At 72.3% G+C, this 54601-nt stretch carries 56 protein-coding genes, 1 tRNA gene and 1 pseudogene (1 of these 58 cut by a window edge); 27 read left to right on the top strand and 31 right to left on the bottom strand.

From position 1 onward, the window contains the following. Positions 1-51: 51 nt before the first annotated feature. The 5 genes from BV907_RS02975 to BV907_RS02955 form a co-directional block, all read right to left on the bottom strand. Positions 52-2466 carry a bifunctional salicylyl-CoA 5-hydroxylase/oxidoreductase gene (locus tag BV907_RS02975; protein WP_077488155.1) on the bottom strand — a complete coding sequence of 805 codons (2415 nt, stop codon included), beginning with the start codon at positions 2464-2466 and terminating at the stop codon, positions 52-54. Between the two features lie 11 nt (positions 2467-2477). Next, positions 2478-4136 carry an AMP-binding protein gene (locus tag BV907_RS02970; protein WP_077488154.1) on the bottom strand — a complete coding sequence of 553 codons (1659 nt, stop codon included), beginning with the start codon at positions 4134-4136 and terminating at the stop codon, positions 2478-2480. A gap of 61 nt (positions 4137-4197) precedes the next feature. Further along, the gene (locus BV907_RS02965; protein ID WP_077488153.1) at positions 4198-5190 is read right to left on the bottom strand and encodes an acyl-CoA thioesterase; all 993 of its coding nucleotides are present in this window, start codon (positions 5188-5190) and stop codon (positions 4198-4200) included. Continuing rightward, on the bottom strand, positions 5187-5690 hold the full coding sequence (locus BV907_RS02960) for a cupin domain-containing protein (RefSeq protein ID WP_077488152.1): 504 nt from the start codon (positions 5688-5690) through the stop codon (positions 5187-5189). Before BV907_RS02960 ends, BV907_RS02965 begins: the two co-directional genes overlap by 4 nt. A gap of 35 nt (positions 5691-5725) precedes the next feature. Continuing rightward, positions 5726-6571 (bottom strand): fumarylacetoacetate hydrolase family protein, encoded by an 846-nt coding sequence (locus tag BV907_RS02955; protein WP_077488151.1) that lies wholly within the window; start codon positions 6569-6571, stop codon positions 5726-5728. A 143-nt stretch (positions 6572-6714) separates the two neighbouring features. On the opposite strand from BV907_RS02955, the gene BV907_RS02950 reads away from it, so the two are divergent. The 3 genes from BV907_RS02950 (at position 6715) to BV907_RS02945 (ending at position 7725) form a co-directional block, all read left to right on the top strand. Beyond that, positions 6715-7137 carry a RidA family protein gene (locus BV907_RS02950; protein ID WP_245827759.1) on the top strand — a complete coding sequence of 141 codons (423 nt, stop codon included), beginning with the start codon at positions 6715-6717 and terminating at the stop codon, positions 7135-7137. A gap of 220 nt (positions 7138-7357) precedes the next feature. Continuing rightward, on the top strand, positions 7358-7486 hold the full coding sequence (locus BV907_RS19550; RefSeq protein WP_281250838.1) for a hypothetical protein: 129 nt from the start codon (positions 7358-7360) through the stop codon (positions 7484-7486). A gap of 59 nt (positions 7487-7545) precedes the next feature. Continuing rightward, complete coding sequence (locus tag BV907_RS02945; protein ID WP_077488150.1) at positions 7546-7725, top strand: hypothetical protein; 180 nt, start codon at positions 7546-7548, stop codon at positions 7723-7725. A gap of 35 nt (positions 7726-7760) precedes the next feature. Here BV907_RS02945 and BV907_RS02940 read toward each other — a convergent pair whose 3' ends face one another. Beyond that, on the bottom strand, positions 7761-8183 hold the full coding sequence (locus BV907_RS02940; RefSeq protein ID WP_077488149.1) for an SRPBCC family protein: 423 nt from the start codon (positions 8181-8183) through the stop codon (positions 7761-7763). Positions 8184-8313: 130 nt separating this feature from the next. Between BV907_RS02940 and BV907_RS02935 the strand changes: the two genes are divergently transcribed. Then, positions 8314-8928, top strand: a complete 615-nt coding sequence (locus BV907_RS02935) for a dihydrofolate reductase family protein (RefSeq protein WP_077488148.1) — start codon at positions 8314-8316, stop codon at positions 8926-8928. An 8-nt stretch (positions 8929-8936) separates the two neighbouring features. On the opposite strand, the gene BV907_RS02930 is transcribed toward BV907_RS02935, so the two are convergent. From BV907_RS02930 to BV907_RS02920, 3 genes are all read right to left on the bottom strand, one after another. Continuing rightward, positions 8937-9770, bottom strand: coding sequence for an alpha/beta fold hydrolase (locus BV907_RS02930; protein ID WP_077488147.1), 834 nt, complete (start codon positions 9768-9770; stop codon positions 8937-8939). A gap of 159 nt (positions 9771-9929) precedes the next feature. After that, positions 9930-11540 carry a LuxR C-terminal-related transcriptional regulator gene (locus BV907_RS19545; RefSeq protein WP_077488146.1) on the bottom strand — a complete coding sequence of 537 codons (1611 nt, stop codon included), beginning with the start codon at positions 11538-11540 and terminating at the stop codon, positions 9930-9932. A 195-nt stretch (positions 11541-11735) separates the two neighbouring features. Further along, positions 11736-12605 (bottom strand): PaaX family transcriptional regulator, encoded by an 870-nt coding sequence (locus BV907_RS02920; protein ID WP_077488145.1) that lies wholly within the window; start codon positions 12603-12605, stop codon positions 11736-11738. A 141-nt stretch (positions 12606-12746) separates the two neighbouring features. Between BV907_RS02920 and BV907_RS02915 the strand changes: the two genes are divergently transcribed. After that, complete coding sequence (locus BV907_RS02915) at positions 12747-13655, top strand: hypothetical protein (RefSeq protein WP_139346570.1); 909 nt, start codon at positions 12747-12749, stop codon at positions 13653-13655. A gap of 142 nt (positions 13656-13797) precedes the next feature. On the opposite strand, the gene BV907_RS02910 is transcribed toward BV907_RS02915, so the two are convergent. The 5 genes from BV907_RS02910 to BV907_RS02890 all read right to left on the bottom strand — a co-directional run bounded on the left by BV907_RS02910 (position 13798) and on the right by BV907_RS02890 (position 18369). Continuing rightward, positions 13798-14574 carry an alpha/beta hydrolase family protein gene (locus BV907_RS02910; protein WP_217697876.1) on the bottom strand — a complete coding sequence of 259 codons (777 nt, stop codon included), beginning with the start codon at positions 14572-14574 and terminating at the stop codon, positions 13798-13800. Continuing rightward, positions 14571-15584, bottom strand: a complete 1014-nt coding sequence (locus BV907_RS02905; protein ID WP_245827758.1) for a PaaX family transcriptional regulator — start codon at positions 15582-15584, stop codon at positions 14571-14573. The genes BV907_RS02910 and BV907_RS02905 overlap by 4 nt, the downstream gene beginning before the upstream one ends. Continuing rightward, complete coding sequence (gene kynU / locus BV907_RS02900) at positions 15581-16846, bottom strand: kynureninase (protein ID WP_077488143.1); 1266 nt, start codon at positions 16844-16846, stop codon at positions 15581-15583. The genes BV907_RS02905 and kynU overlap by 4 nt, the downstream gene beginning before the upstream one ends. A 15-nt stretch (positions 16847-16861) precedes the next feature. After that, positions 16862-17728 carry a tryptophan 2,3-dioxygenase gene (gene kynA, locus BV907_RS02895; protein WP_077488142.1) on the bottom strand — a complete coding sequence of 289 codons (867 nt, stop codon included), beginning with the start codon at positions 17726-17728 and terminating at the stop codon, positions 16862-16864. Between the two features lie 101 nt (positions 17729-17829). Continuing rightward, entirely contained in the window at positions 17830-18369 is a 540-nt protein-coding gene (locus tag BV907_RS02890; protein WP_077488141.1) for a TetR/AcrR family transcriptional regulator, read from the bottom strand. Between the two features lie 72 nt (positions 18370-18441). Here BV907_RS02890 and BV907_RS02885 point away from each other — a divergent pair, with 72 nt between their 5' ends. Further along, positions 18442-20010, top strand: coding sequence for an MFS transporter (locus BV907_RS02885; RefSeq protein WP_077488140.1), 1569 nt, complete (start codon positions 18442-18444; stop codon positions 20008-20010). Positions 20011-20200: 190 nt separating this feature from the next. On the opposite strand, the gene crcB is transcribed toward BV907_RS02885, so the two are convergent. Together crcB and BV907_RS19660 are read right to left on the bottom strand one after the other, a co-directional pair. Continuing rightward, on the bottom strand, positions 20201-20584 hold the full coding sequence (gene crcB, locus BV907_RS02880; protein ID WP_077488139.1) for a fluoride efflux transporter CrcB: 384 nt from the start codon (positions 20582-20584) through the stop codon (positions 20201-20203). Then, complete coding sequence (locus BV907_RS19660) at positions 20581-21288, bottom strand: CrcB family protein (protein ID WP_077488138.1); 708 nt, start codon at positions 21286-21288, stop codon at positions 20581-20583. Before BV907_RS19660 ends, crcB begins: the two co-directional genes overlap by 4 nt. A 58-nt stretch (positions 21289-21346) precedes the next feature. Here BV907_RS19660 and BV907_RS02870 point away from each other — a divergent pair, with 58 nt between their 5' ends. Continuing rightward, positions 21347-22867, top strand: coding sequence for a lipase maturation factor family protein (locus BV907_RS02870; protein ID WP_077488137.1), 1521 nt, complete (start codon positions 21347-21349; stop codon positions 22865-22867). A gap of 81 nt (positions 22868-22948) precedes the next feature. On the opposite strand, the gene BV907_RS02865 is transcribed toward BV907_RS02870, so the two are convergent. Continuing rightward, a tRNA-Leu gene (locus BV907_RS02865) sits at positions 22949-23031 on the bottom strand. Positions 23032-23328: 297 nt separating this feature from the next. Here BV907_RS02865 and BV907_RS02860 point away from each other — a divergent pair. Genes BV907_RS02860 through pknB form a run of 7 tightly spaced genes read left to right on the top strand, consistent with a single transcriptional unit; the run spans position 23329 to position 33047 of the window. After that, positions 23329-24054 carry an FHA domain-containing protein gene (locus BV907_RS02860; protein ID WP_077488136.1) on the top strand — a complete coding sequence of 242 codons (726 nt, stop codon included), beginning with the start codon at positions 23329-23331 and terminating at the stop codon, positions 24052-24054. After that, positions 24051-24524, top strand: a complete 474-nt coding sequence (locus tag BV907_RS02855; protein WP_077488135.1) for an FHA domain-containing protein FhaB/FipA — start codon at positions 24051-24053, stop codon at positions 24522-24524. Before BV907_RS02860 ends, BV907_RS02855 begins: the two co-directional genes overlap by 4 nt. A 2-nt stretch (positions 24525-24526) precedes the next feature. Next, positions 24527-26467: a PP2C family protein-serine/threonine phosphatase gene (locus BV907_RS02850; RefSeq protein ID WP_245827757.1), complete on the top strand. Its 1941-nt coding sequence runs from the start codon at positions 24527-24529 to the stop codon at positions 26465-26467. Beyond that, positions 26464-27909, top strand: coding sequence for an FtsW/RodA/SpoVE family cell cycle protein (locus BV907_RS02845; protein WP_077488134.1), 1446 nt, complete (start codon positions 26464-26466; stop codon positions 27907-27909). Before BV907_RS02850 ends, BV907_RS02845 begins: the two co-directional genes overlap by 4 nt. Beyond that, positions 27906-29369, top strand: a complete 1464-nt coding sequence (locus BV907_RS02840) for a peptidoglycan D,D-transpeptidase FtsI family protein (RefSeq protein ID WP_077488133.1) — start codon at positions 27906-27908, stop codon at positions 29367-29369. Before BV907_RS02845 ends, BV907_RS02840 begins: the two co-directional genes overlap by 4 nt. Further along, positions 29366-31015, top strand: coding sequence for a serine/threonine-protein kinase (locus BV907_RS02835; RefSeq protein ID WP_077488132.1), 1650 nt, complete (start codon positions 29366-29368; stop codon positions 31013-31015). The genes BV907_RS02840 and BV907_RS02835 overlap by 4 nt, the downstream gene beginning before the upstream one ends. Positions 31016-31064: 49 nt before the next feature. Next, on the top strand, positions 31065-33047 hold the full coding sequence (pknB, locus tag BV907_RS02830) for a Stk1 family PASTA domain-containing Ser/Thr kinase (RefSeq protein ID WP_077488131.1): 1983 nt from the start codon (positions 31065-31067) through the stop codon (positions 33045-33047). Positions 33048-33155: 108 nt separating this feature from the next. On the opposite strand, the gene BV907_RS02825 is transcribed toward pknB, so the two are convergent. The 3 genes from BV907_RS02825 to BV907_RS02820 are packed head-to-tail and all read right to left on the bottom strand — an operon-like array spanning position 33156 to position 34767. Then, positions 33156-33800 carry an aminodeoxychorismate/anthranilate synthase component II gene (locus tag BV907_RS02825; RefSeq protein ID WP_077488130.1) on the bottom strand — a complete coding sequence of 215 codons (645 nt, stop codon included), beginning with the start codon at positions 33798-33800 and terminating at the stop codon, positions 33156-33158. Then, a complete protein-coding gene (locus tag BV907_RS18665; protein ID WP_175637343.1) occupies positions 33797-33964 on the bottom strand; it encodes a hypothetical protein in 168 nt (55 codons plus the stop codon). The genes BV907_RS02825 and BV907_RS18665 overlap by 4 nt, the downstream gene beginning before the upstream one ends. After that, positions 33964-34767, bottom strand: a complete 804-nt coding sequence (locus BV907_RS02820; protein WP_245827756.1) for a class E sortase — start codon at positions 34765-34767, stop codon at positions 33964-33966. The genes BV907_RS18665 and BV907_RS02820 overlap by 1 nt, the downstream gene beginning before the upstream one ends. Before the next feature lie 190 nt (positions 34768-34957). Between BV907_RS02820 and BV907_RS02815 the strand changes: the two genes are divergently transcribed. After that, entirely contained in the window at positions 34958-35206 is a 249-nt protein-coding gene (locus tag BV907_RS02815) for a cell division protein CrgA (RefSeq protein WP_077488393.1), read from the top strand. 45 nt (positions 35207-35251) lie between these two features. Here BV907_RS02815 and BV907_RS02810 read toward each other — a convergent pair whose 3' ends face one another. The 4 genes from BV907_RS02810 to BV907_RS02795 form a co-directional block, all read right to left on the bottom strand. Beyond that, a complete protein-coding gene (locus BV907_RS02810) occupies positions 35252-36331 on the bottom strand; it encodes a glycosyltransferase (RefSeq protein WP_245827755.1) in 1080 nt (359 codons plus the stop codon). Between the two features lie 25 nt (positions 36332-36356). Further along, positions 36357-36770: a 6-pyruvoyl trahydropterin synthase family protein gene (locus BV907_RS02805; protein ID WP_077488392.1), complete on the bottom strand. Its 414-nt coding sequence runs from the start codon at positions 36768-36770 to the stop codon at positions 36357-36359. Then, positions 36748-37779 carry a zinc-dependent alcohol dehydrogenase gene (locus tag BV907_RS02800; protein WP_077488128.1) on the bottom strand — a complete coding sequence of 344 codons (1032 nt, stop codon included), beginning with the start codon at positions 37777-37779 and terminating at the stop codon, positions 36748-36750. The genes BV907_RS02805 and BV907_RS02800 overlap by 23 nt, the downstream gene beginning before the upstream one ends. 64 nt (positions 37780-37843) lie before the next feature. After that, complete coding sequence (locus BV907_RS02795) at positions 37844-38539, bottom strand: FadR/GntR family transcriptional regulator (protein ID WP_077488127.1); 696 nt, start codon at positions 38537-38539, stop codon at positions 37844-37846. Positions 38540-38889: 350 nt separating this feature from the next. Here BV907_RS02795 and BV907_RS02790 point away from each other — a divergent pair, with 350 nt between their 5' ends. Continuing rightward, positions 38890-39561, top strand: a complete 672-nt coding sequence (locus BV907_RS02790; RefSeq protein ID WP_077488126.1) for a phosphoribosylanthranilate isomerase — start codon at positions 38890-38892, stop codon at positions 39559-39561. 95 nt (positions 39562-39656) lie between these two features. Here the strand turns inward: BV907_RS02790 and BV907_RS02785 are convergent, their stop codons facing one another. From BV907_RS02785 to BV907_RS02770, 4 genes are all read right to left on the bottom strand, one after another. After that, positions 39657-40097 (bottom strand): DUF4383 domain-containing protein, encoded by a 441-nt coding sequence (locus tag BV907_RS02785; protein WP_077488125.1) that lies wholly within the window; start codon positions 40095-40097, stop codon positions 39657-39659. A gap of 105 nt (positions 40098-40202) precedes the next feature. Next, on the bottom strand, positions 40203-41021 hold the full coding sequence (locus tag BV907_RS02780; protein ID WP_077488124.1) for an anti-sigma factor: 819 nt from the start codon (positions 41019-41021) through the stop codon (positions 40203-40205). Then, complete coding sequence (sigK, locus tag BV907_RS02775) at positions 41014-41595, bottom strand: ECF RNA polymerase sigma factor SigK (protein ID WP_077488391.1); 582 nt, start codon at positions 41593-41595, stop codon at positions 41014-41016. Before sigK ends, BV907_RS02780 begins: the two co-directional genes overlap by 8 nt. A gap of 217 nt (positions 41596-41812) precedes the next feature. Beyond that, positions 41813-42541, bottom strand: coding sequence for a DUF72 domain-containing protein (locus BV907_RS02770; protein ID WP_077488123.1), 729 nt, complete (start codon positions 42539-42541; stop codon positions 41813-41815). A gap of 49 nt (positions 42542-42590) precedes the next feature. Between BV907_RS02770 and BV907_RS02765 the strand changes: the two genes are divergently transcribed. Continuing rightward, the gene (locus tag BV907_RS02765) at positions 42591-43292 is read left to right on the top strand and encodes an HAD family hydrolase (protein ID WP_077488122.1); all 702 of its coding nucleotides are present in this window, start codon (positions 42591-42593) and stop codon (positions 43290-43292) included. Positions 43293-43328: 36 nt separating this feature from the next. After that, positions 43329-43565 carry a hypothetical protein gene (locus BV907_RS02760; RefSeq protein ID WP_077488121.1) on the top strand — a complete coding sequence of 79 codons (237 nt, stop codon included), beginning with the start codon at positions 43329-43331 and terminating at the stop codon, positions 43563-43565. Between the two features lie 403 nt (positions 43566-43968). Here the strand turns inward: BV907_RS02760 and BV907_RS02755 are convergent, their stop codons facing one another. Beyond that, the gene (locus BV907_RS02755) at positions 43969-45297 is read right to left on the bottom strand and encodes an MFS transporter (RefSeq protein WP_077488120.1); all 1329 of its coding nucleotides are present in this window, start codon (positions 45295-45297) and stop codon (positions 43969-43971) included. A gap of 34 nt (positions 45298-45331) precedes the next feature. Here BV907_RS02755 and BV907_RS02750 point away from each other — a divergent pair, with 34 nt between their 5' ends. Together BV907_RS02750 and BV907_RS02745 are read left to right on the top strand one after the other, a co-directional pair. Continuing rightward, the gene (locus BV907_RS02750) at positions 45332-46276 is read left to right on the top strand and encodes a 5'-3' exonuclease (RefSeq protein ID WP_175637342.1); all 945 of its coding nucleotides are present in this window, start codon (positions 45332-45334) and stop codon (positions 46274-46276) included. Further along, positions 46276-46857, top strand: a complete 582-nt coding sequence (locus BV907_RS02745) for a dihydrofolate reductase family protein (RefSeq protein WP_077488118.1) — start codon at positions 46276-46278, stop codon at positions 46855-46857. Before BV907_RS02750 ends, BV907_RS02745 begins: the two co-directional genes overlap by 1 nt. A 43-nt stretch (positions 46858-46900) precedes the next feature. On the opposite strand, the gene BV907_RS02740 is transcribed toward BV907_RS02745, so the two are convergent. Then, positions 46901-48535 (bottom strand): HNH endonuclease signature motif containing protein, encoded by a 1635-nt coding sequence (locus BV907_RS02740; protein ID WP_077488117.1) that lies wholly within the window; start codon positions 48533-48535, stop codon positions 46901-46903. Positions 48536-48675: 140 nt separating this feature from the next. On the opposite strand from BV907_RS02740, the pseudogene BV907_RS02735 reads away from it, so the two are divergent. From BV907_RS02735 to BV907_RS02725, 3 genes and pseudogenes are all read left to right on the top strand, one after another. After that, positions 48676-49652: pseudogene (locus BV907_RS02735) on the top strand (serine/threonine dehydratase). A gap of 120 nt (positions 49653-49772) precedes the next feature. Next, positions 49773-50066, top strand: a complete 294-nt coding sequence (locus BV907_RS02730) for a hypothetical protein (protein ID WP_175637341.1) — start codon at positions 49773-49775, stop codon at positions 50064-50066. Between the two features lie 34 nt (positions 50067-50100). Beyond that, entirely contained in the window at positions 50101-51354 is a 1254-nt protein-coding gene (locus tag BV907_RS02725; RefSeq protein WP_245827754.1) for a CBM96 family carbohydrate-binding protein, read from the top strand. A gap of 38 nt (positions 51355-51392) precedes the next feature. On the opposite strand, the gene BV907_RS02720 is transcribed toward BV907_RS02725, so the two are convergent. Next, on the bottom strand, positions 51393-52883 hold the full coding sequence (locus BV907_RS02720) for a CYTH and CHAD domain-containing protein (protein WP_139346568.1): 1491 nt from the start codon (positions 52881-52883) through the stop codon (positions 51393-51395). Positions 52884-53000: 117 nt separating this feature from the next. Between BV907_RS02720 and BV907_RS02715 the strand changes: the two genes are divergently transcribed. The 4 genes from BV907_RS02715 to BV907_RS02700 all read left to right on the top strand — a co-directional run. Further along, positions 53001-53249 (top strand): ubiquitin family protein, encoded by a 249-nt coding sequence (locus BV907_RS02715; protein WP_077488115.1) that lies wholly within the window; start codon positions 53001-53003, stop codon positions 53247-53249. 90 nt (positions 53250-53339) lie between these two features. After that, complete coding sequence (locus BV907_RS02710) at positions 53340-53783, top strand: helix-turn-helix transcriptional regulator (RefSeq protein ID WP_077488114.1); 444 nt, start codon at positions 53340-53342, stop codon at positions 53781-53783. A 10-nt stretch (positions 53784-53793) separates the two neighbouring features. After that, positions 53794-54204: a VOC family protein gene (locus tag BV907_RS02705; protein WP_077488389.1), complete on the top strand. Its 411-nt coding sequence runs from the start codon at positions 53794-53796 to the stop codon at positions 54202-54204. Positions 54205-54367: 163 nt separating this feature from the next. Further along, on the top strand, positions 54368-54601 hold the 5' end (the start) of the coding sequence (locus BV907_RS02700) for a GAF and ANTAR domain-containing protein (RefSeq protein WP_175637340.1). 495 nt of this gene lie beyond the right edge of the window; only the first 234 of its 729 coding nucleotides appear in the window; the start codon lies at positions 54368-54370; its stop codon lies beyond the right edge, outside the window.

Genomic DNA, 54601 nt, shown 5'->3' with positions numbered 1-54601 from the left:
GGGGGCGGCCCCGGACCGGCTCGGCCGGTCGGGGCCACTCTCTGTGCGGGTTCAGGCGGTGGCGGGCTCCAGGACTCTTGCCTGCTTGTCCGCCACCGGGGTCCAGCGGAGGTGGGTGGGGAGCTCGTCGGCGTCGGGCTCGCGCAGGAGCGACAGGCGCGGGCGGACGGCGTCCGTGCGGGACGACGGCGGCTTGCGGCGCCCGGCGCGGAACTGCGGCACCCACTCGGCGCCCGCGCCGCGGTAGTCCTGCTCGGCCGCGGCGTGGAGGGTCCACTGCGGGTCGTACAGGTGCGTGCGGCCCAGGGCGCACAGGTCCGCGCGGCCGGCGAGGAGGATCGAGTTGACGTCGTCGTAGCTCGAGATGGCCCCGACCGCGATGACGGCCGCGCCGGTGCCCTCGAGGGCCTGGCGGATGCGGTCCGCGAACGGGGTCTGGTACGAGCGGCCGAACGCGGGCTTCTCCTCCTTGGCGATCTGGCCCGAGGAGACGTCTACGGCGGCCGCGCCGTGCGCGACGAACGCCTTGGCGATCTCCACGCCGTCCTCGGCCGTGTTCCCGTCCGGGAGCCAGTCGACGGCGGAGATGCGCACCGTGACGGGGCGCTCGGCCGGGAAGGCCTCGCGGACGGCGTCGAACACCTCGAGCGGGAAGCGCAGGCGGTTCTCGAGCGAGCCGCCGTACTCGTCGGTGCGGCGGTTCGAGACCGGCGAGAGGAACGAGGAGAGCAGGTAGCCGTGGGCGGCGTGGACCTCGAGGAGGTCGAAGCCGGCCTCGGCGGCGCGGCGGGCGGCGGCGACGAACTCGTCGCGGATCTCGTCCATGCCGGCGCGGCTCAGCTCGGCCGGGACCTGGTTCTCGGGCCCGTAGGCGAGGGCCGACGGCGCGACGGTCTGCCAGTTGCCCGACTCGAGCGGCTGGTCGATGCCCTCCCACATGAGCCTGGTGGAGCCCTTGCGGCCCGAGTGGCCGATCTGCGCGCCGATCTTCGCGGCCGAGGCGGTGTGGACGAAGTCCACGATCCGGCCCCACGCGTCGCGCTGCCCGTCCGTGTAGAGGCCCGCGCAGCCGGGGGTGATGCGGCCGGCCTCGGAGACGCAGATCATCTCGGTCATGACCAGCCCCGCCCCGCCGAGCGCCTTCGAACCGAGGTGCGCGAGGTGGAAGTCCCCCGGGATGCCCTCGACCGAGGAGTACATGTCCATCGGCGAGACGATGACGCGGTTGGCCAGCTCGAGGGAACCGATCCGGAACGGCTGGAACATGGCCGGGCGGACCGAGCCGTCGCCGTTCCCCGCCGCGGCCTGGGACCGGGCGAACCACGCGTCCACGCCCGCGGCGAACTCCGGGTCGCGCAGCCGCAGGTTCTCCTGCGTGATGCGGCGCGAGCGGGTCAGGAGGTTGAAGCAGAACTGCGTGGCCTCCTGGGACGTGTACATGCCGATGTTCTCGAACCACTCGAGCGAGGCCTGGGCCGCGCGCTGGGTGGACTGGACGACGGGCCGCCGCTCGGTCTCGTACGCCTCGAGCGACGCCTCGAGCGAGGGGTGCTCGTGGAGGCAGGCCGCGAGCGCGAGCGCGTCCTCCATCGCGAGCTTGGTGCCGGAGCCGATCGAGAAGTGCGCGGTGTGGGCGGCGTCGCCGAGCAGGACGACGTTGCCGTGCCGCCACGAGGCGTTGCGCACCGTGGTGAAGTTGATCCACTTCGAGTTGTTCGCGAGCACCTCGTGGCCCGCGAGCTCGTCAGCGAAGATCTCCCGGACCTTCGCGATCGCCTTCTCGTCCGAGACGCCGGGCGGGAAGACGGTGCCCTCGGTCTCGTCGAACCCGGCGGCGCGCCACACGTCCTCGTGCATCTCGACGATGAAGGTCGAGCCCTCGTCGGAGAACGGGTATCCGTGGATCTGCATGGTGCCCCACTGGGTGTCCTTGACGAAGAATTGAAAGGCCTCGAACACGAGGTCCGTCCCGAGCCACATGTACTTGTTCGGGCGCACGTCCAGGGACGGGCCGAACGACTCCGGGAACCGGGCCCGCACGGCCGAGTTCACGCCGTCGGCCGCGAGGACGAGGTCGTAGTCCCGGGCGAGCTCCTCGACGTCGGGCGCCATGGTGGAGAACCGGAGGTCGACGCCGAGCTCGCCGCAGCGGCGCTGCAGGAGCTGCAGGAGCTCCTTGCGGCTCATCGCCGCGAAGCCCTGGCCGCCGACCGTGTGGCGCTCGCCGTTGAGCGTGATGTCGATGTCCGTCCAGCGGGCGAACCGCTCGGACATGTACTCGGCGACGACGGTGTCCGCGTTGCCGATCCCGCCGAGCGTCTCGTCGGAGAACACGACGCCGAAGCCGAACGTGTCCTCGGCGCGGTTGCGCTCCCACACGGTGACCTCGTGGGCGGGGTCGAGCTGCTTCATGAGGGCGGAGAAGTAGAGGCCGCCGGGGCCGCCGCCGATGACTGCAATCTTCACTGGATGTCCTCTCAAACCTGGGTGCCGTTGGCGGCGGCCTGCTCGCGCAGGCGGTAGTGCTGGAGCTTGCCGCTCGGGTTGCGCGGCAGGGCGTCGACGAAGCGGACGTCGCGCGGGTACTTGTAGGGGGCGATGCGGGACTTGACGAAGTCCTGGATCTCGCGGCGCTTCGCGTCGTCGCCCTCCACGCCGTCGCGGAGGACGACGAACGCGCACACCACCGTGCCGCGCTCGGGGTCCGGCCGGCCGACGACGCCGGACTCCATGACGTCCGGGTGCTCGTCGATCGCGGCCTCGACCTCGGGGGCGCCGATGTTGTAGCCGGAGGAGACGATCATGTCGTCCGCCCGCGCCTGGTAGTAGAAGTAGCCCTCGGCGTCGCGGTAGAAGGTGTCCCCCGTGACGTTCCAGCCGTTGACCACGTAGGAAAGCTGGCGCTCGTCGGCGAGGTACCGGCAGCCGGTCGGGCCGATGACGGCGAGCCGCCCGAGCTCGCCGGGGGCCACCTCGTTGCCGTCGGCGTCCAGGACCGTGGCCCGGTAGCCGGGGACGGCGCGGCCGGTGGAGCCGGGGCGGATGTCGTCACCCGCGGCGGAGATGAACACGTGCAGGAGCTCCGTTGCCCCGATGCCGTTGATGAGCCTGAGCCCGGTCTCTTCGTAGACGTGCTGCCAGGTCTCCTTCGGGAGGTGCTCGCCGGCGGAGATCGCCTTCGCCACGCCCTTGAGCAGGCCCGCCTTGCCCTCCTTGATGATGGCCCGGTACGCGGTGGGCGCAGTCGCGAGGACCGTGACGCCGTGCTCGGCGACGAGCTCGGCGAGCTGGACCGGCGTCGTGCGCTCGGTCAGGAGGGCGGAGGCGCCGAAGCGCAGCGGGAACACGAGGAGCGAGCCGAGCCCGAACGTGAAGGCGAACGGGGCGGAGCACGCGAACACGTCGTCCGCGCTGGGCTGCAGGATGTGCCGGGCGAACGTGTCGGCGTTGGCGAGGATGTCGCGGTGGAAGTGCATGGTCACCTTGGGCACGCCGGTGCTGCCCGAGGTGGGCCCGAGGAGGGCGACGTCGTCCGCCGCGGTTTCGACGGCGTCGAACGTCCCGCTCTTGGTCGCCGCGCGGGCGGTGAGGTCGTGGGGGTCCTCGCCGCCGTACCGAACAACAGCAGGGCGAACGACGGCGGTCCGGTCGCCGCGGGCGGCGACCGCCGCCTCGAGGTCCTCGGCGAAGCGGTGGTCGACGAGCGCGACCGACGGGGACGTGCGCTCGAGGATCTGGGCGATCTCGGCCGCGCGGAGGGCGTGCATCGTCGTCACGACGACCCCGCCGGCCTTGAGGACGCCGAGCCACGCCGCGACGGTCCACGGGTTGTTCGGCGAGCGAAGGAGGACGCGGTTGCCCGGGACGAGCCCGAGGTCCTCGGTGAGGACCTGCGCGACCTGGTTGGCGCGCTTCTGGAGCTCGCCGTAGGTCCAGCGGGTGCCGTCCGGGGTCAGGAGCGCGGTGCGGTCGGCGCCGAAGCGCTCGACGCCGCGGTCGATGAGGGCCGACGCCGCGTTGAGCCGGTCCGGGTACTGCAGCTCGGGGAGCGTGAACTCGAAGGCCGGCCACTGGTCGGCCGGGGGAAGGTGGTCCCGCGCGAACGTGTCCGCGTGGGCGGAGGGTGAGAGAGCCATGGGGGTCACCTTTCGGGCAGTGCGGAGGGCTCTGGGGACGGGGGGCCTGGCAGCCGGGACGTCAGCGTCCGGGCCGGACCAGGGCCTCCTGGGCGACGGTCGCCACGAGGCGGCCGTCCGTGTCGAAGAAGCGGCCGAGGCCGAGCCCGCGCCCGGACTGGGTGCCGGCGGCCTCCTGGACGTAGAGGAGCCAGCCGTCCACGCGGGCGGGGCGGTGGAACCACATCGCATGGTCGAGGCTCGCCGTCACGAGGCCGGGATCCGCCCACGCGTGCCCGAGGGCGCGGAGGGTGGGCTCGATGATCGTGTAGTCGCACGCGTAGGCGAGGGCCGCGGTGTGCAGCTGCGCCTCGGTGAGGGCAGCGCCTCCCGAGGTGCCCGCGCGGGGCGAGCCGGCGCCGTCGGCCGCGTCCCCGCCGTCGGACGCCACGCCGTCGAGCGCCTCGAAGGAGCGCAGCCACACCGCCTGGTGCGGCACCCGCTCCCCCTCGACCCGGACGTAGACGGGGCCGGGGACGTGGCGCATGTCGAAGGACCGGCCCGAGGACCAGTACTCCTTGGATGCCTCGGTGAGCGAGCCCGCCTCCGGGGTGCCCGGCTCGATGTCGGCGAGGTACTCGGCCGAGCTCGGCAGCGACTCCGGGTCCGGGAGGCCGGCCGGAGCCGCGGGGGCGAGCTCGGCGCCGTCCTCCGGGACCTGGAAGGACGCGAGCGCGGCGTAGACCGGCTTGCCGTTCTGGTAGCCGCGGACCTGCCGGGTCGAGTAGCCGCGGCCGTCGCGCAGGAGCTCGACCTCGTAGCGGACCTGCGCGCCGATGTCGACCGGGCGCATGAAGTACGAGTGCATCGAGTGCAGGCCCCGGTCCGCCCCGACCGAGAGCATCGCGGCCGCCGCGGCCTGGGCCACCATGTCCCCGCCGTAGGCCTTGGGCCACGGGCAGGGCTGGGTGGTCGCGGTGAAGGCGAGGTCGAAGTGCTCGGGCTCGGCGGGGGCGAGCTCGAGCGCCGCGAGGAGCGCGGTGGAGAGACTCGTGGAGGTGCTGGCGGTGCTCATGCCCGGCGGAACCCTTCGAGCTCGGAGTCGTCGACGTCCTCGAGGTTCACCACGATGTTCTCCGGGGTGCGGGTAGTGAGCCACACGAGCTCCTCGGTGACGGACATGTTCGCCTCGACGTGCGGCATGAACGGCGGGACGAAGACCCAGTCGCCGGCGCTCATGTCGACGTACTCCTTGTAGCCCTCGCCGAAGTAGATCCGGCCGTGGCCGCGGAGCACGTAGCCGCCGGTCTCGGCCTCGCCGTGGTGGTGCGGGAAGGAGCGGTAGCCGGGCTCGTTGGAGACCTGGCCGAACCAGATCTTGGTCGCCGGGGTGTGCTGGATCGAGACGCCCGAGACGCGGACGCACTGTCCCGACTGCGTCGTCGAGGTGTCCTCCTGGCCGGCGCGGGTCACGACGGGGATGACGCGGCCGTCGGGCTGCGCGTAGAGGGAGTTGTCACCCTCGGTCCGGTACACGATCTGCTCTGCAGTCTGCTCTGCTGTCTGCTCGGGCATGGTGGCTCCTTTGCCTTGTCTCTAGTGTCTGCTGATCAGTGGGTGAAGCGGATGGTGTTCTCGAGGCGGCCCAGGCCCGCGGCCTGGACGACGACGGTGTCGCCGTCGGCGAGGTAGAGCGGGGGCTGCATCCCCATGCCGACGCCGCCCGGCGTGCCCGTGAGGATCACGTCGCCGGGGCGCAGCACGGTGAACTGGGAGATGTAGGCGACGAGGGCGGCGGCGCTGAAGACGATCGTCTTGGTCGAGCCCGTCTGGCGGCGGACGCCGTTGACCTCGCACACGATCTCGATGCCGTCCTCGGGGTCGATCGCGTCGGCCGTGACGAGGACCGGGCCCACGGGCGTGGTCGCGTCCCACGCCTTGCCCTGGAACCACTGGAGGGTGCGCTTCTGCCAGTCGCGGACCGAGAGGTCGTTCGCGAGCGTGTACCCGGCGATGCCGGCTCGCGCTTCCTCCTCGGTCGCGCCGCGCAGCTCCGCGCCGACGACGACGGCGAGCTCGGCCTCCCAGTCCAGCGCGGCCTGCGCTGCGGGCGGCACCGCGACCTCGTCCGTGGGGCCCGTGAGCGTGTCCGCGAACTTCGCGAAGAGCGTGGGGTGCTCGGGGAGGTCCCGGCCCATCTCGAGGATGTGGTCGGCGTAGTTGAGCCCGCAGCAGACGACCTTGCGGGGCGCCGGCAGCGGGAGGGCCAGCTCGGCGTCGTGCCCGGCGACCCCGGCGCCCGGTGCGGCGGACGCGAGGGCGGCCTCCGCCGTCGTCCGCCAGTCCGCCCGGGCGAGGAGCGCGCTGAGGTCCGGGGCGCCGAGGGGCATCCACCGGTCGTCGCGCCGAACGGCGGCGGAGGTGCCCTCCGCGGTCCTGATCGTGCCGAGTTCCATGTCTCTCCTGAGCGTCTCTGGTGTTCCTTGTTTCAGTATGTCGCTTTTCTAACGACCGTCAACTAAACTCAAGTTAGCACGGCTCAGGAGACCGTGACTAGCCCCACACTGGAGACGACCCCGCAAGGGAGCAGGAGGACACCATGGAGGCGACCATGACGCGCAAGGAGACCATCAACCCGGAGTCGCTGCCGAAGCCGTCCGGCTACGCGCACGGGATCAAGGTGGGCAGCACGGTGTACCTGGGCGGGCAGACCGCCCTGGACAAGGACATGAAGATCGTCCCGGGCGGGATCGTCGAGCAGTTCCGGCAGGCGTTCTCCAACGTCCTGGCCACGCTCGAGGAGGCCGGCGGGAAGCCCGAGGACCTCGTCGACGTCACCATCTACCTCACCGACGTGGAGGACTACATGGCCAACGGCCGCGAGATCGGCCGGATCTGGCGCGAGATGGCCGGGCGCGAGTACCCCGCGATGGCCGGCATCGGGATCACGCGGCTGTGGCAGGATGAGGCCCTGATCGAGATCAAGGGCGTCGCCGTGATCGGGTCGGGGACGGCGGAGTAGCTCTCTCCGCCCCGCTGTCCTGGCGGGACGTCGAAGGCCCTCGCCTCGTCAAGGCGGGGGCTTCAACGTGCCGGAGGACGGGCGGCCTCCAGGCCTGATGCTGCTTGCGCGAAACGGATGATGGCTGCGCGGTCCGGATAGAGGGCCCGGGCACGCAAACGTAGCGTTGTGAGTAGAGAAAACAGGCACAGATCACAGGTGAAGGAGGTGAGCAGCGATGATGTCCCGTCGACTCGCACACCAGCGTTGGGTGGAGTACCGCGAGCGCGAAGCCGCCGCTGCCGCCGCCGCCGCCGACAATGAATCCCAGAAGCCGACCGGCCCGCTGAACCGCTCCACGAGCGACTAGTTCAAGCTCATCCCGTCAGAGGCTCACATGCCGTGACGAGGCTCCGAAGGAGGAGACCCATGGACCGAATCCTCGCGGCGGTGGCTGGCGCACTCAGGATCCTGGCGCCGCCGTCCCACAGCAGCCCGCAGTCGCCGGCTCCCATCGAGTCGCATCCCTACAGTGCCTCGCTCCGGCTCGTCGCCACTCCCTGGGAGGGGCTGCACCTGGAGCCAAGGCACGGGGACGGCAACGACTGAGGCATAGACACTCGAGCATCAGTCTGGCCCGGCGTCTACGTCTCGGTCTCGATGAGTTCCTTGATCCGGCGGAGGCTGCCCTCGATCATGCTTGGATCCAGCGACTCCACCCCCGGCAGGTCCAGGTGGAAGGTGAGCTTGGCGCGGCCCCCGTCCACCGGGTCCACGGTGGCCCTCGAATGGATCTCCTGTGGCCCGTGTGGCGTCTGGTCGAGGATTTCGCCACCGAGGACCCGTCCGGGCAGGAACTCCACGATGTCCATAGTGCCCTCGATGACCATGTCCCCGCGCGTCTGCCGGCGGTGGAAGCGTGTGCCGACCCCCATGGGCCCGTCTGTCAGCTTCGTCAGCTCCATGTGCGGGTCCCACCGCGGGTGGTTCGTCAGGTGGTTCACCGCGAAGAAGTCGAACACGACCGCGGGTGACCTGTTGATGATGGTGGAGAGCTCTAGCTTCATGGCGCGCCTGCCAGGTGTGCGACGTCGGCTGGACAACCCCACTGTACGCCGGGCGCCCCAACTCTCGACCTCCCCTGCGCCCGTCGCTATCGTGACTGACACTCTGACGGTGCACGCGAAGGAGCACACCATGGGCATCCTCTCCATCGACCTGTTCATCACCCTCGACGGCGTGTACCAGGCGCCCGGCGGGCCCAACGAGGACCTTGAGGGCGGCTTCGAGTTCGGCGGCTGGCAGGCGGCGTATTTCGATGCGGAGTCCGGCGAGGCGATCGGCGCGGGGATCAACCGCATGGATGCCCTGCTGCTCGGGCGCAAGACCTACGACATCTTCGCCGGGTACTGGCCCACCCGGGGCCCGGACGACCCCATCGCGGTGACGTTCAACGCCCTGCCGAAGTTCGTCGTCTCGCGCTCCCTGACGGACCCTGAATGGGAGGGCACGACGGCATTGCCGGATGTGGCGAAAGTAGGCGCGGTGAAAGACCGTTTCGACGACATCCACGTCATCGGCAGCGGCAACCTTGCTCGCTCGCTGCTCGAGGCCGACCTCGTCGACCGGCTGAACCTCTTCCTGTACCCGCTCACCTTCGGCTCGGGCAAGCGCCTGTTCCCGGACGGAACCGGCGTGCCGGCGGCGTTCCGCTTCGTGCAGCCGCCCCAGGCGTTCCCCAAGGGCGCGGTCCTGCTCGCCTACGAGCGCGCTGGCGCGCCGATCACGGGCATCGACATCAGCGGGGGGTAGGCGCCCAGTCAGGCCGGCTGGCGGACTGACTCGTAGAAGGAGATCAGCTCCTCGGCGACGACCTCGGGTGCGATCACCGGCGCGAAGTGGCCGACGTCGGACAGCTCGCGGACGTGCGCGCCGGGGACATGGCGGGCGATGTGCTGCGCCGACTCGCCCCACAGGGATGCGAGCCGGGTCTGCTGGCCTCGCAGGATCAGGACCGGCACCGTGATCTGGGCCAAGGACTCCGGGTCGATGGACCGCGGGCCCTCGTAGGCGTTGTCCTGCCCGAGGTCGTTGAGCATCGCCGGAACGGCGCCGGCCCAGCGCTCGAAGAAGGTCGTCTGCTTCAGGGCGCTGACCTCGTCGTCGGTGCAGAAGCCGGCGGCGAAGGCACGCATCGCATCGACGAGGCGGCCTTCGGCAGCAGCCATGCCCACCCTCTCGAACGCGGCGCCGATCCGTGGCATGTCAGGTCCTTCCGCGCCGGGTACGACTGGCTCGTAGGCGGCGACGGCGACCACGGCACTGCTCCGCGCGGCCCCGAGGCACCAGGGGCCGCTGCCCGACCAGGCCAGGAGGGAGACCGGCTCACCGATGCTGTCCGCGAAGGCTGTGATGTCCTCGACCAGACGTGGCGGGGTGTGGTCGGGGTGGTCGCCCGACAGACCGCGGCCACGGATGCTCGGGAGGTAACAGGTGAGCCGCTCCGTGAGGTGCGGCAGGAGCTCCTCCCAGGCGAGGTCGCCGTGGCCGATCCCCCCGTGGACCATCACCAGCGCCGGCCCCTGTCCTACGACCCGTCCGACGATCTCGGTGCCGTCGGCGGAGACGGCTCGCTGGATGCGCTTCTCGTTCATGATGACGGCTCCTGATCGGTAGCTGCGCCGGGGGTCGGTGCCTCTACCAAGGACGGTAGGAGCGCCACCGGGTGTCCGGCATCGGCATCTTCGGCCTACCTGCGCGGGCCGGACTACGCGGTTCTGCGCAGTTGCATCCAGCTCACTGGCGCATCCGGCTCACTGGGGTGCGGTCATCCCGTGCTCGACGGCGTAGCGCGCCGCCTGGGTGCGGGAGGTGACACCGATCTTGGCGTAGATGTTCGTCAGGTGCCGGCCCACCGTCCGGTCGCTGATGAACAGCCGATCGCCGATCTCCCGGTTGGAGCGTCCTTCGGCGACGAGCGCCAGCACCTCGCACTCGCGCCGGCTCAGTCCGCCCGGCGCCTCCGAACCCGGCCGGCGGACGCCCAGCCGTTCGTACGCCTCCGCGGCCCGCGCGTCCTCCGCCGCCGCGGACGCCTCGTCGCCGAGGGCCCGATAGGCGTCGGCCAGACGCTCGCAGAGGCCGGCGACCTCGTGCGGAGCGCCGAGCTCGTGCCATCGCCGGCATGCGTCGCGCAGCACCGGAAGGGCCTCCTCCGCATGGCCCCCCGCCAAGAGCAGCGTGCCCCGAGCAGCGGCCGCCATCGCCTCCAGCCCGGAGGTCGCATAGGCCGCTGCCGTCGCGGCAAGCTCGGAGGCGGCGGACGACGCCTGATCCGGCCGTCCCGCGGCAATGGCGATCTCGATCGCCGCGGCGCACAGCGGCGCCCTGCGCAACGGGTCGCCGCCCACCGCCGCCAGGGCCGTGCGAACGGACGTCGCTGCGCCCGCGGCGTCGCCACCCTGGAGCTGAAGCAGCGCCCGTCCCGGCTGCGGGTCGCGCCCGCGGGCGTGCGCCTCGTCGTAGGCGCGGGCGGCGCCCGGGTCGCCACGCAGCCGCCGCGCCTCGGCCACGACGTACCAGGCCTCGGCGGCGTAGTCGATCCGGTTGGCGTCCAGATCCGCCACGACCTCCAGCGCAGTGCGTTCTGCCTCGTCCCACCTGCCGCGGATGAGCTGGAGCTGGGCCCGGTGCACCGCGCAAAGGCCCCCGAACAGCACCGCGGCGGGAAGGGTTGCCAGCCACTGCTCGGCAAGCTCGCTCCACCGGGTCATCCGGCGGACGTCAGCGACCTCGTGGCAGGCCGCGATGGTGTGGCAGTAGAGGGTGCCCGACTGGAACGGCGCCAGCTTGCCGCCGAGGACGGTCACCATTGCCTCGTCGAGCAGCGCCAGCCCGTCGATCACCTGGCCCGACCTGATCAGGGCACGGCCCTCGCCGTTGAGGCCCAGCGACACCAGATCGGGCTGGCCGAGCCTGCGGCCGATCTCCTGCACCCTGCGCGCTGCCTCCACTGCGGCCGCGGGCTCCCCCGCTTGCAGGCTCGGCTCCATCCGGGTCAGCAGAAGCAGCAGCCCGTGCACCGGGCTCTCCGGAACCCCTTCCAGCAGGTGTCTGGCGCGGCCGATCCACCCCGTGCCCTGCGGCTCGTCCCCCCGCCCCAGGTGGAAGATGCCCAGCACGAGGGCTGCGCCCGCCGCCTCGGCCGGTCTGGATTCGGCCAGGAAAGCGTCACACGCAGCGGCGCTGAGCCGAAGGTTGTCCTCGATGCGGCCGAGCCACCACAAGGCATCGGCATAGGCGGCCAGGTCGTCGGCGCCGAGCCGCTCGGTCGGGACGGCGTCGAAGCGCGCCGCGGCGGAGGCCCACTCGCGTGCCGCATGGGCCGTGCGCGCCTGGGCCAGACTGTCCGCGTGCTCGTCCACCCGCCGTCCTCCGTCGACGGTAAGCAGGCTACCCCACCCGCTCTGGGAGACGCCCCGGGAATCGCTAGTCGCATTCGACCAGACGGCAGCCACCTACCAACCCGCAGAGAGGGCGGCGACCGGCAGGCTCGGCTGACCAGACGTCGCGGCGACCTCGCGCGCGAGGGGCTCGGGGGGCTTCCGACCTGAGCTGGTCTACCCCGCCAGCGCGGCCTCCGCGTGTCGCCGCGCCGGCCCCTCGAGCTTGGCCCGCAGGGCGGCGAAGAGCTCCTGCGCCACGATCCCGTGCCAGGTCGGCGGCAGGTACTCGGCCGGCAGCCCCGGGTCGAGGTACGGCAGGCGCCGCCATTGGGTGAGGAGGGAGACGTAGTCGGCGAACGCCGCGGCGTCCTCGGACGCGGACGACGGCGCGGCCGCGCCCTCCCAGCGCTCGCGCACCTCGCGCTGGCCCTCCACGAAGTCGACGTACGTCGCCTCGAGCGCGTCCAGGTCCCACCACTCGGCGACGCGCTCACGCATCCCTGGCCCCTCGCCGTCGTCCGCGTACTCGGCGCGGAAGAACTCCACGTACTGCCCGGCGCCGGCCCGCGCGAGGCGGCGCCGGGCCTCCTTCTCGAGCACCACGGGGGCGATCCAGAGCCCAGGCGATACGGCGCCGAAGCCGAGCCGCGTCAGCGAGGCGCGGATCTGGTGGCGCAGGGCGCGCTGGGACTCCGGGACGGAGAAGGCGGCGAGCAGCCACGGGTCCTCGGGGCGGGCGCGGCGGGGCGAGAAGATGCGCTCGTCGCCCTCGGAGAAGACCTCCTCGAGGCCCGGACCCAGCCGGTATGCCGCGGCGCTGCCCAGCTTCACGCTCTCGAGCACGCCGCGCTTCTTGAGGCGCGACACGGCCGAGCGGACGCCCGCGCCCTCGACCCCGAGCTCGCCGAGCAGCCGCACGAGCCCGGCCACGGGGAGGGCCCCGCCGTGCTCGCGGGCATAGAGCCCGAAGACCGTGACGATGAGCTGCTGGTGCCGCGGCGAGGCGGCCGCTGCCTTGGAATCCGCTGCGGCGACGGTGGACATGCCCACGAGCCTACCGCCGGGCAGTCTGGAGTTGGCGTCGCAGGCAGGGCACTCCTGTCTGATCCGGCTCTGGCTCTCTCACATCAGCGGTCCTACGATGGCTTTATCGCGTGCGCGACCCTGAGCCGGGGGGAGGGTGCAATGGCGTCGACACCAATGGCGCGATCCCGCGCCTTCGTCGCCCTGCGGCATGCCCTGGCCGCCACGGGCCTCGGACTCGGATGGCTCCTCATCTCCAGCGCCGCGGCCTCGGCCTCGGGCGATCTGCTCGGAGCGGACGCCCTCCTCGGATCGCCGACGGTCTCGACATCCTCTGTTCTCGAACCCGTCACGGATGCCGTGGCGCCCGCCACGAGCTCGGCCGCGGATCAGGGCTCGGCAGTGGTTCAGGGCACGACGACGGCCCTCGCCGGCGCCGTGGAGACGCTGCCGTCGGTCACCGAGCACGTGCTGACCGGCCCGCTGGAGCCGCTAGCACCCGTGGTCAGCGGAGCGGCATCGGGCGTCGGGGACGCGATCACGACGGTGGGCGATACGCTCGGAAATACCGTCTCGACCCTGCCTCCTCTGCCCGATCTGCTTCCTGTGCCGGTTCCCGAACTGACGCCCGTGGTGGCCCCCCTCCCGGGCGTCATGCCCGGCGACGACGCGCCCCCTGCGGAGGCGTCCACGGTGCCTCGGGCCGCCGACGCCCCGACGTCCGTCGACCCCACGAGCACCGTCGACCTGGCGAGCACGGCGCGCGCGATGCTGGTCTGGGGCTGGCCCGTGCCGGGTTCATCCGTGACGGCCGCGGTCGCGCTCCCGTCGACCGCGGGGGGGTCGCCCGGCGAGACCCCCGGCGACACTTGGGCCTTCCCGCTGCTCGGCCAGCCGCTCTGGCTGGGTTCGGGCACTGCGGGCCCCTCCGGAGGCGGGCTCCTGAGTCTCGCTCTGCTCTCGGCCGCCCTCCTGCTCCCCCCGCTCCTTCTGGTCCACGCCCGCAGGCTGCCGTTCCACGGCACCGTGCCGGCGTCCCCCGCGTTCGATCCAGGGTCCACCCCCGACTGAGGGGACGAGTCTGCCCACCAAGGCGGTCCACTCCGTCGGCGCTTCCGCGCGCCGAACGGGCCGTCAGCGACCAGACCAGGACAGGATCAATGACATGAGCAGCATCGGCAACTGGCCCGATCCCATCTAGAAACCAGTCCTCTCAGCCCCGCTCGGCCTCGACCCGGGCCATCCACTCGACGACATCGCCCCACCCCTCCCACGCAGGATCGATGACGACGAAGTGGTCCGCGCCCGCGTGCACCTCGAGCAGCACGGCGTCGCCCGCGACCTCGGCGGCCGCCGCGTACGCGAGGGAGTGGCCGAGCGGGACCCGATCGTCGGCGTCGCCCTGGACGACGAGCGCGGGCCGCCCCAACGGCAGCCGCGCAAGCGGGGACGCCGCAGCATACGCGCCCGGCGCCTCCTCCGGCGACGCGCCGAAGTACCGCCGCGCCGCGTCCTGGCCGAGGCCCTCGCGCCATACCCGCGGCACGTCGGTCACGGGCGCCAGGGCGACGACGGCGTCGACCGCCTCCGCGGTCAGGAGCGCGAGCTGCCCGCCCACGGAGTGCCCGAGGGACACGCGCGGGCCGGCGTGGCGGCCTGCCCACGCGCTCCCGAGCACGGCGGCGATGGCCGCCCGGACGTCCTCCTCGGGCACCGGCCAGCGGCCCTCGGCGTCGCGCCGGTACTCGATGTTGGCCACGGCCCAGCCGCGCGCCGCGAGGTCGGCCGCCATCGGGCGCATGAGGTCGAGCGTGTAGGGCGCCTGCCAGTACCCGCCATGGACCAGGAGGACGAGCCCCCGCGCGGGACCCTTCCCGGCGTTCCCGCCCTGGTCCCAGAGCTCGACCCACTGGTCGGGGTGGTCACCGTAGCGCAGGACGGCCGGATCCTGCGCGCGGGGACGCACGACGGCGGGTGGCTGGCTGGTCACCGGACCTCCTCGGAGTGGCCGAGACGGGCCGGGTCGAGACCCGCGGGCACCCCGCCCGAAGCCAGAGTGCCGAGCACGAAGTCCCGCGCTGGCCCGGCGTGGGCCTCGCGGATGCGGCGGAACAGGGCGATGCACTCGGGACCGGGCCAGTCGTCGGGGAGGAGCTCGGCGGGGAGCCCAGGGTCGAGGTACGGGATGACGCGCCACGCATCGATGCAGCCGACGTAGGCCGCGAAGCTCTCGGCCGCGCCCGCGCTGCCCTCCGGCACCCCGGACTGTCCCTCGAGGAACGCCCTGTGCAGGTGCGCGATCCCCTCGAGGTCCCACCATTGGCCCACCTGCCCCGCGGCGACGGGCCCCGCGGGCAGGCCGCGGGCCGTGAACAGCACGACGTGCCCGGACAGCCCGAGCCCGGCGACGACGTCCTCGACCTCTCCGCGCAGGAAGTCGGGGCAGATCCATACGCCGGCCTCGACCGTCCCGCAGCCGATCCACGTGAGCTGCTTCCGCAGTTGGTGCCGGGCGTCGCGCATCGCCTCCGGGATGGAGAACACGATGAGGCACCACTCGCCGTCGGCCGCCATGCTGCGCGGCTCGTGGATGCGGCGGTCCCCGCAGGCGAGCATCGCCCCGGCGCCTGGGGCAAGGGCGAGCCCGGCGACGCCGTCGTGCGCCTCCGCCTGGAGGAGGCCGCGCTGCTTGACCCGGCTCAGCGCCGTGCGCGCCTGCGGGACGGGGACGCCGAGCGCGCCGAGAAGGGCCAGGAACGCGCCGGTGGGCATCCAGCCGCCGGCCTCGCGCAGGTACACGCCCACGACGGTGCGCAGGAGCGAGACCGCGCTGCCGGGCCGCGAGACCATGTCGTCGGCGACGCGGGGCAGGGCCTGGACGATATCCGTCGGCGCATGCGCGACGTCCACCGGTCCGACGCCGCCGGGCGACCGGGTCGTCTGGCCGGCGACTCCCCCGGCCTCGCGCGCGTGGCCTGTCACGAGAGTTCGGCCGATCATGCCAGTTCGATGAGCGCGTCCCGGACCGCCTCGATCCCTGCCCGCACCTCGGCGAACGAGGTGCTCAGCGGCGAAAGCCCGACGCGCAGCCCGTGGGGCGGCCGGAAGTCCGGGATGACCCCCCGCTCCCACAGCACCGCCGTGGCCTCGCGGAAGCGCGGGTGGTTGAGCGTGAAGTGCGACCCGCGCTCGGCCGGGTCGCGCGGGCTCGCGAGCTCGACGCCGAGCGGGGCCAGGAGCTCGTCGCTCAGCGCCGCGGCGAACTCGGTGAGCCGGATCGACTTGGCCCGGACGGCGTCCATCCCCGCCTCGGCGATGAGCTCGACCATGGCCTTGAGCGGCTGCATCGCGAGGATCGGCGGGGTGCCCGTGATGAACCGGCGGATCCCGGCCGCCGGCGTGTAGGACTCGGTCATGCCGAACGGGTCGGCGGCGCCCATCCAGCCCCAGATCGGCTGGGCCAGCCGGTCCTGCAGCTCGCGCCGCACGTAGCCGAACGCGGGCGAGCCGGGGCCGCCGTTGAGGTACTTGTAGGTGCAGCCGACGGCGAGGTCCGCGCCCCACGCATCGAGCTCGACCGGCACCGACCCGGCCGAGTGGCAGAGGTCCCAGACGACGAGCGCGCCGGCGCGATGCACGGCGTCCGTGATCGCGGCGGCGTCGGCCATGAACCCGGAGCGGTAGGCAACGTGGCTTAGGAGGACGACGGAGGTGCGCGGCGAGAGCGCGGCTTCGACGTCGGCGGGGCGCACCCCCGCGTCCGGGTCGGGCTCGATCCAGCGGATGGATGCGCCGCGCTCGGCGGCGATGCCCTCGACAAGGAAGCGGTCCGTGGGGAAGTTCTCGCGGTCGATCACGATCTCGTTCCGGGCGGGATCCTGCGCCATCTGGGCGTCGAGGGCCCCGCGGACGAGCTTGTAGATCATGACCGACGTCGAGTCCGCGACGACGGTCTGCCCCAATCCCGCGCCGAGCACGATCTCGCCGAGGCGGTCCCCGAGGCGCACCGGCTCGGCCATCCACTGCTCGTCCCACGCGCGGATGAGGCGGTTGCCCCACGGGCCAGCGGTGAACTCGGCGAGCCGCTCGGCCGTCACGGCAAGCGGCCGGCCCAGAGAGTTGCCGTCGAGGTACGCGACGACGGGGCCGCCGTGGGCGGCGTCCGGCATCAGGAAGCGGTCGCGGAAGCTCGCGAGCGGATCGGCGGCATCGAGGGCCGCGGCGTCGAGGGCCGCGGTGTCAAGAGCCACTTGCTGCGTCATGGGGGATCCTCGGGCTCAGGAGCCGATCGCCGTGCGGACGGCGTAGAGCTCGGGGAAGAAGGTCAGATCGAGGGCGCGCTTGAGGAAGTCGACCCCTGAGGAGCCGCCCGTGCCGCGCTTGAAGCCGATGGTCCGCTGGACCGTGCGCAGGTGGCGGAAGCGCCAGGCCTGGAAGTTGTCCTCGAGGTCCACGAGGTCCTCGCACGCCTCGTAGAGGCCCCACGGCGTCTCGTCCTCCTCGTAGATGCGCTGGAAGACGGGGACGAGGTCCTCGCGGAAGGTCCACGGCTGGGTCACGTCCCGGGTCAGGATGTCCTCGGGGACGGCATAGCCGGCGCGGGCCACAAGGCGCAGGAACGCATCGTAGACGGTGGGCTCGCCGAGGATCGCAGCGAGGAGGGCGTGGGCCTCGGGCTCGCTCGAGAACACCTCGAGCATCCGGGAGTGCTTGTTGCCGAGCACGAACTCGATCGCGCGGTACTGATACGACTGGAAGCCCGAGGAGCTGCCGAGCGCGCCGCGGAACTGCGCGTACTCCCGGGGCGTGAGCGTGCCGAGGACGGACCACTGCTCCGTGAGGGTGCGCTGGATGGCCTTGACGCGGGCGAGGCACTTGAGGGCCTTGCCGAGGTCGTTGGCGTCCAGGAGCCGTCGGGCCTCGAGCAGCTCGTGGAGGACGAGCTTGAGCCAGAGCTCGCTCGTCTGGTGCTGGACGATGAAGAGCAGCTCGTCGTGGTGCTCCGGGCTGCTCTGCGGATGCTGGGCGTGGAGGATCGCGTCGAGGTCGAGGTAGCGGCCGTACGACATGGCGCCGCGGAAGTCGGTGCGGACGCCCTCTTCGATCGCTCGGACGCCGGCCTGCGGGGATGCCGTCTGGGTCATGCCCCCAACGATATCATTCACATGACGAGCGTCAAGAGCGTGAAATCATGCGGTGATGTGGGGGTCACCTCCCTGCGATGCGGGGTCACCTGCAGCGCCTCTCAAACCCCCCGAAGCCGGTCGACGACGCCGAGCAGCTCCCCGAGGCTCGTCCCGAAGGACTTCTCAGGCCACGCGCCGGCGAGGGACGAGTAGTGATAGAGCCCCTCGCCCATGAGCATCACGGCGGTCGCGAGCGCGGGGTCCTCGATCTCGGCCCGGATGAGGGCCAGCCACGCCGCGTCGAGCTCCTCGAGGGCCGCGAGCGCGCCCTCATGCCCGGCCTGCGCGAGCCGGACGGCGGCGACGAAGAACGCGTCCATATCGGTGCCCGAGTTCACGGACGTGCGCACGAAGTACTTCGACGGCCCCTCGGGCGCCTCCGCCATCCGCCGCCGGTCCTCGGCCGCTGCTGCGCGGAGGGCGTCGAGGAGCGCCTCGGCGAGCGCGTCCTTGCTCTTGAAGTGGTAGAGCAGCCCGCCCTTGGAGACGCCCGCCCTTGCGGCGACGGCGTCCATGGTCGCGGCGCGCTCGCCCTCGCTCACGAGGAGGTCGCGGTAGGCGGCCAGGAGGGCGTCGCGGGCCTTGGGGGGTCTGGGCATACGGCCACTCTACGTCGCATTGTATCTATACCGTCCAGCCGGTACAGTTATGACGGATCCCAAGGAGCAGCCATGACCCAGACAGCACCCCGCCGCACCGCACCCCAGGCAGCGGCGAGCCGCAAGCGCACGGCAGCGCCCGCCGTCGTCCGCCCCACCGGAACAGGGGCCGCCCGCCGCTGGCTCGCCCTCGCGGCACTCATGTTCCCGGTGCTGCTGATCGCCGTCGACAACACAGTGCTGAGCTTCGCCGTCCCCTCGATCACGCTCGCGCTCGGCCCGAGCGCGACGGAGATCCTGTGGATCATCGACATCTACTCGCTCGTGCTCGCGGGCCTGCTCGTGCCGATGGGCACGATCGGCGACAGGATCGGCCGGCGCCGCATCCTTCTCATCGGCGCGACCGGTTTCGCCGCCGTCTCAGCCGCCGCCGCGTTCGCCACGAGCCCCGCGCAGCTCATCGGCGCCCGCGCGCTCATCGGCGTGTTCGGGTCGATGATCATGCCGGCGACCCTGTCGCTGATCCGGAACATCTTCGAGGACGCCCGCGAGCGCCGCCTCGCCGTCGCGATCTGGGCGGCCGTGTTCTCCGGCGGTGCGGCGTTCGGGCCCCTCGTGGGCGGCGCCCTGCTCTCGCACTTCGCGTGGGGCTCGGTGTTCCTCCTCGCGGTGCCGATGCTCGTCCCCGCGCTGCTCCTCGCCCCCGTCCTCGTGCCCGAGTCCCGGGACCCCGCGCCGTCGCCCGTTGACCCGGCGAGCATCGCACTCGTGGTGGGCGCCGCCGTCGGCATCGTCTACGGGATCAAGGAGCTCGCGCACGACGGCGGGGCCCCCGCCGCGGCGGTCCTCGCCGCGGGCGCGGGGCTGGGCTGGGCGTTCGTGCGCCGCCAGCTGCGGCGCGAGCGGCCCATGCTGGACGTGCGGCTCTTCCGCATCCCTGTGTTCAGCGCGGGGCTGCTGGCGAACCTCTTCAGCATCTTCTCGCTCGTGGGGTTCCTGTACTTCCTCTCGCAGCACCTCCAGCTCGTGGCCGGGAAGGAGCCGTTCGAGGCCGGCCTGCTCATGCTCCCGGGCCTGGCCCTGACCGTCGCAACGGGGCTCGCGGCCGTGCGGCTCGCCGCGCGCTTCCCGGCGCGGTCGGTCATGGTCGCGGGGCTGCTCGTGAACGCGGCCGGCTACGGCGTCGTGCTCGCGTTCGGGCACGACGGGTCGATGCCCTCGCTCCTGGCGGCGTTCGCCGTCGTCGGCGCGGGGGTCGGCCTGGCCGAGACCCTCTCGAACGATCTCATCCTCGCCTCCGTCCCGCCCGCCAAGGCGGGCGCGGCCTCGGCGATCTCGGAGACGGCCTACGAGCTCGGGGCCGTCCTCGGAACGGCCGTGCTCGGCAGCATCCTCGGCGCGGCGTACAGGCTCCGGGTCGAGGTCCCGTCCGGGCTCCCCGCCGAGGCCGCGGACCGCGCGCGGGAGACGCTCGGCGGCGCCGTCGAGGCCGCGCACCTGCTGCCGGCCGACGCCGCCGCGGAGCTCCTCGCCTCGGCGCACCAGGCCTTCGACTCCGGCGTCGTCTACACGGCTGCGATCGGCGCGACGCTCATGGCGGGCGCCGCCGTCGTCGTGCTTCGGGGCCTGCGCCGCCCCTAGCCGATCCGGGGTCACGTCCCTGGGATGCGGGGTCACCTCCCAGCGATGCAGGGTCACCTCCCTACGATGCGAGGTCACTTCCCTAAGATGCGGGGTCAATGGCCGGACATTGGCCAGCCATCTCAGGAACGTGACCCCGCATCGTTGAGAGGTGACCCCGCAACGTTGAGAGGTGACCCCGCATGGTGGGCTAGGGGGCGAGGGCACCGGCGAGGGCGAGTCCCGCGAGCGCGGCGGCGAGGCTCACGGCGAGCGTCCCGAGCCCGTTGACGACGGCGGCGGCCCACTTCCCGCTGAGCGCGAGGCTCACGCTCTGGTAGCTCGCCGTGCTGAACGTCGTGTAGCCGCCGAGGAACCCCGTCCCGAGCACGGCCTGGACCCCCGGGTCGGCAACGCCGGCGAGCACGAGCCCCGCGACGAGCCCGAGCGCGAACGACCCCGTGACGTTGATGCCGACCGTCGCGACGGGCAAGGATGTGTGGACCCGCGTGCTCACGGCCGTATCGAGCAGGAACCGCACGACCGCCCCCAGCCCGCCAGCCACCGCGAGGAGCAGCACCTCTGCCGGGCTCATCGCTGGTCTCCCTCCGAGTCGGGCGGTTTCGGAACGGACGACGGCGCCGGACCGGAAGGAGTGCCCCCCGTTTCGGAATCTGCCCCGCCCCGTGGCGTGGGGCGATTTCCGAAACCCGGGGCACTTTCCAGCAGCGGGTGCGTGTGCCGGGGGTGCACCGCTGCGTGCGCCTCCGCTGCGAGGCCCCGCCGGTCCCCCCGGTGCAGCCACGCCGCCCCCGCGACGCCGGCGAGGGTCGCGGCCGCCCCGCCGAGCACGGTCGCGGCGAGGTACCCGGCGCCCTCGAGGACCCGGCCAGCGAGCAGGAGCCGCATACCGTCGAGGGCCAGCGCGGAGTACGTCGTGAAGGCGCCGAGGAAGCCGGTCCCGAGCCCGAGCCGCACGAGCCGCCGCGCCCCGGCGTCCGGCCCACGCCGCGCGAGCGACTCGAGGAGCGCCCCGAGCGCGACCGCCCCGGCCAGGTTGATGAGCAGGGTCGGCAGCGGCCAGCCGCCCGGGGCCGGGAGAGTCTCACCCAGCACCCACCGGCACAGCGTCCCGGCCACGCCTCCGACAAAGACGAGCGCGAGGGCGGCCGTCCCGGCAGCGCGAGCGGGCCGCCGCGGCGGGGGCAGGCGCGACGGCGCGACAGAGGACGACGGCGGGGGCCCGCCGTCGTGCGCGGGGCCCGCGTCAGGCGCGGGGCGGGGCTGGGGGTCTGTCACGGCGGTGAAGAGCCTACCGCCTCTCCCCGCCCGCGCACTGCGGGCGTAGCGTTGAAGAATGGACGAGGCGGCCGGGGTCGCAGAGTGGCTCGCCGCAGGGTTCGCCGGCTGGTTCGCCGCCGAGGACTACGAGATCGCGCGGACCGTGCTCCAGCGCGGCGTCGCGGCGCTGTTCCTGGTCGCGTTCCTGTCCTCGCTCAACCAGTTCCCGGCACTGCTCGGCGAGCGCGGGCTGCTCCCGGTCCCGGAGTACGTGCGCGGCTTCCACCGCCTGGGCCGGCCGAGCCTGTTCCGCTTCCGCTACTCGGACGCGCTCTTCCGCGGGGTGTGCGCCACGGGCCTCGCGGTCTCGGCGCTGCTCGTCCTCGGGATCCCGCAGCTCGGGCCGTGGTGGCTCCCGCTCGCGGCGTTCCTGGCGCTGTGGGGGCTGTACATGTCGATCGTGAACGTGGGGCAGACGTTCTACGGCTTCGGCTGGGAGATGCTCCTGCTCGAGGCGGGGTTCACGGTCGCGTTCCTGGGCTCGGACCAGGTGCCGCCGCCCGCGCCGGTCCTGATCCTGCTCGTGTGGCTCGTGTTCCGGCTCGAGTTCGGTGCGGGGATGATCAAGATCCGCGGCGGCGAGGAGTGGCGCAACCTCACCGCGCTCTACTTCCACCACGAGACCCAGCCCATGCCCGGCCCGCTGAGCCGCCAGTTCCACCTCCTGCCGAAGTGGGTGCACCGCGTCGAGGTCGTGGGGAACCACTTCGCCCAGCTCGTCGTGCCGTTCCTCCTCTTCTTCCCGCAGCCCGTGGGCTCGGCCGCTGCCGCGGTCGTGATCGCGACGCAGCTGTGGCTCGTGGCCTCGGGGAACTTCGCGTGGCTCAACTGGTCCGCGATCGTGCTCGCGTTCGCCGCCGTGAGCGACCCTGCCGTGCACGCCGTCCTGCCATTCGTCCCGGAGGATCTCTCGCCTGCCGCGGGCGGCTGGCGGACGACGGCGTGGCCCGCCGACGGCGACTGGGTCGCCTGGGTGTGGGTCGCCGTCGTGCTCGCCGCGTCGGCGCTGCTTGTGGCGCTCTCGTGGTGGCCGGCGAAGAACCTCGTCTCGAAGCACCAGCTCATGAATGCGGCCTTCAACCGCTGGCAGCTCGTGAACACGTACGGGGCATTCGGGTCAGTGACGAAGAACCGAGTCGAGATCGTCGTCGAGGGCACGCTCGACGAGGTGCCCGCGGGGGACGCCGAGTGGCGCGAGTACCGCTTCCGCGGAAAGCCGGGCGAGCCCGGCCGGATCCCGCGGCAGTGGGCGCCGTACCACCTGCGGCTCGACTGGCTCATGTGGTTCCTGCCGCTGCGCACCGTGCACGAGGACTGGTTCTACGAGTTCCTCATGAAGCTCCTGCTGGCCGATCCGGCGACGCTCAAGCTCCTGCGCGAGGACCCGTTCGACGGCGAGCGGCCGCGCTGGGTGCGGGCCCGCGCGGCGCTGTACGAGTTCGCGACCCGCGAGGAGTTCCGGGCCACCGGCAAGCGCTGGGTCATCACGCCGCTGCGGGTGGTGATCCGGCCGATCGCGCTCCGAGAGGTGTCGTAGGGGAAGACCGAATTGGCATATCCCCCTCGTCGAATGGGCAACGCGAAAGGGCCCCGGTCGTGAGACCGGGGCCCTTTGCTGTGCGCGAGGCGGGATTTGAACCCGCACGCCCTTTCGGACACTGGCACCTGAAGCCAGCGCGTCTGCCGTTCCGCCACTCGCGCGCGGCACTCCCGAAACCCCTGCAGATCCCTTGCGGAACCCGTGGGTGCGAAAGCAGCGAGAACCAGCATAGCCGAGCCCGCAGCCGATTGCGAAATCGGCCCGGCCCGGCGACGGCCGGAATCCCGCGTGGTCACGGGCGCAGCGCATCCATCGTTACCGGGACGGTACCGGCGCATTGGGCTCTCACCCAGACGGTCCGACTACTATCGTCACAGGACTGCGCGCGGCCATGGCGGCCCGTGCGGACGCCGAATCACGTCTGCAGGCATGAGCGAACAACGCCGAGAGGAGGGGCCATGGGACTGCTCGACAGGCTCGAGCGCGGCATCGAGAAGGCCGTCCACGGTGTCTTCTCCACGGGCTCCAAGGGCCAGGTCCAGCCGGTCGAAATCGCGAGCCGGCTGCGCCGCGAAATGGACCACAAGGCCTTTGCCATCAGCCAGGGCCGCACTCTCGCCCCGAACGTCTTCGAGGCGCACCTCTCCGACGCCGACTTCGAGCGCGCCCGCGAATGGGGCGAGGCCCTGGCCGAGGAGCTGTGCGACGTCGCGGTCAAGCACGCCCGCTCCCAGAGCTACACCCTCCAGGGCGCCGTGCGGTTCTCGTTCCGCAACGACTCCGCCCTGCGTGCCGGCGAGTTCGAGGTCGTCTCGCGCACCGAGAAGGGCGAGGCCCGCCGCCCGACGGCGCCGCCCGCCCCGTCGCGGGCGCCCGTCCGGCTCACGCCGGTCCTCGAGATCGAGGGCCAGCGGTACTCCCTGAACTCCGAGTCGGTGGTTCTGGGCCGCTCGTCCGAGGCGGACATCGTCGTCGACGACACGGGCGTGTCCCGCCGCCACCTCGAAATCCGCGTCGAGGCGGGCGAGGCCCGCGCTGTCGACCTCGGCTCGACCAACGGCAGCTACGTCAATGGGCAGCGTGTCCAGGGCAGCGCCGAACTCAGGGACGGCTCCACCATCAGCATGGGCCGGACCAAGATTGTCTTCCGCATGCTTCCGGCACCCCGGGGAGGAAACGCGTGAACGAGCTGACGCTCACCGCCCTGCGGCTGGGCTTCCTGCTGCTGCTGTGGCTCCTGGTCTTCAGCGTGGTGGGGGCCATGCGCCGCGACCTCGCGATCGGGCGGCGCAACAGGACCGGCGCCCCGAGCGCGCGGGAGATCCGCCGCAACCCGGAGCTCGCCGAGCCGCCCGCGCGCCAGCAGGCCCGCCAGCTCATCGTGGTCGAGGGCCCCCTCGCCGGCACGACCATGCATCTGGCCGACAGCCCGATCCTCCTCGGCCGCGCCCAGGAGGCCACCCTCGTCCTCGAGGACGACTACGCCTCGGGCCGCCACGCGCGCCTCTTCCCGCAGGGCAGCCGGTGGTTCATCGAGGACCTCGGCTCCACCAACGGCACCTACCTCTCCGACCGACAGCTCACCCGCGCCCAGCCCGTCGACCTGGGCGTGCCGATCCGCATCGGCAAGACCGTGATCGAGTTGAGGCCCTGATCTTGGCTGAACCCCAGCTTGTCCTCCGCTTCGCGGCCCGCTCCGATGTGGGCCGGCTCCGCTCGAAGAATGACGACTCCGCCTATGCGGGCCGTCATCTCGCGGTCGTCGCCGACGGCATGGGCGGGCACGCTGGCGGCGACGTCGCGAGCGCCTCGACGGTCCTGGACCTGATCCACCTCGACCGCGGCGACTACACCGGGGACGAGGCGGAGACCCAGCTCGCGGACGAGATCCAGACGGCCAACGCGCTCCTCTCCGAGCTCGTGGCGGCGAACCCCCTGCTCGCGGGGATGGGCACGACCGTGACGGCGATCCTGCTCTCGGGCGGGACGTTCGCGTTCGCGCACATCGGCGACTCGCGCGCCTACCGGCTGCGCGGGACCCACCTCGATCAGGTCAGCACCGACCACACCTTCGTCCAGCGGCTCATCAACGAGGGCCGCCTGCGGCCCGAGGAGGCCGAGACCCACCCGCACAAGAACGTGCTCATGCGCGTCCTCGGCGACGTGGACGCGAGCCCCGAGCTCGACCTCGACACGTTCGACGCCGTCGAGGGCGAGCGCTGGCTCCTGTGCTCCGACGGGCTCAACTACGTCCCGCTGCCGATCGTCGAGCGCACCCTCCGGGAGACCGACGACCTCGCCGAGTGCGCCGACCGCCTCATCGAGCTCACGCTCGCCGCCGGCGCGCCCGACAACGTGACGGTCATCGTCGCCGACGTGGTCGGAGCGGAGCCGGACGACGGCGCGCGCCAGGCTCCGGCGCAGCCGCCCGCCGCCGCCCCGCTCACCGCAGCGGCGGCCGCGCGCACGCCCGTGACCTCCGCAGCCGCGGCCGAGAAGCCGCGGCCTACCGAGGGTTCGGCCGTTCCCGCCGGGAAGGCCCCCGCCGCCCCAGCCCCGGCGGGCGCCGCCCCGGCAGCCACCGCCGGCGCGGTCCCCTCGGCCCAGAACGGCGCCGCCCCGGCACCCACGACCGGCGCGGTCCCCGCAGCCCAGACCGGCGCGGCCGGGTCACCCGGCGCAAAGGCCCCGGCAGCGAAGGCCACGGTACCCGCAACCCGGGCTGGCGCCGCCGCGGCCGCCAGTGCCGCCGCGGCCGCCAGTGGGGGCGAGGCCGACGGCCAACCCGCCGCCCGCCCTTCAGCGTCTCCCGGCGGCCCCGCCGAGGCGGGAGAGAAGACCGGCGAAACGGGCGGGGACACCCTTGTTCCCGCGCGGGAAGAGCCGGTCACGGACCCGAACCTCGGCGCGCACCTGTCCGCGGAGGTCCTGCGCCGCGAGCTCGACAGCCGCCCGCACGAGCTCGTGGGCGCCGCGGCCGCCGCCGCGGAAACCGGCTCCCTGCCCTCCGTCGCGAGCCGCACGGCCGCCCGGCGGGCCGCCGCCCTGCTCACCCACCGCAGCCCCGAGGCCGAGGCGGAGCTCGAGGAGATGGCCGAGGCCGAGCGCCCGGGCCGCCGCTGGCTGCGGATCGGGCTCGTCGCCTTCGCGGCCCTCGCCGTGATCCTGGGCCTGTGGTTCGGCTACGCGTGGACCCAGACCCGCTACTACGTGGGCGCCTACGACGGCCGCGTCGCGATCTACAACGGCGTCTCCCAGCAGCTCGGCCCCATCCCGCTCTCGCACGTGCACACCGTCACGGGCATCTCGGTCGACTCCCTGAGCCCGTTCACGCAGCAGCGCCTGCGCTCGGGCGTTCCGGTCGACGGCCTCGAGGGCGCCGAGGAGACCGTCCGCGCGATCCAGGAGGACCCGCAGGGCTGCCTGCCCGGCTCCGGCGCGACGCCCGGCCCGGCCGCGACCGGCAGCCCCGCCGCGCCGTCGTCCGCCCCGCCCGCCACCCCGGCGCCCGAGGGCGGCGCGCCGGCACCCGAGGGGACGGCAGCCACCCCGAGCCCGACCACCACCCCCGACCCCTGCCTGGGAGGCACCCGATGAGCGGCGTCGACACCGTGCAGAGGTCCCGGCGCAACGCGGAGCTCGCGCTCCTTCTGCTCGCGCTGGCCGTCGCCGTGGGCGCGAACGCCATGACCGGCCTGCACAACGGCACGTCCTTCGAGGGCGACTTCTGGCTCCAGACGATCCTCCTGACGGTCGCCTCCCTGGCGGTGCACATTGTGCTGCGCTTCCGCTCGAAGTATGCCGATCCGCTCATCCTTCCGCTGGTCGTGACGCTCAACGGCCTCGGGCTCGCCATGATCCACCGGCTCGACACGGCCCAGACCGAGTACGGCAACGCCCAGGTGCGCTGGACCCTGCTCGGGATGGCCCTCGCGGCGGCGGTCATCTGGTTCCTGCGCGACCACCGGTTCCTCCGCCGGTACACGTACATCTCGCTCATCGTCAGCGCGGTGCTGCTCGTCATGCCGCTCGTGCCCGGCCTGACGGCCGGCGAGATCAACGGCGCCCAGGTCTGGATCCGGCTCGGCCCCGCGACCTTCCAGCCGGGCGAGGTCGCGAAGATCACCCTTGCGGTGTTCTTCGCCGGCTACCTCTCCACGAACCGGGACCTCATCCTGCTCGCGGGCCGGCGCCTCGGTCCCCTCCAGCTGCCCCGCTTCCGCGACCTCGGCCCGATGCTCGCGGCGTGGCTCGTGAGCATCGGCGTGCTCGTCTTCCAGCGGGACCTCGGCTCCTCGATCCTGTTCTTCGGCCTGTTCATGGTCATGATCTACGTGGCCACGAGCCGCGTGAGCTGGGTGCTCATCGGCCTGACCCTCGTCGCCGTCGGCGGGTTCGTCGCGGGCCGCATCTTCCCGCACGTGGCATCCCGCCTCGACTCGTGGCTCAACGCGTTCTCGGACGAGGTCTTCGGGCGCGACCCGGGCGGCAGCTACCAGATCGTGCAGGGCCTGTTCGGCATGGCCAACGGCGGCCTCCTCGGCACGGGCCTCGGCGAGGGCCGGCCCGACCTCGTGCCCTTCCCGCACTCGGACATGATCATCGCCGCGTTCGGCGAGGAGCTCGGCCTCGTGGGGCTGTTCGCGATCGTGCTCTGCTACGGGCTGCTCATCACCCGCGGCTTCCGCGCGGCGCTCGGCGCCCGGGACTCCTTCGGCAAGCTCCTCGCGTGCGGGCTCTCCGCCGCGATGGGCCTGCAGTGCTTCGTCGTGATCGGCGGCGTGACCCGGCTTATCCCGCTCACGGGCCTCACGACGCCGTTCCTCGCCGCGGGCGGCTCGTCGCTCCTCGCGAACTGGATCATCGTCGCGCTCCTGCTCGTCATCTCGAACGCCGCCCGGCGCCCTGTGGACACCACCCCGTGGAGGCCGGACGAGGCACCCGGGCACGCGCCGACGTCGTCCACCCCCACAGCGAAGGGGCGCGGCCAGCGGAAGGCGATCGAGGAGACGAGGACCGAGGCGGTGAGGATCAAGTGAACCAGGCCATCAGGAACGCATGGATCGCCGTCGCGTCCATGTTCGCCCTCATCCTCGGCTCGATCAGCTACGTCCAGGTGATCGGGGCGGACGAGCTGGCCAACAACCCGTGGAACAACCGGGCGATCCTGCAGACCTTCTGCCAGGACCGGGGGGCGATCCTCGTCGCCGGCAAGCCGATCGCGCAGTCGGTCGAGAGCGGCTCGGACTCGTGCGAATTCCAGCGCACATACCCGACCGATCCGGCGCTGTACGCGGGCATCACGGGGTATTACTCCAATGTGTTCGGCTCCACCGGCCTCGAGAACACCATGAACCAGACCCTCACGGGCCAGGCCGATCAGCTGCTCATGGACCGGCTCCGGCAGCTCTTCCTCGGCCAGCAGCCCAAGGGCGCCTCCGTCGAGCTCACGATCGACCCCGAGATCCAGGCCCTCGCGCACAGCCTCATCCCCGACGGGCAGCGGGGCTCGATCGTCGTCACGAACCCCAAGACCGGCGCCATCCTCGCGATGGTCTCCAAGCCCAGCTACGACCCGAACACCGTCGCCACCCACGACCGGGCCGCAGCGCAGGAGGCCATGGGCGAGCTGCAGAAGCTCCCGGGCATCAACCTCAACCAGGGGGTAAGCGGCCCCACGGGCGGGCTCCTCGCGCCCGGCTCGGTGTTCAAGATCGTCGACACGGCCGCGGCCCTCGCCTCCGGCAAGTACACCGCGGACTCGACGCTGCCCAACCCAGCAGAGATGACCCTGCCGGGCAGCACCGCGAAGCTGCCGAACTACGCGGGCGGCAACTGCTACACGCGCTCCGAGGCGAGCTTCTCGTTCGCCCTCGAGCAGTCCTGCAACACGCCGTTCGCCTCGATCGCCCTGGACCTCGGGCAGGACGCGATCGCCAAGCAGGCCGCCGCGTTCGGCTTCGGCGAGGACGCGGGGGACCAGCTGCACCTCGACTACTCGCCCGGGGTGTTCCCCGAGAACCTCGACGAGGCCCAGCTCGCGCAGTCGGCGATCGGCCAGTTCGACGTCAAGGCCTCCCCACTGCAGATCGCCCTCATGACGAGCGCGATCGCCAACGGCGGCGTCCAGATGAAGCCCACGCTCGTCAGGACCGTGCGGGCGCCGGACCTGCGGGTCGTCTCGGAGCCGAAGCCCGAGGTCCTCCGCACGTCCACGAGCCCCGAGATCGCGCGGCAGATCACGGAGTGGATGTCCAACGTGGTCTCCTCCGGGATCGGCACCGGCGCGGCGGTGCGGGGCGTCAAGGTCGCCGGCAAGACCGGCACGGCCGAGCTCGGCGCCTCTGGCCTGAACAACTCCTGGTTCACGGGGTTCGCGCCGGCGGACGACCCCCAGGTGCAGGTGACCGTCGTCATGGAGGGCGTCAACGTCCAGACGGGAGCAAAGTTGACCAGTCCGAGTGCTAGCAAGATCTTTGAGGCGGTGTTGAAGAAGTGAGACCGACGTCGGGCATCACCTTGGGCGGCAGGTACCAGCTGCAGAGCCGGATCGCCATCGGTGGGATGGGCGAGGTGTGGAAGGCCCGCGACGCGGTACTGGGCCGGATCGTCGCGATCAAGATCCTCAAAGAGGAGTACGCCGGCGACCCGGGCTTCCTCGAGCGCTTCCGCAATGAGGCCCGGCACACGGCCCTGCTGAACCACAACGGCATCGCGAACGTCTTCGACTACGGCGAGGCCGATGCCTCGGCGTACCTCGTGATGGAGCTCGTCCCGGGCGAGCCGCTGAGCGCGATCCTCGAGCGCGAGCGCGTGCTCTCCCCCGACCGGACGCTCAACATCATCGCCCAGACCGCGCGCGCCCTCGCCGTGGCCCACGGCCAGGGGCTCGTGCACCGCGACGTCAAGCCGGGCAACCTGCTCATCACGCCCGAGCACAAGGTCAAGGTCACCGACTTCGGCATCGCCCGCCTCGCCGACCAGGTGCCCCTGACCCAGACCGGCCAGGTCATGGGCACGGCGCAGTACCTCGCGCCCGAGCAGGCCACGGGCCAGCAGGCCACCGGCTCGAGCGACATCTACTCGCTCGGCGTGATCGGCTACGAATGCCTCACGGGCCACCGGCCGTTCTCCGGCGAGAGCCAGATCGCGATCGCGCTGGCCCAGGTCAACGACGCTCCCCCGCCCCTGCCCGAGCAGCTGCCCGCCCCGGTGCGCGCCCTGCTGATGTCGATGCTCGCGAAGGACCCGCGGAACCGCCCGGCCAACGCGATCAAGCTCGCCGAGGCCGCCGAGGCGATCCGCCGCGGCGACGTCGCGGCCGCGCGCGCTGCCGTCCCGGGCATGCTCCTCCACGAGGACGCGACGGAGCCGATGACTCAAGCCACAGGCAGAATGGGGCAACCGACGGCGCCGACCGCCGTCGTCGGCGGGGCCGGGCTCGCGGCGGGCGCCGCGGCCGCCCACGCCGCGCGCGGCGGCACCGCGGCGACCTCCGCGCTGCCCGTCGTCACCGCCCAGAGCGGGGAGGACGACGGCGGCCGACCCGGCTACGGCCCCTTGGCCGCGGGCCCGCTGGGCGCGGACGACGACGAGGAGGAGATCTCCGAGCAGCCCCGCCGCGCCGAGCGCAAGCGCAGCCCGCTCACGTGGCCGCTCGTGGCGCTCCTGCTCCTGCTGCTGTTCGTCCTGGTCGGCGTCTGGCTCTCCAATTCAGGCCTCTTCAGCCCCTCGCCGCTGCCCACGACGTCGCCGACGCAGCCCACCAGCCCCAGCCCCACGCCGACGACCCCGACACCGACGAGCGCGTCGCCGACGAGGACCACCCAGGCCCCGACGACACCCGCGAAGGTGAACGTCATCGAGGCCGCGTACCTCGGGCAGCACTACACTACGGTGAAGACCGAGCTCGAGACGCTGGGCATGAACGTCTTCCTCAACCCCGTCGCCGCCCAGACGGGCACGATGGGGGCCGTCACCGGGGTCACGCCGAGCGGCCCGCTCGATCCGGGGACGACGATCACGGTCACCTACCTTGTGGTCCAGCCACCGGCCACCCCGACGACGAGCCCGACCACGAACCCACCCACCTCGCCGAGCCCGTCGCCGTCCCTCACGCTCCCCAACACGCTCGGCGGCAACTGACGCCATGACCAACTCCACCCACCCGCGCCTGGAAAGAGAGGACGACCCCATGCCGCGTCCCCTCACCCTGTCGGGCCGCTACGAGCTCGGCAAGCTCCTGGGCCGAGGCGGGATGGCCGACGTCTACGAGGCCCGGGACCTCCGGCTGGGCCGGACCGTCGCGGTCAAGATGCTGCGCCCGGACATGGCCCGGGACCGCCAGTTCCGCGTCCGGTTCGAGCGCGAGGCCCGGGCGGTCGCCGGGCTCAGCCACCCCTCGATCGTGGCCGTCTACGACACGGGCGAGCACTCGCCGGACGACAGCGGCCCGCAGTCCGTCGAGGTGCCCTACATCGTCATGGAGCTCGTGACCGGGCAGACGCTCCGGGAACTCGTGCGCGGCGGGGCCCTCACCGTCGACGAGTCGGTCGAGTACGTGCTCGGCGTGCTCTCGGCGCTCGAGTACAGCCACCGGCAGGGCATCGTCCACCGGGACATCAAGCCGGCCAACGTGATGGTCTGCCGGGACACGCGCGAGGTCAAGGTCATGGACTTCGGCATCGCCCGCGCCACGGCCGACTCCTCGGCGACCATGACGCAGACGCAGGCCGTCGTGGGCACCGCGCAGTACCTCTCGCCCGAGCAGGCGCAGGGCGAGGTCGTGGACTCCCGGAGCGACCTCTACTCGGCCGGGTGCCTGCTCTACGAGCTCCTCGCCGGCAGGCCGCCCTTCGTGGGCGACTCGCCGGTCGCGGTGGCCTACCAGCACGTCCAGGCGACGCCGCAGCCCGTCTCGGACTTCAATCCCGAGGTTTCCGACGCGCTGCAGAGCGTGCTCGACAAGGCCCTCCGCAAGGATCCCGCCGAGCGGTTCCAGGACGCGGGGGCGTTCCGCCGCGCCCTGCGCGCCGCCCGCGCAGGCGTGCCCGTCCCCGCCCAGGCCGCCATCGCAGACGCAGGCGCAGACGCGGACGACGCCGGGGTCCCCGCGGCGGCGCTCGGCGCCGCCGCGGCGGGGGCCGGCGTGGGCGCGGCCGTCGTGGCCGGGGACGCCGCCGGCGTCCCCACCGCCGCCACGCAGGCGGTGCCCGAGGCCGGACCCGCGGGTGTCCCGGGCCCCAACGGCGACGCGACCGCGACGGGTCGCCACGCGGCCCTCACGCACCTCGGCGACACGGGGGAGATCCCGGTCGCGCCGCCGCAGGCGGCGGGGCTCATCGACTTCGACGACGCGCGCGACGAGGACCGGGCCCGCCGGGGCCGCGGCCGCCGCGGCGCGTGGATCGCCGTCCTGCTCGTCATGTCCCTCCTGCTCGTGGGGGCCGGCGGACTCTGGCTCTACAACTACATGAACCAGCCGGCGGCCGTCGCCACGGTGGAGGTCCCAGGCGTCGAGGGCATGAGCGAGACCCAGGCCGCCCTGACCCTCCAGGGCGTGGGCCTCCAGCCCGTTCTCGAGCATGTGAACCACGCGACCGTGCCGATTGGGTACGCCGTGCGGACCATCCCCGCGGTGGGCACGCAGCTCGACCAGGGCTCGAGGATCACCCTCGAGATCTCGAAGGGCCCCTCGAGCCAGACGATCCCCGAGTCGATCGTCGGCGCGACCGAGGCGGGCGCCCGCTCCACCCTGCAGAGCCTCGGGCTCAAGGTCGCCGCACGATCGGTCCTCGCGAACCACCCCACTGCGCAGTTCGGCACCGTGATCAGCACCAACCCGGGCGTGGGGCAGACGGTCGCGGTCGGCACCGAGGTCGTCCTCACGGTCTCGACCGGCAAGGTCACCGTCCCCGAGCTGAGGGGCAAGACCCTCGAGGAGGCGCAGAAGGCCCTCGCCGACCTCGGGCTCAAGGCGGACGTGCGCCAGCAGGAGAACTCGGTCGTCGCGCCGGGAACCGTCACGGCGCAGAGCCCCGGGGCGGAGGGCAGCGTGGACCAGGGCGGGACGGTGGTGCTGACCGTCGCGGTGGCCCCGGCGCCGAGCCCTACACCGTCAGAGGCGTCACCGTCGCCCAAGCCCTCGAGCACCCGGTCCGGTTCGGGAAACGACTGACCCTCCCCTGAGAAGGGCATCGGCTGAACCGAAACCCGCGTTCTGGCAGCTCAGAACGGCGGCCACGTCAGCAGCCGATGGCAGGGGAGGGTACGCCCGCCGTGCGAGTCAGCTTCCGCTCGTGATGAGCGGGCTCAGCGTCGCGGCCGTGGCGGCGGCGCCCTTGAGGCCGATGGACTCGAGCCACGTTCCGAGCATCTGGTAGCCGCCCTCGGTCAGGACGCTCTCGGGGTGGAACTGCACGCCGCACAACGGCGCGGTCTTGTGCTGAAGGCCCATGACGACGCCGGAGTGCGTGTGGGCGGTGACCTCGAGGACGTCCGGGATGGTCTCGGCGACGGCCGCGAGCGAGTGGTAGCGGGTGGCCGTGAAGGGGCTCTTGAGGCCCGCGAAGACGCTCCGGCCCTCGTGCTCGACGAGGGAGGTCTTGCCGTGCATGAGCTCCGGGGCATGCGTGACCGTGCCGCCGTAGGCCTCGGCGAGGGCCTGGTGCCCGAGGCACACGCCGAGCATGGGCTTGGCGTTCTCCCCGCACCAGCGGATGAGCTCGATGCACACGCCCGCCTCGGCCGGGTTGCCCGGCCCGGGGGAGATCAGCACGGCGTCGCGGGCGGCCGCGAGCTCGATCGCCTCGGCGAGCGAGACGTCGTCGTTCCTCACCACCGTGGTCTCGGCGCCCAGCTGCTGCAGATAGCCGACGAGGGTGTAGACGAAGGAGTCGTAGTTGTCGATGACGAGGATGCGCGTGGTCATAGCAGGATGAGGCCAATCGTGTTGCTGGAGACATTGGTGAGCTCGTTGATCCAGGGGAACAGGTACTGGAACAGGAGCACGAGGGCGCCGCCTATGAGGAGCGCGGACGTGAGGATGCGCACCCACAGCGGGCCCGGCAGGTGCCGGAAGATCCAGGCGTACATCAGGAACCTCCCATGGCCGCAGCGACGCGGGCGGCGATCTCCGCGGGCGGGCCGGCCGACGCCGGCTGCCAGGAATCGAGGACGGAGTAGGCGATGAACCGCTGCTGGTTGCCGTACCGGGGGTGGCACGTGGTGAGCGTCAGGAGGCTCTCCGTGGGGGTGGCATTGGCAGCGTGCGGCACGGGGAGCAGGATGTCGGTCGCGGTCGGCAGCACGATCTCGCTGTTGCGGAACACGTACGTGTAGTAGGCGTCCCGGGTCTGCAGGTAGATCCTGTCCCCCGGCTGGAGCTGGTCGATGTTATCGAGCACGGCCCCGTGGGTCTGGCGGTGGCCCGCGAGGGCGAAGTTGCCGGGCGCGCCGGGCAGCGTCGTCATCGGGTAGTGGCCCAGGCCGAGGGTGTCGAGGACGTCGCGGCCCACGCCCTCGAGCACGGGGCGGGTGTAGTTCTCGCCGAACCGCGGGATGTACATGACGCCGATGACGTCACCGTTCGCGAAGCCCTCGGGCACGGGGGCGGGGCCGTAGTCCGGCGGGGTGGGGGCCGGAGTGGCGGGCGGCTGAGCCGGGGCCTGGATCTCCTGGGCGAACTCGCGGACGACGGCGCCCTGCCGGGCGTCGGCCTCGACGTTGGTCCACCACAGCTGCCACACGACGAACAGGACCACGATCGCCCCGACGGTCAGGAGCAGCTCCCCGAGCACCTGGAGCGCGAAGGCCCCGCGTGCCGGGCGCCGTCGGCCGTGCGGACGGTCGCTGCCCCTCTCTGCAGCCCTGCGCGCGGCGGTGCGTGTTGCGGCCACGGGCCCCCCTCCTTCGTGAACGCGAGGCCATCGCCCCCGGGCTGCACCCCGGGCACGGGGGCAGCGTCTAGAATGACAGCCGAGAAACACCCAAAGCGTCGGCACGCCTGCGCTTGACGCGCGCGCGAGCCACACTGTCAGCAGGATATCAAGGGGTCCCGGCGCAGCCGAAGCGGCCCAAGGAGGACCAGTGCCCGAATCCAAGGAGCGCCGCACCGCCCGGACCCGTGCTGCGCGCAGCCCGAAGCCCGCGGGGCCCACGCCGCAGTGGTACAAGTACGTGATGTTCGGGCTCATGGTCCTCGGCCTGCTGTGGATCATCGCGTTCTACATCAGCCAGGGCACGTTCCCATTGCCGCAGCTGGGCAACTGGAACATCCTGATCGGCTTCGGCATCGCGATAACGGGGTTCCTCATGACCCTGCGCTGGCGCGGCTGACGGGATCCTCCCCCGCGCGCGTGCCCCCGCGGCCGGCCCGCGCGCTCACACCGCGAAGCCTAGGCCCTCGGCGACCGCCCGCGCCGTCGCGTCCCAGCCCGGCAGGAGCGGCCTCGCGGCACGCGCGGCCTCCCGCCACCGCGCCCGCAGGGATGCGTCCGTGAGCCACGCGCCAAGCACGCGCGCGAGCTCCCCCTCGCCGGTTCCGCACGCCGTGCCCGCGAGGCCGAGCCCACCCGCGAGGGAGAGGCCGAGGGCCTCCTCGGCCCCCGTCCCGGCGCCGACGACGGCGGGGATCCCCCGCGCGAGCGACTCCGCGACCGAGAGCCCGAACGTCTCCGAGGCGGACGGCAGCACGGTCAGGTCCGCCCGGTCCCACGCCCCCTCGAGCGCGCTCCCGCGCAGCTCGCCCGGCACGTCCACGCGCCCGGCGATCCCGAGCCGGCCGGCCTCCGAGCGGACGGCGTCGGCGTAGGCGGGGTCGGCGCCGTCGTGCCCCGCGAGTTCAGCCGTCCATGCGAGGTCCCGCAGCGCCCCGAGCGCGCGCACGAGCCCGAGCTGCCCCTTGCCCGGCAGGAGCGCCGCGAAGCACACGATGCGCGGCACCCCGGACGCGGCGAGGCTCCCCGGCGCCTCGGGGGCGCGGACGACGCCGGGCCTCGCCACGCGCGCGGCCGTCCCGTGCCGCCGGGCGAGCCGCTGGGCGGCGAACTCGCTCGGGCTGAACACGGCGTGGGCGGCGGCGAGGGCGGCCTTCTCGAGCCGGGCGAGCCGCTCGGCCTCGGGCGGCTCGAGCCCAGGGGCGTCGGGCAGCGACATGTGCACGAGGATGCCCAGCCGGCCCCCCGCCTCGGCGTCCGCGGCGGCGCGCGCCGTCTCCTCGGGCGCCCCGCACGCGAGGAGGCCGTCGACGAGGAGGCACGTCCCGCCGTCGTCCGCGCCATCCCCGAGCGCGAGCGCGGCCGCAAGCCGGGCCCGGTCCGCCGGGCTGCCCACGGGCCACGCGCCGGGGACGCCCCGGAGCTCGACGGCCGCGCCGAGCCCGCGCAGGGCGTCTGCGAGGCACTCGTTGAACACCGTGCCACCCGAGGCGTAGCCCAGGCCCTCCGCGGCCACGAGGCGCACCCGCGCACCCATTAGGACCGCCGGCCTAGGACCGCCGACGCCGCCCCTTCGGGCGGCCGCCGAGCTCCACCGTGCACGAGGCCCACGCGTCCGGGTGCTCGCGCAGGGTGGCCTCGACCGCGGCGAGGTGGTCGCGGTCACGGAGCCGCTCCGCCGCGGCGCCGGCCACATGCTGGGCGATGACCTCCGTCGTCGTGAGCTGGCCGTCGAAGTCGGGGTGGTCATCGAGGTTGCGGTACCGGAGGGGGTCGAGGACGTCCGCGAGGATCTTGGACGCCTCGCCGATGTCCATGACGGTCGAGTTCTCGTCGAGGGTCTCGGCGCGGACGGTGAGCTCGACGACGAAGGTCGCCCCGTGCAGCTTCTGGGCGGGCCCGAAGGCCTCCCGCGGCAGGCTGTGGGCGATCATCGCATGGTCACGGACGGTCAGGCTGAACATGCCCCTCCTCGGGTTGCGGGTAGCGGATCACGTGGCACAGGCCGGGGAGCTCGCCGGAGGCGAGGCGGTCCATGGTCTCGGGGAGCTCGGCGAAGGCGGTCTCCCCGCCGAGCAGCGCGTCGAAGGCCTCGTCCTCGAGGAGGCCGACGGCGAGGGCGAGCCGATCCGCCGTCGTGCGCCGGTGCCGGCGCGGGCGCGCGACCTTGCCGACCTGGCTCGCGCGCAGCGTCAGGCGCCGGGCGTGGAAGTCCGCGCCCAGCGGAACGCTCACGCCGCCGTCGCCGTACCAGGACAGCTCGATGACGTCGCCGTCGTCCCCCACGATCTCGAGGCAGCGGGCGAGGCCCTCTGGGCTTGCGGAGGCGTGGAAGACGATGTCGCAGTCGGCGGCGGCGTCCTCGGGGGACGCGAACGGCACGCCGAGGGCGGCCGCTAGCCGGCCCTTCGCGGGGTCCCTGTCCACGGCCTCGAGCCGGGCGAGCGGGAAGCGGCGCAGGAGCCCGGCGAGCGAGGCGCCGATGAGCCCGCAGCCCACGACGGCGATGCGGTCGCCGATGCACGGCCCGGCCTCCCACAGAGCGTTGACGGCGGTCTCGACGGCGCCGGCCAGGACGGCGCGGCGGGGAGGGACGCCGTCGGGCAGCGGGACGAGGTCCGAGGCTGGGACGACGTACCGGTCCTGGTGCGGGAAGAGGCAGAAGACCGTGCGGCCCTCGAGCCCGGGGGGGCCCTGTTCGACGACGCCGACGGAGAGGTAGCCGTACTTCACGGGGGCCGGGAACTCGCCCTCCTGGTGCGGGGCGTGCATGATCCCCGCGACGCGCTCGGGCACGTGGCCCGTGTGCACGAGGGTCTCCGTGCCGCGCGAGTGGCCCGAGTAGAGGGTCCGGACGAGGGCCTCGCCGGTGCCCGGCGCGGGGAGCCGCTCACGGCGGAGCTCGCCCCGGCACGGACCCGTGGTCCAGTAGGCCGTGGCGGAGAGGTCCGTGCCGTCGCGCGCAGTCGCCATGGTCCCCCGACCCTACCCATGGTGTCGGGGGTGAAGCCAGAGGGGCGGGCGGCGGGACCTTGGGCTACGGCCTCAGCAGCGCGACGTCCGAGACGAGCTCGATGTGCTCGGCCATGGCCCGCGCCGCGGCGTCGGGATCCTGGGCGCGGATCGCCTCGACGATCGCGCGGTGGGACTCGAGGGACTTCTCCGGCCGGCCCTCCTGGCCGAGGGACTCGATGCGGGTCTCGCGCACGAGGTCCGCGATCTGGCCCATCATGCGGGCCAGGACCGAGGAGTGGGCGGCGGCGGTGATGGCGGCGTGGAAGAGCTCGTCCCCCTCGAGGCCGCGGCCGCCGACGGCGATGTCCTCGCCCATGACGTGCAGGGCGTCCTCGATCTGCTCGAGGTCCTCGTCGGTGCGGCGGGACGCGGCGAGGGCAGCGATCTTGGTCTCGACGGCGCTGCGCGCGTCGACGATGTCCGGAAGACGGTCCGTGTGCTCGCGCAGACCGCGCAGGACGGCGGCGTTCGAGGGGCGGTAGAGCAGGACGGCGCCGTTGCCGTGCTGGACGTTGATGACCCCGAGCACCTCGAGCGCGACGAGCGCCTGCGCGACGGTGGCCCGCGAGACGCCGAGGTTCTCCGCGAGGTCGCGCTCGGGCGGGAGCCGGTCCCCCGGCTCGAGGCGCTGCGCGATGACGTGGTTGATCAGCCGCTCCACGACCTGCTCATAGAGCCGCGGGCGTTCGACCCGGTCGATCTTTCCTCCAGCAGCCATGCTTCCCCATCGCCTTCCGATGACCGTGGGCCTCGCCCCTCGGGCCCGGTCTTATCGTACCCAAGCACTCACAAGGAGGCCCAGTGTCCTATTGGCTCGTCCAATCAAAGGGCCAGTGATCCACAACCACGCCACGTCCCAATTTTGCGGGGTCACTTCCCAGCGATGCGGGGTCACGTCCCTACGTTCCGGGGTCACCTCCCTGCGTTGCGGAGTCATTGAACTGACATTGGCCCTGCATCGTTGAGAGGTGACCCCGCAACCTTGCGAGGTGACCCCGGGACGTTGAGAGGTGACCTCGCATCTTGGGAGTGACGAGCTCGGACTGGGAGGAACTTTAGACTGGAGGGATGACTCAGCCCTCCGCCCAGCCCACCCACGCGCCGCTCGGCGCGCACCTGTGGGTCAAGATCTGCGGGCTGTCCACACCCGAATCGGTCGAGACCGCCGTCGCCGCGGGGGCGGACGCCCTCGGCTTCGTGCTCGCCGAGCGCAGTCCGCGGACGGTCGACGCCGGCCGCGCGGCCGAGCTCGTCGCCGTGGCCCGGGACGCGGCGCGCCGCGCGGGCCGGGACGTCGAGACGGTCGCCGTCGTGCGGGACCAGGCGCCCGACGTCGTCGAGCGGCTCGCGCGCGAGGCTGGCGTCGACACGGTCCAACTGCACGGCGAGGAGCCGGACTCGGCCGCGGACGGACTGCGCGCCCTGGGATTCCGGGTGATCCGCGCCCTCGCCGCAGGCGACTACACGGCCCGGCGCGCCGCCGGGTGGACGACTCCGGACAGGCTCCTGCTCGACGCGGCCGTCCCCGGCTCGGGGACACGCATCACCGCCGAGGAGCTCACCGAGGCGCCCGACGGCTTCTGGATCCTGGCCGGCGGCCTCTCCCCCGCGAACGTGGCCGAGGCCGTCGCGGGCCTGCGGCCCGGGGGTGTGGATGTCTCGAGCGGCGTCGAGTCCTCGCGCGGGGTCAAGGACCTCGGCCTCATCCGGGAGTTCATCGCGAACGCCCGGCCCGCCTGACTCCTCACCAGCACGACGCCGGCCCGGACATGGACGGTGTTAGGCCACCTCCCGTCACCGGGAGGTGGCCACCGGATGGAAGGTGCGGACCGCGCTCAGCGGCGCGTGCCCGGCATCGCCCGACCCAGCACGAGGCCGAGGAGGAGCATGCCGATGCCGAGGACCACATGCAGGATGTTGTCCGCCGCGTTGAGCGGGACGAAGTTTGCAGCCATGGGACCGCTGAAGATGAGTCCGTAGACGAACAGCACGAGGTAGATGATGCCGCCGTAGACGAGGTATGCCTTCGCGCCGGAGCTCGTGCGGCCGAGGGTGATCCCGGCGATGCCGAACAGCAGGTGGACGATGTTGTGCAGCACCGAGACCTGGAACACGCCGAGCAGGAAGGCGTCCGAGCCGTGGCCCGCGATGCCGAGTCCCGAACCGGTTGTGATGCCGGGGATGAAGCCGAGGACTCCCACGAGCAGGAACACGGCCCCGACCGCCATGGCCGCGATCTCGAGCGGCGTGCGGTGCGAGATGGCTGAGGTGGACATGAGACGCTCCTTCACTATCGTCCGGCGGCGTCCTCCGGCGCGCCGGTGCGGTATGCCCGCACTCCTAGTTCGGAGCTCTTTCCCAGCACGGATTGGCTTCACACGTCACGGGATGGATTCAAGCATGACCGGCTTGGTCGTCGGGTGCGGCGAGCCGCCCGCTGGCTCGACCGTGACCCCGAGGTACGACGCCGCGCCCACGCCTCCCGTGAGCTCGTTCCACGTGGTGCCGTCCCCGACAATCAGGCCTGCGGGCGTCGCGTTCCCCGCGGCGTCGATGAGCCACAGCTCGTAGACCTTGCCCTCGCCAGGCGCGGGCAGGCCGAGCGTCATGACGCCCGCGAGCGAGTCCTGCCGCGAGTGCGCGATGAGGAGGGTCCCGCCCTCGGGCCGCGTGGCCTCCCGGAGCCTGGCGTCCGGGGCGGCCAGGATCCTGCCCATGACGGCGCTCGGGGCGCCCTGCGCCGCGGCGAGCTGGCGGAGGGCGTCGTCGCGCTCCTGCTGGGCGCGGAGGCCCCACGTCCCGGCGCCGAGCGCGGCGGCGAGCAGGACTGCCGCCGCGGCGGGGAGCCACCGGGCCGGGCGCGCGAGCCGCGGGGCGTGGGCGGGGGGAACGGCCCTGAGGTCGGCGCGCGCAGGAGGTGACCCCGCATCGCTGAGAGGTGACCCCGCGTTGCTGAGGCGTGGCCCAGCCTCGAACTGGGGGGTCCCCTCGATCTGGGACATGAGCCGGGCCTTGAGGTCCGAGGGCGGGACCTTGGGCGTCGCCCCGGACGCGAGCAGGGCCGCGGTCTCGGCGAGCTCGCGCGCCTCCTGCGCGGTCGGGTGCCCGTACGCGAGCGAGCCCTCGAAGCGGGCGCGCTCGTCGTCGTCGAGCGCATTGAGGGCGTAGGCGCCGGTCAGCAGATGCAGCTGATCATCCATGGCTCACTCCCAACACGTCCCTCAGGCGGATCATCCCGTCGCGGATCCTCGTCTTCACGGTGCCCAGGGGAAGCCCCAGGGCGTCGGCGACCTCCCCGTAGGTGTAGCCGCCGTAGTAGGCCAGCCGGATGGCCTGCCGCTGGACGTCCGTGAGCGAGTCCAGGGCCCGGCTGACCCGCTCGCTCTCGAGTGCCACCTCGACACGGTCCTCGACGTCGTCGTAGCTCTCCTGGAACTCCTTGATGCCCTCGCGCAGGTCCCTGTCGGCCGCGGCCTGAGCGGCCCGGACCCGGTCAACGGCCCGGCGGTGCGCCATGACGGTGATCCAGGCGCGGGCGCGGCCGCGGTCGGCGTCGAACCTCCGGGCCTGCTGCCACACCTCGAGAAAGACCTCCTGGGTGACCTCCTCGCTCTGCGCCCGGTCGCGGACCACCCGCAGCACGAGCCCGTGCACGAGCGGGGCGAGTGCGTCGTAGAGGTGCCCGAAGGCGGCATGGTCCCCCCGCGCCACGCGGGCCATGAGCTCGTCGAGGTCGGGTGCCGAGGCATGGGTCCCGCGCTCACGGTCCGGCATGTAGACCACTGTCTCACGTGGGGCCACGGCCGTCTCCAGCATCCGTGGGCGAGTCGGCGCCCGACGCGCGGTAGCGGGCCGAGCGCCCCGGCTCACCCGTCCCGCCGGAATCCGCCGGCGGTTCGGTGGCTTGCACGGATGCTTCGGAGCCCCGCCGGGGGCGGATTGGCTGCGGGGGCGGTTTGGCTGCCGGGAGCGGCGGCCGGGAGAGGCGGCGTCAGCCCCCGAGCATCCACTCCAGGGTGCGCGCGTTCCGCACGGCGTTGCCACCGCCGTCGTTGTTGAAGTAGGCGAAGACCTCATGGCCGGCGGCGTCCCACTCGCGGATCCTCTCGGCCCACCAGCCGAGGTCCGCGTCGGAGTACGAGCCCGCGTAGAGGTGGTCGTGGTCGGGGCCGTGGAGGCGCACGTAGACGTGCGGGGCCGTGGTCTCGAGGATGCAGGGCAGCCCGGCCCCGCTCATGACGCAGTAGGCGGCGCCGTGCCGGTGGAGGATGCCCAAGACCTCGGGGGCGTGCCAGCTCGGGTGGCGGAATTCCACCGCGGTCCGGATCCACGGCGGGAGGGAGCCGAGGAACCAGTCCAGCCGCGCGTCGTCGCGCGCGTGCAGCGGCGAGAGCTGGACGAGGAGGACGCCGCGGCGCACTCCGAGCTCGTGCCACGAGTCCGCGATCCGCCCGGCCCAGGCCTCGGGGGCATAGAGCCGCTTCGCGTGGGTGAGGCCGCGCGGGGCCTTGACCGACATGAGGAAGCCCTCGGGCAGGCGCCGGCGCCAGCTCCCGAACGACGTGTTCCGCGGCCAGCGGTAGAAGCTCGCGTTGAGCTCGACCGTCCGGAATGCGGCCGTGTAGTGCCCGAGCCGCTGCCACGGTGCCGTGCCCGGCGGGTAGAGCACGTGCTCCCAGTGGTCGTAGCTCCACCCCGACGTGCCGATGTGCCACCCCATGACCACAGGCTAGCTGGAGGCGAAATAGGCTGGGGCGCACACCGACCCGATGACAGCAGGGAGGCGGCCCATGGCGGCGCTGCGCGGAATCCTCTTCGACGTGGACGGCACGCTCGTCGACTCGACCTACTTCCACACGCTCGCCTGGTGGCACGCGTTCCGCCAGTTCGGGCACGACGTGCGGATGAACTCGATCCACCGCTGCGTGGGCATGGGCGCGGACAGGCTCGTCGCGGAGCTGCTCGGGCCGGACCGGGACACGGACGAGGACGGGGGGATCGCCGACGCGCACGCGGCGGTCTTCTCGACCTACTGGCCGTATCTGCGCCGGTTCGACGGCGCGCGGGAGCTGCTCGTCGCGTGCAAGGAGGCGGGCCTCGCCGTCGTCCTCGCCTCGTCGGCGCGGGACCAGGACCTCGCCGTGCTGCGCGAGGCGGTCGGGGCGGACGACGCCGTCGACGCCGCCACGAGCGCGGCTGACGCCGGGGAGTCCAAGCCCGCCCCGGACATCCTCGTCGCGGCGCTCAGGGCCGGGGGCCTCGACGCCTCCGAGGTGCTCTACGTGGGCGACGCCGTGTGGGATGTCCAGGCCGCCGCGGCGCTCGGAATCGACACCGTGGGCGTCACGTCCGGCGGGTACAGCGGCGCGGAGCTCACGGAGGCGGGGGCCGTCGAGGTCTACGCCACGCCGCGGGAGCTGCTCGATCGGTTCGGCGAGAGCGCGATCGGGCGCGGACTCGCCGGCGGGTAGGCGTTTCCCGGGCGCGGGCAGGGGTAACGAGCCGGCATGGCTACGTGCGACATCTGCGGCAACGACTACGACAAGGCCTTCACCCTGACCCAGGGCGACCGCTCCATGACCTTCGACAGCTTCGAGTGCGCGATCCACGCCTTCGCCCCGACGTGCGCCCACTGCGGCTGCCGCGTGCTCGGGCACGGCGTGGAATCCGGCGCAGGCATCTTCTGCTGCGCCCACTGCGCCGAGGCGACGGGCGTGAGCGGGCTCGCGGACAGGGTGTCCTAGGGCATTCCCGCAGCGGCCGGCACGGCCCCGAGACAGCTGGACAGACTGGACCAGCTGGTCTGGCCCGGCGCCGGCCGTCCCCTATGCCGCGCGCCTCAGCCAGCCATGGCGGTCGGGGTGCGGCGGTGCCCGGTATGGAGGGGCTCGGCTGGGGGCGAGGACGACGACGGGAGTCGCCGCGCGCCGTCGTCCTCCGCTTTATTTCGGGTACGGATCTCGACGGCAAAACACCATTCCGGGTACGCGGCTGCGTACCCGGAGCGCCGTTTCGGCGTCCAGATACGTACCCGAAATCAAGGAGGCTGTCAGAGGCTCGCGACGGGGGTGGCCAGGCGGCGGACGGCCTCGTCGACGGTACTCCGGGGGCAGCCGAGGTTGATGCGCAGGGGCACCGCCTGCCCCGTCAGTGGGTCAGCACAGCCGCCGTCTCGGTGAGGCTCTTGCCCTTCGTCTCCGGCGCGAGCCACTGCGAGAGCGCGGCGCCCACCAACGCCACCCCCGCGGCGATGAGCATCGACGGCCCGGTCCCGAGCGTCGTCATCGAGTACGGCAGCAGGAACGTGCCCATGCCGGCGCCCACGCGGCTGACGGCGGCGGCGAACCCGGTGCCGATCCCGCGGATCTCGGTCGGGAACACCTCGCCCGGATAGACCCCGGTCAGCGTGTTGTACATGGTGTTGAAGTACGAGAAGACGAGGAACAGCACGAGCACGACGACGGGCGGCGCCCCCGCCCACAGCCCGATGGCGGCCAGGATCACGGTGCAGAGCCACTGCGGGGGTACGGTCAGGATCCGCCGGCCGGCCTTGTCGATGAGCAGGGCCGTGGTGATCGCGCCGGCGAGCGCCACCGCGGAGAGGCCGACGCCGCCCGCGAGCCCGCCGCCGAGCCCGTAGCTCCGGAGCACGCTGTCCGCGAAGGTCGCGATAGCAAAGTAGGGCGCGACGCCGCAGAACCAGAACATCGAGGTGAACAGCGTCGCCCGCCAGTACTGCCGCGAGAACAGCATCCCGAAGGTCCCCGGCTTCACGTCCTCGTGCTCGACGTCGGCCATGTCCCCACTCTCGAGGAACCGGCGGGCGACGCCCAGCGCCTCCTCCCGCCTGCCGACGTTCCACAGCCACCGCGGCGACTCGGGCAGGCCTATCCGCGCGATGAGCAGGATCACGGCGATGACCGTGCTCGTGCCCAGGATGACCCGCCAGTCCATCCCAGTGAATTCCGTGAGCAGGTAGCCGACGAGGAACGCGGCCATGAAGCCCGTGTACCACGCGATGAGGGTCACCCCCAGCAGCCGCCCCCTGAGATGTGCCGGGGCGAACTCGGACATGAGCGGCCAGCCGACCGAGTACTCCGTCCCGATCGCGACGCCCATGAGGAAGCGCACGAGGATCAGCTGGACCGGCGAGTCCACGACGAACTGCAGCGCCGACGCGACCACGAACAGGGCCATATCCGCCATGAACAGCGGCTTGCGGCCGAACTTGTCCCCGAGGTAGCCACCGAGCGGCGACCCGAACAGGATGCCCAGCAGTGCCGCCGCCGCGGTGAGGCCCTCCTCGAGCGGGGAGAGGCCCAGGTCCTCGGTGAGCGTTCCGGTGACCGGGCCGATGATCCCGAGGATGTAGCCGTCCAGGAACATCCCGCCGATCAGAACCGCGGTCAGCCTCGCCAGGAAAAGATGTCTGGCGCGTGCGGGCTTCTGCAGACGCTTCGCCTCCGCGCGGTCCATGCCTCAAGCATGCGCCGATGTGTCAGGATCAGCTATGGCCGAGAGACTCATGCTGCTCGACACCGCCTCGCTGTACTTCCGCGCCTTCCACGGCGTGCCGGACTCGATCCGCCGCCCGGACGGCACCCCGGTCAACGCGGTCCGCGGCCTGCTCGACATGATCGCCCGGCTCACCGCGGATTTCGCCGCGACGCAGCTCATCGCCTGCTGGGACGACGACTGGCGCCCGCAGTGGCGCGTCGACCTCATCCCGACCTACAAGGCCCACCGGGTCGCGCGCGAGGTCGCGGGCGGGCCCGACGTCGAGACCGTCCCTGACGCGCTCGAGGCGCAGGTCCCCCTCATCCGCCACGTCCTCGGGCTCGCGGGCATCGCCGTCGTCGGCGCGCCGGAACACGAGGCCGACGACGTCGTCGGGACCTACGCGAGCCGTGCCGAGGTCCCCACCGACGTCGTCACCGGCGACCGCGACCTCTTCCAACTGGTCGACGACGCGCGCGGAGTCCGCGTGGTCTACACCGCGCGCGGGATGAGGAATCTCGAGGTGGTGACCGACGCCGTCGTCGTGGGCAAGTACCGGGTGCTCCCCGAGCAGTACGCCGACTTCGCGACGCTCCGCGGCGACGCGTCCGACGGGCTGCCCGGTGTCGCCGGCATCGGCGAGAAGTCCGCGGCGACGCTGCTCGCCGAGCACGGCACGCTCGAGGGTCTGCTCGAGGCGGCCGCCGACCCTACGGGAGGTCTGCCCGCACCCGTGCGCATGAGGCTCGCCGCGGCCGCGGACTACCTCGCGGTGGCACCAGCCGTCGTCAACGTGGTGCGGGACCTGGACCTGCCCACGCCCGAGGAGGCCGGCGCCCGGCTTCGCCCCGTCGTCGGCGAGCCGCGCGCCGAGCTCGAGCGGCTCGCCACAGAGTGGAACCTGGGCGGTTCGGTGGGAAGGCTTCTCGGGGCGCTCGATGCGAAGGGAGAAATCTGATGGGCAAGGTCATCGTGATGAACCACGTAACGCTCGACGGCGTGATGCAGGGGCCCGGGACCGCGGACGAGGACACGCGGGACGGGTTCAAGGACGGCGGCTGGGCCGTGCCGCGCAGCGACGAGTCGATTCCAGCCGTGATGCGCGAGCGGATGGGGGCCGACCACGCGTTCCTGTTCGGTCGGCGCACCTATGATCAGCTGCTCTCGTCCTGGAACACCCAGGGCGGCACGTTCAAGGACGCGCTCAACAGCACGCCCAAGTACGTCGCCTCCCGCGACGACGCCGCGACGCTCGAGTGGCCGAACTCGACCCTCCTGCACGGCGACGTTCCGGCCGCCGTGGCGGACCTCAGGCATGCCTCGCGGACGAACCTCGTGATCATGGGCAGCGGGGAGCTGATCGGATCGCTCATCGCCGCGGACGTGATCGACGAGTATCTCCTGTTCATCCACCCGATCGTGCTGGGCGCCGGACGGCGACTGTTCGCCGACGGCGCGCGGGCGTCGCTGCAGCTCGCCCACAGCCGCGCGACAGACACCGGGGTGCTGATCGCGGACTACGCGCCCGATCGGGGGTAGGCCTGGTCGTCCCGGCGGGCCCTGTGCGCCCTGTGGGCCCTGCCTAGAACGGTGGCGGTGGGTCGGCGTGGGGGTAGGTGATGTAGCGGCGGCCCGAGGGCGAGGTCCATTCGAGGGTGCCGGGTGGGGTGTTGGACTCCGGGGCAGCCGTCGTGTTCCCGCCCTTCGCATCGTCCCCGCTTCGGTCCGTCGCTTCGTCCCTGGCCGCGGCGACTGCGGCATCGGCAGGGCCCTCGCCTTCGCTGTCTGAGTTCTGGGGGCTGCCGATCTGGCGGACGGCCCAGTGGCCGAGGGTTTTGAGTCGGTGGTGTTCGGGACAGAGGAGGGCGAGGTTGTCGGTGTCGGTCTCGCCGCCGTGGGCCCATTCGTGGGTGTGGTCGGCCTCGGCCGCCGCGGCCGGCTTGTCGCAGCCGGGGAAGCGGCACGTCGCATCCCGCAGGGCCAGGAAACGGCGCATGGCGGCGGTGAGGGCGTAGCGGACGCGGCCGATGGCCAGGGGCGCCCCGGTGAGGGGCGCAACGACGAGCTCGCTCCAGTGCTTGGTCTGCGCGGCGATCCGGCGGGCGGCCTCGGGGTCGATGGGCCCGTAGCCGAGGATCTCCCCGGGCGTGTCCGAGGCCCCGGCCAGCGTCGCGGCCGGGACGGTGACCACGAGCTCGGTCCGCACCCCGCCCGCGGGCGAGGCTGCGGGCGAGCCGGTCCCGGCGCCGAGGAGGAGATCGGCGAGGGCGTCGGCGCGGAGCTGGTTCACGGTCCTGGCCTCGTTCGGGCTCTGGAGGGCGCGGGCGATCGCGTTGAGCCGGGTGTCGATGAGCGCGCCGGTCTCCAGGGGCAGGTAAGCGGTGAGGTGGCACATGCCGTCCCCGGCCGGGACGAGGTCCACCCGCCGGTCGGCGGCGGCCTTGGCCTTCCGGGCGGCGAGGGGCTCGTCGGCGTAGTCCTCGGCCAGGCGTCGCAGCCGCCGCCCCAAAGCGGGCACGGTGGGGACCCGGTCCGGGTCCTGCGGGGCCGCGATGCCTGTGGCGGCGGCGGCGAAGTCTGCCAGCTGTGCCACGGGGACGGGGACGGCGGCGTCGAGGATCACGGCGGCGCGGCGGCGGGTCAACCGGCCCTGCTGCATCGCCTCGAGCACCGGGGCGAACGCCGGGTCTGTCAAGGCGAGGGATTCCTCGACCATGGCCCGGGCGGTGCGCTGGGAGAGCCTGAGCCGGGCGGCGATCTCGGACGCGGCCAGGGCCGGGGCCTCGAGGCGCTCTCCTGCGCTCTCGGCCGCGCCGCCGTAGGCGCGCACGAGCCCGGCGATGTCGAACGCCCGCCCGGCCTCCAGTCTGGCGATGGCAGCCTCGGTGCCGGCGATGGAGTCGACCAGCCCCGCGGCGTGCATCACCCGCACCCGGGGCATGCCGCCCACGGCCGGGCTGGTCAGGGTGCAGTCCATCAGCGCAGCGTCGGGATCGAAGTCCGGAACGTCCCGGGCCAGGGCCGCCAGCTCCGCCTCGGCCCAGCCCTCCATCATCCGCTCGTACCCCGGCTCGCACGGGTCCATCCGGTCCGGGTCGATGAACCGCGTGTCCCCCGGGTCCTCGTCCCACGGCGCAGGATCCGGCGGCACCGAGGCCAGCCACGGATCCGGGTCCTCTTCACCCGGCCCTCCGTCGAAGCAGTGTTCCCCTCCCATGACATAACGATCGCACGCACCTCCGACAATTCTCGCGCGGAGTCCCACTCGAACGAACCAGCCTGGCTTTTGCCCGCCTGGGGAAACCGCGCTTCAGTGCGTAGGGGCCTCCCCTTGGCCCGACATGAGGAGACTGAGGCATGCATGCCCTGAGCTATACGGACATCGAGGCCGCCGCACGGCGGATCGCCGGCCGGGTGCGGCGCGTCGTCGTCGCTCCCGCGGACCAGGTTGCGGCGGCCGCGGACGACGGCGGGCGGCAGGGCGGCGTCCACCTCGCCCTCGAGTTCATGCAGCACACCGGGACGTTCAAGGCCCGAGGCGCGCAGAACTTCATCCAGGCCCACCGCGAGGCGGGGACGCTGCCCGCGGCCGGCATCACGATCGCGTCCGGCGGGAACGCGGGGCTGGCCTGCGCGTGGGCCGCCCGAGACCAAGGGATCCCTGCGACCGTCTTCCTCCCCGCGAGCGCCCCGCACGTGAAGGTCGAGCGGCTGCGCGGCTACGGCGCGGACGCGCGGCTCGTCGGCGCCAGTACGCCGAGGCGCTCGCCGCGTGCCAGGACTTCGCCACGGCGACCGGAGCCCTCGCCTCGCACGCCTACGACCATCCCCTCATCGCTGCCGGTGCCGGGACGCTGCTCGAGGAGATCCGCGCCCAGGTGCCCGGCCTCGATACGGTGGTGGTGGTCGCCGTCGGCGGTGGTGGGCTCTTTGCCGGCGCCGCGACGGCCGCGCAGCACCACGGCATCCGGACGGTCGCCGTCGAACCGGAAAACTGCCGGGCGCTCAACACGGCCCTCAAGGCCGGCACGCCGGTCGACGTGCCCGTGGCGTCCGTCGCCGCCGACTCCCTCGGCGCGCGACGCGCGTCCGAGATGGCGCTGCGCGCCGCACAGCATGGGCTGGTCAGCTCGATCCTCGTGCCTTACGCCGAGATCGTGCGGGCCCGGCAGGCGCTGCGGGACGACCGCCGGCTCGCAGTCGAACACGGCGCCGGCACCGCCCTGGCCGGGATCCTCGGCCCCGAGGACTACCGGCCCGCGGGCGGGGAGACGGTGTGCGTCCTCCTCTGCGGGGCCACCACGGATCCCGGCGATCTGGTGCGGAGGCCGTAGCGGGGATTGGGGCCTCTGTCGAGCCCCTTTCGCATGTTCGCCTCAGCGTCCTATGATGGCCGTCCACTTGTTTGGGGGGCCGCGTGGGTTGCCGAAAGGCGTCGTGGAAGGACCAGGCAGATGGTTGATATCCAAGGAGTTCTCGGGGCGCTGTCCCCGCAGGAGCTCGAGCAATTGAGGGCAGGCGGGCCGGAGCAGGTGTTGGATGCATCGCTCCGGGACGCCATCGACAGGGCCGCTGGCGGCCCCGGCGAGGGGCGGGGCTACTACGTGGTCCGCGGCCCGCTGTTCCCCAGGGAGACGAGGGACTATCGGCTCCGCTCGGACGTGGCCGAGGAGCTCTTCGGCCTCGGCGAGCAGCCACAGGCACAAACATCCCGATCGTCTCCAGAGGGCGCCGTCACGATCGCCTGAGACCGCGGCTCGACCACGATCTTCGAGGTCCGTCATGAAGCGCGTTGTGTCGATCGTTGCGGCTGGCGTCCTCGCCGCCGCAGCCTTGGTCATGGGGGTCGGCGCCCAAGCCACCGGACCCGTGACCCTCTCCCCCGTCGCGGACACGTATGTCCAGCACGACAGGGCGACGCAGAACTTCGGCACCTCTGCCCGGTGGTCCACAGACGGCCGCACCGGCATGTGGCGCAACGCGCTTCTCCGGTTCAAGGTGGCCGTCCCGGCCGGCGAGCACGTCGTCTCCGCGAAGCTCCGCGCCTATTCCGAGGCGTCAGCCAGATCCACCGAGTTCGTGGACATCTACACGACCGCGGGCGGCTGGACCGAGACCGGCGTCACCTGGAACAACGCCCCGGCGCGCGGCACGTGGCTGGGCAAGACGGGCGGCTTCGCCAACGGCGCGTGGGTCGAGTGGGACGTGACCCAGGGCGTGGGCGCGACGGGTGGCGAGGTGAACCTCAAGCTGGAGTCGAACGCCAAGAAATGGCTCGGCTTCAAGTCCAAGGAGGCCACCGACGCGACCAAGCGGCCCCAGCTTGTCGTCACCACCGCGGCCGACTCAACCCCGACGCCCACACCGACCCCAACGCCTACGGAACAGCCCACCGCCGCCGGCACCTTGGGCTGGGGACCGGTCGTCGCCGGAGACGAGTTCAACTACACCGGGGCTCCGGACGCCGCCAAGTGGAATGTCTACGACAGCCCTGGCCATGCTGGCAACGGCATCCGCAGCCCGCAGCAGGTCACGGTCGACGGCTCCACGATGGTCATGACCGGCACGCCGGACGGCACCACTGCTGGCATGGGCGCCAAGTTCGCCAACCAGAAGTATGGGCGCTGGGAGGTCCGCGCCGCTGGTTCGGGAGACAACGAGTACCACCTGGTCTCGATCCTCTGGCCCGATTCTGAGAACTGGCCGTGCGACGGCGAGGTTGACTACGCGGAGACGACGGGCGCGTGGGACGTCATCAGGTTCTTCCTGCACTACTCGTGCTCCAACTCGCAGGTGTCTGCGCAGAAGACGCTCGACGTCGCACGGTTCCACAACTACGCCATTGACTGGTCACCGGCGGGGATGATCGGCTACGTCGACGGCGTCGAGTGGTTCCGCGACACCGACCCGGCGCATCAGCCGCCCGGCTCGATGCACCAGACTCTCCAGCTCGACTGGTTCCCGGACGGCACCACCAACGGGGCGGGGGAGATGAGGGTCGACTGGGTCCGTGTCTACGCCGCTTCCAGCAGCTGACCGGCCGCGCCAGCAGCTGACGGTTCGCGGGCTCGGCCTCAGCCGCCGAGCCTGCTGGGCAGCTTGCTGCGGAGCGTGAAGAAGGCCGCCTCGCTCTCCTGTGCGAGGCGCTGCTCGTGCGCCTGCAGCCGGCCGTAGGTGAAGGCGCTCTCGCCGCGCGCGTGCGCGTCCGTGGCAAGGCGGCGCAGGAGGTCCGCGGTGACGATGCCGTCCTGGTGCTCGCCGAGGACCTGCTGGATCTCGTGAGCCCGCTTCTCGAGCTTGCCAGCCTTGCCGGCGCCGAACACAGCGGCGCATTCAGCCGCATAGCGCACCCGCTTGGCGGCCTTGCGCGCCTCGTGCAGGTGCTCGTCCGCGTCCTCGTTCCCGCGCGCCTCGTCGGCGGCGAGGATGGCCTTGCACAGCCTCGTCGTGTCCCGCCGCGTGACGTTCTTGACGCTCGGCTTCTTGCCCTTCGGCCCTGTGTCTGCGGCCAGATCCGCGACGAGGGCGTCGAGCCTGTCCAGCAGCGCGAAGTACCGATGCGATCGCAGCGCCTCGGCGAGCTCGGCCGATCCCTCCTGGTACTCGGCGCCGAGGTCCTCGGCGATGCTCTGGGCCACGGGCCCGACGACGAGGTCCGCGGGCTCCTCCCGGAGCAGACCTTCCAGCCGCTCGCGCATCACCTCGGCATCGCGGACCCGGCCGAGGACCTTCCCCAGCCAGCGCAGCTCGTCCCGCAGCGACTGGCTGCGTTCCGTGCCCACCACCACGCGGTACGTCGACAGGGCGGAGCGCAGCCGCCGGCACGCGATGCGCATCTGGTGGACCGAGTCCGGGGCGTCCTCGCGGACAAGCGGATCCAGCTCGAGCAGCGTGTCCGCCTGCTCCCCCGCGTACGCGAGGAAGGCCCTGACGATCCGGGAGCGGGGCCACCTGCCGCGGCCCCGGTCAGCCACCGCCGTGCCCAGGGTCCGGACGAGGCTCTCGACATTCCGGTCCGGCTCCGCCTCGGGGAAGGCCTCGGCGAGCGCGCTGCCCAGATCCTCGGAGCCATCGGCGAGCTCGATCCTCCACCGGCGCCATTCCTCCGGGGCGCCTACGCCGGTCAACGGCTCGCCCCGGACGTGATCGTCGCTGACCTCCGCCACGAGCCGGCCGTCGCTGCCCAGCAGCGGCGAGGTCCGCCGTCGTACTTCAACCGTGGCCACGGGGCTCAGGGCCGACCCGCGCACATGGGCCTGCACCGCGTCCACGAGGGCCGCAGGAGGGCCGTCGCCGTCTCCCAGTGGCTCGACGCGGTGACCCTGCCCGCCGTCGGAATCCCGCTCCAGGTGCCAGCCTTCCCGCTGCCCGCCGGTACGCCGGAAGAGGACGACTCGGCTGCCTGCGAGGCGGAGATCCTGCGTGTCGAAGTACTCGTCCCGCTCAAAGGCCTCGGCCGTTTGGCCGACAGCCGCGACGCCGGGCAGCGCCTGCAGCGCGGGGAACCTGTCCCCGGGGGCCGCATCGAGGACGGCAGGGGCATGCTCAGCCAGCATCTTGACCATGCAGCATTCTAGGATCCGCAGCTCAGGCGTGGCCATGCCGGAGAGATTGCCTTCACCGGCGGTTCATCCGCCGCGGATACGGTGCCCTCAGGCCGTATGCCACAGGAAGGGGACCACATGGCACGCCGCAAGAACGGACTGGCTCTGGAGCAAGCACTTCTCTCGACGTCGACCCGACCCATCGATCCGGTCTGGCACACACTGGACACCGGCGACCGGGTCCGCGTCACCTTCCCCGACGGCATCGAGCTCGACGGTACGTTCGACGCGCGCACGCCCGACTCCACCGTCGTCTGGATCGTGGCCGACGGCGGCGGGCGCCGCATGCTGCATCCTGGCGACGGGCTCGCCGTCGTCCTCGCCTGATCCACGACGTCGGGCCACGACGTCGGGCCAGGGCCCCGGCGGCCGGGGTGGCCCTCGACAGCATCCGCCCTGCCTGAAACGATCGGGAACGTGACCACTGGAGCGAGTTCCGACCCGCGCCTGCGCGATCTCACCCTGCTACGACGCGTGCGGGACCGGATCGACCGCGAGTTCGCACAGCCGCTCAACGTCGAGGCGCTGGCCCTCGGCGTCCACATGTCGGCGGGCCACCTGAGCCGGCAGTTCCGGGCCGCGTACGGCGAGTCGGTGTACCAGTACCTCATGACGCGGCGCGTCGAGCGGGCCATGGCCCTGCTGCGTATCGGAGAGCTCAGCGTCACCGACGTGTGCTTCGAGGTCGGTTTCTCCTCCTTGGGCACCTTCAGCACACGCTTCTCCGAACTCGTCGGCGTGCCGCCGAGCGTCTACCGGGACCACGGTGTTGACGTCACCGAGGGCATGCTGCCGTGCATCGCCAAGCAGGTGTACAGACCGATCAGGAATCGAGAAGCATGGCCCCCCCGCACGTCCTAGCGTGATGGTCATGGAACTCACCATTCATGCAACCGCACTCCCCCACACCGACCCCGACGCCTCGGTCGCGTTCTACCGCGACGCCCTCGGCTTCGAGGTCCGCCAGGACGTCGGCCAGGGCACGATGCGCTGGATCACCGTCGGCCCGGCAAACCAGCCGGACACCTCGATCCTCCTCGCCCCGCCGGCCACCGATCCGGGGATTACCGACGACGAGCGCCGCACCATCTCCGAGATGATGGCCAAGGGCACCTACGGCTGGATCCTGTTGGCCACGCCCAACCTCGACGAGGTCTTCGAGAAGGTCCAGGCCACCGACGCCGAGGTCATCCAGGAACCCACCCTGCAGCCGTACGGCATGCGCGACTGCGCGTTCCGCGACCCGGCCGGCAACCAGATCCGCATCCAAGAGATCCGCTGAAGCGCCACCCCGATCCGAGCAATCGTGTCCGGGCGCGTTAGGACAGCCAGCAGGGGGGAAAACAGAAGTACAAGAAATGAAGACCGGCGGTCGCGGCCCACGGCTCGGCTCGGTATGGGGCTGAGCCGTTCCTCTGGTGATGGCAGGAAAGGCGGTTACGGACATGGACAAGCTCACCCGAACCGGAGCAGAGGAATTCATGAACCTGCTCCTCGAAAGCACGGACCTGGCCGGATTCCTGCAGCGGCTCGCGCACGTCTGCGCGGAGGAGCTCTCCGGCCCGGATGAGGTGCACTGCAGTGTCACGGTCGAGCGCGAGCGGCGGAAGGCCACGATGGCCAACAGCAGCAGCTCGGCCGCCAGAATGGACGAACTCCAATACTCATGCGGGGAGGGA

The sequence above is a fragment of the Sinomonas mesophila genome (genome assembly GCF_001999765.1).
Taxonomy (GTDB): Bacteria; Actinomycetota; Actinomycetes; order Actinomycetales; family Micrococcaceae; genus Sinomonas; species Sinomonas mesophila.
The sequence above is the reverse complement of the archived record's forward strand: the minus strand, read 5'-3'. Positions and strand labels throughout refer to the sequence as shown.

Coding starts and splice junctions, on each gene's coding strand:
- BV907_RS02970 (WP_077488154.1), bottom strand. CDS start 4,136: ATGGCTCTCTCACCCTCCGCCCACGCGGACACGTTCGCGCGGGACCAC.
- BV907_RS02965 (WP_077488153.1), bottom strand. CDS start 5,190: ATGAGCACCGCCAGCACCTCCACGAGTCTCTCCACCGCGCTCCTCGCG.
- BV907_RS02960 (WP_077488152.1), bottom strand. CDS start 5,690: ATGCCCGAGCAGACAGCAGAGCAGACTGCAGAGCAGATCGTGTACCGG.
- BV907_RS02955 (WP_077488151.1), bottom strand. CDS start 6,571: ATGGAACTCGGCACGATCAGGACCGCGGAGGGCACCTCCGCCGCCGTT.
- BV907_RS02950 (WP_245827759.1), top strand. CDS start 6,715: ATGGAGGCGACCATGACGCGCAAGGAGACCATCAACCCGGAGTCGCTG.
- BV907_RS19550 (WP_281250838.1), top strand. CDS start 7,358: ATGTCCCGTCGACTCGCACACCAGCGTTGGGTGGAGTACCGCGAGCGC.
- BV907_RS02945 (WP_077488150.1), top strand. CDS start 7,546: ATGGACCGAATCCTCGCGGCGGTGGCTGGCGCACTCAGGATCCTGGCG.
- BV907_RS02940 (WP_077488149.1), bottom strand. CDS start 8,183: ATGAAGCTAGAGCTCTCCACCATCATCAACAGGTCACCCGCGGTCGTG.
- BV907_RS02935 (WP_077488148.1), top strand. CDS start 8,314: ATGGGCATCCTCTCCATCGACCTGTTCATCACCCTCGACGGCGTGTAC.
- BV907_RS02930 (WP_077488147.1), bottom strand. CDS start 9,770: ATGAACGAGAAGCGCATCCAGCGAGCCGTCTCCGCCGACGGCACCGAG.
- BV907_RS02920 (WP_077488145.1), bottom strand. CDS start 12,605: ATGTCCACCGTCGCCGCAGCGGATTCCAAGGCAGCGGCCGCCTCGCCG.
- BV907_RS02915 (WP_139346570.1), top strand. CDS start 12,747: ATGGCGTCGACACCAATGGCGCGATCCCGCGCCTTCGTCGCCCTGCGG.
- BV907_RS02905 (WP_245827758.1), bottom strand. CDS start 15,584: ATGATCGGCCGAACTCTCGTGACAGGCCACGCGCGCGAGGCCGGGGGA.
- kynU (WP_077488143.1), bottom strand. CDS start 16,846: ATGACGCAGCAAGTGGCTCTTGACACCGCGGCCCTCGACGCCGCGGCC.
- kynA (WP_077488142.1), bottom strand. CDS start 17,728: ATGACCCAGACGGCATCCCCGCAGGCCGGCGTCCGAGCGATCGAAGAG.
- BV907_RS02890 (WP_077488141.1), bottom strand. CDS start 18,369: ATGCCCAGACCCCCCAAGGCCCGCGACGCCCTCCTGGCCGCCTACCGC.
- BV907_RS02885 (WP_077488140.1), top strand. CDS start 18,442: ATGACCCAGACAGCACCCCGCCGCACCGCACCCCAGGCAGCGGCGAGC.
- crcB (WP_077488139.1), bottom strand. CDS start 20,584: ATGAGCCCGGCAGAGGTGCTGCTCCTCGCGGTGGCTGGCGGGCTGGGG.
- BV907_RS02870 (WP_077488137.1), top strand. CDS start 21,347: ATGGACGAGGCGGCCGGGGTCGCAGAGTGGCTCGCCGCAGGGTTCGCC.
- BV907_RS02860 (WP_077488136.1), top strand. CDS start 23,329: ATGGGACTGCTCGACAGGCTCGAGCGCGGCATCGAGAAGGCCGTCCAC.
- BV907_RS02845 (WP_077488134.1), top strand. CDS start 26,464: ATGAGCGGCGTCGACACCGTGCAGAGGTCCCGGCGCAACGCGGAGCTC.
- pknB (WP_077488131.1), top strand. CDS start 31,065: ATGCCGCGTCCCCTCACCCTGTCGGGCCGCTACGAGCTCGGCAAGCTC.
- BV907_RS02825 (WP_077488130.1), bottom strand. CDS start 33,800: ATGACCACGCGCATCCTCGTCATCGACAACTACGACTCCTTCGTCTAC.
- BV907_RS18665 (WP_175637343.1), bottom strand. CDS start 33,964: ATGTACGCCTGGATCTTCCGGCACCTGCCGGGCCCGCTGTGGGTGCGC.
- BV907_RS02805 (WP_077488392.1), bottom strand. CDS start 36,770: ATGTTCAGCCTGACCGTCCGTGACCATGCGATGATCGCCCACAGCCTG.
- BV907_RS02800 (WP_077488128.1), bottom strand. CDS start 37,779: ATGGCGACTGCGCGCGACGGCACGGACCTCTCCGCCACGGCCTACTGG.
- BV907_RS02795 (WP_077488127.1), bottom strand. CDS start 38,539: ATGGCTGCTGGAGGAAAGATCGACCGGGTCGAACGCCCGCGGCTCTAT.
- BV907_RS02790 (WP_077488126.1), top strand. CDS start 38,890: ATGACTCAGCCCTCCGCCCAGCCCACCCACGCGCCGCTCGGCGCGCAC.
- BV907_RS02785 (WP_077488125.1), bottom strand. CDS start 40,097: ATGTCCACCTCAGCCATCTCGCACCGCACGCCGCTCGAGATCGCGGCC.
- BV907_RS02780 (WP_077488124.1), bottom strand. CDS start 41,021: ATGGATGATCAGCTGCATCTGCTGACCGGCGCCTACGCCCTCAATGCG.
- sigK (WP_077488391.1), bottom strand. CDS start 41,595: ATGCCGGACCGTGAGCGCGGGACCCATGCCTCGGCACCCGACCTCGAC.
- BV907_RS02770 (WP_077488123.1), bottom strand. CDS start 42,541: ATGGGGTGGCACATCGGCACGTCGGGGTGGAGCTACGACCACTGGGAG.
- BV907_RS02765 (WP_077488122.1), top strand. CDS start 42,591: ATGACAGCAGGGAGGCGGCCCATGGCGGCGCTGCGCGGAATCCTCTTC.
- BV907_RS02760 (WP_077488121.1), top strand. CDS start 43,329: ATGGCTACGTGCGACATCTGCGGCAACGACTACGACAAGGCCTTCACC.
- BV907_RS02755 (WP_077488120.1), bottom strand. CDS start 45,297: ATGGACCGCGCGGAGGCGAAGCGTCTGCAGAAGCCCGCACGCGCCAGA.
- BV907_RS02750 (WP_175637342.1), top strand. CDS start 45,332: ATGGCCGAGAGACTCATGCTGCTCGACACCGCCTCGCTGTACTTCCGC.
- BV907_RS02745 (WP_077488118.1), top strand. CDS start 46,276: ATGGGCAAGGTCATCGTGATGAACCACGTAACGCTCGACGGCGTGATG.
- BV907_RS02740 (WP_077488117.1), bottom strand. CDS start 48,535: ATGGGAGGGGAACACTGCTTCGACGGAGGGCCGGGTGAAGAGGACCCG.
- BV907_RS02730 (WP_175637341.1), top strand. CDS start 49,773: ATGGTTGATATCCAAGGAGTTCTCGGGGCGCTGTCCCCGCAGGAGCTC.
- BV907_RS02725 (WP_245827754.1), top strand. CDS start 50,101: ATGAAGCGCGTTGTGTCGATCGTTGCGGCTGGCGTCCTCGCCGCCGCA.
- BV907_RS02720 (WP_139346568.1), bottom strand. CDS start 52,883: ATGGTCAAGATGCTGGCTGAGCATGCCCCTGCCGTCCTCGATGCGGCC.
- BV907_RS02715 (WP_077488115.1), top strand. CDS start 53,001: ATGGCACGCCGCAAGAACGGACTGGCTCTGGAGCAAGCACTTCTCTCG.
- BV907_RS02705 (WP_077488389.1), top strand. CDS start 53,794: ATGGAACTCACCATTCATGCAACCGCACTCCCCCACACCGACCCCGAC.